A 56,200-nucleotide genomic window follows, 5' to 3' on the forward strand; every position below is an offset into this window, starting at 1 on the left:
GCACGCTGCAAGCCGCCTGCGGTGGCGACCTGAACCGTGTGAAGCGCATCGTCAAGGTGATGAGCCTGGTGAACTCCACGGGCGATTTCACCGAGCAGCACCTGGTGACCAACGGCGCCAGCGAACTGCTGGGCCAGGTGTTTGGCGAAAAGGGCGTGCATGCCCGCAGCGCCTTCGGTGTCGCCCAGATCCCCATGGGCGCATGCGTTGAAATCGAACTGATCGCCGAACTGGCCTGACCGCCCTGAGGCCCCACGCCCCAGCAAAAAACCCATGGCATCGCTGCCATGGGTTTTTTTGTCAGCGCGGCGCAGGGGCCGGCCGTGGCGGTCTGCGACAGTCGGCACCGCACAACCCGGTGCCTCAGAAAGACTCCCAATCCTCCTCCGCACCGGCCGTAGCGCCCTGCCTGGCGTCAGGCGACGGCGCGGGCGCCTTGGTCAGAGCCGTCGGGGCACCTCCCCCTTTTTTGATTGCTGCGGCCGTGGCAGACGCTTGGGGCGTTGCGCGAGTCGCAGGCATGGCGGACGTCGCCTTGGCGGCACCGCGTGCGACCCCAATGGCAACCTGCGCAGGCCCGTAGCTGGCCGCATTCACCTTGAACATGGACACCTCGCGTGCCAGGTGATCCGCCTGCTCACGCAGGCTCTGCGCCGCTGCGGCGCTCTCCTCCACCAGCGCGGCATTCTGCTGGGTCATCTGGTCGAGGTTGCTGATCGCCTTGTTGACCTGCGACACCCCCGCGCTCTGCTCGGACGATGCGGCCGTGATCTCACCGATCATGTCGGTCACGCGCTGCACCGACTGAACGATGTCGGTCATGGTGGTGCCCGCGTCAGACACCAGGCGCGAACCCGTCTCCACCTTTTCAACCGACGCACTGATGAGCTGCTTGATCTCCTTGGCCGCCTCGGCACTGCGCTGGGCCAGGCTGCGCACTTCGCTGGCCACCACGGCAAATCCACGCCCTTGCTCCCCCGCCCGCGCGGCTTCCACCGCTGCGTTGAGCGCCAGGATGTTGGTCTGGAACGCAATGCCGTCGATCACGCCAATGATGTCCGCAATCTTCTTGCTGCTGTGGTTGATGTCCTCCATGGTGGCCACCACCCGGGTCACCACCTCGCCGCCCCTGCGCGCCACACCGGTCGCTCCCGCTGCCAGGCTGCTGGCCTGCTGGGCGCTGCCTGCGCTTTGCTGGATGGTGCTGGTGAACTCCTCCATGGCCGCAGCAGTCTCTTGCAGGTTGCTGGACGTCTGCTCGGTGCGGGCCGACAGGTCCTGGTTGCCCGTCGCGATCTCGGCACTGGCAATGGCGATGCTGTCCGTGCTCTGGCGCACCTGGTGCACCATGCGCCCCAGCGCATTGCTCATCGCATAGAGCGAGCGCAGCAGGTCGCCAAATTCGTCGCCCCGCGTGACGGCCTCTTGCAGGCTCAGGTCGCCGCCCGCAATGCGCTCGGCAAGGCCATTGGCCTGGGCCAAAGGCCGCTGGATGCTGCCGATCAGGTAGTACGCGCCCACGATGATGGCCAGCAACAGCAGGCCCACGGCCACCGCCGCGAACTTGACGGTGAGCATGCGCGAGGCCGCCATCTCCTGCTGCTTGGCGGCAGCGGTCTGTTGCTGCTGCTGCACAAAGTCGCGCAGGGCTTGCAGGTAGGTGGCCACGGCCGGGTTGTATGACTGTTTGACCAGAGCAATGGCCTGGTCCTGCTGACCGTCGGCCTTGAGCTTGCGGGCCTGGCCGCGCAGGTCGATCATGGCTTTGCGGGCCTGGGCGATCTTGGCCATTTGCGCCTTGTCTGCCTCCGACAGGGCCATGGCCTCCAGCGACTTCTGCACCTCGGTGATCTGCGCCGTGGTGGCCGCAATCACGTCCTTGAACTCGGCTTCCACCGCCGCTTCACTGCTGACAATGAGTGCCTGGGTGCGGGCTGCATTGGTCTCGGTCAGGCCTGACCAGCGGATAGCGGCCTGCACACGGGCTTCCATGTCCTGGGCCATCGCATCGGCCTCGGCCTGTACCTTGGCCGACCGGTAGCCCGAGAAGCCCACCACGGCGGCCAGCAGCACCACGATCAGCGCCACCGCCAGCCAGAGTTTGTGCGCCATCCGGAACTGTTTGGGCATGGGTGTCTCCCGAAGGGTTGTGTTTGTGTACAGATGTTGCTCTTTTTTTAACCATCGCACAAACATCCCGCCGCGGCATCAGGGTCTGCCCGGCCCTGCACGGATCTGGCCTTGGCGCCCCCCAAACAGCGCCCGCATCCAGCGCCGCTGGCAGCGCAGGCCGCTACCCCGCAATGGGCAGACGACCAAGCCCCGAAACGGAAGCGGCTATTCGACGCGCGTCACTGTCTGTGGCTTGAAGCCCAGGTCCGCCGCCTTGCCCTTGCGGCCGCGCGCGGCACGGGCATTGTTCAGGCTGCGTATCTCCAGCGTCTCATCGCGCTGCTTGCCGCCCCGGCCAATGCCATCGAGGCGAATGCTGCGCGTGTAGGCGGCAGCGCCTGCGAGCTGGTCCTTGTCTTCCAGGTCGATCAGCATCAGCCCCCGGCCACCATTGGCCATGGTTTTCAGCTCGGTGATCTCGAACGTGAGGATGCGCCCGCCCGTGGACGCACAGGCCACATGCGTGGCAGGCAGCAGCGGCTTGCTGCCTGTGGTGCCTGCGGCATGCGATGGCACGCACACGGTTTCGCCCTCGCCCAGCGTGAGGAAGGCCTTACCGCCCTTCTGGCGCGAGACCATGTTCTCCACCGCCGCCAAAAAGCCGTAGCCCCCCGAGTTGGACAGCAGCAGCGTGGCGCCCGCGGGGCCCGCGAAGTAGTGCAGCACTTGCGTACCCGATTCCAGCTCGATGAGCGTGGTCACCGGCTGACCATCGCCGCGCGCGCCAGGCAGCAGCGACACGGCCACCGAGTACACACGCCCATTGCTGCCAAAGGCCAGCAGGGTATCGACCGTGCGGCACTCGAACGTGCCATACAACCCGTCGCCCGCCTTGAAGGCAAAGCTGGCGGCCTCATGCCCGTGGCCGGTGCGCGCACGCACCCAGCCTTTTTCAGACACCACCACGGTAACGGGCTCGTCCACCACCTTCACTTCGGCTACGGCCTTCTTCTCGGCCTGGATCAACGTGCGGCGCGCGTCGGCAAAGGTCTTGGCATCCTGCTCGATCTCCTTGACCATGGTGCGGCGCAGCGAGCCAGGGTTGTTCAGGATGTCTTCGAGCTTGCCCTGGCTTTCACGCAGCTCCTTCAGCTCTTGCTCAATCTTGATGGCTTCGAGCCGCGCCAGCTGGCGCAGGCGGATTTCGAGAATGTCCTCGGCCTGCCGGTCGCTGAGGTTGAAGCGCGCGATGAGTGCGGCCTTGGGCTCCTCGGCCGTGCGGATGATGGCGATCACCTCGTCGATGTTGAGCAGCACGGTCTGCCGCCCTTCGAGGATGTGGATGCGGTCCAGCACCTTGTTGAGCCTGTGCTGGCTGCGGCGGGTGATGGTGGTCTGGCGGAAGGCAATCCACTCTTCCAGCATCACGCGCAGCGACTTTTGCACAGGCTTGCCATCCAGCCCCACCATGGTGAGGTTGATGGGGGCTGAGGTCTCCAGGCTGGTGTGCGCCAGCAGCGCCGTGATCAGCTCCTGCTGCGGGGTCTTGCCGGTCTTGGGCTCGAACACCAGGCGCACAGGGGCGTCCTTGCTCGACTCGTCACGCACCACGTCCAGCACGGCCAGCATGCTGGCCTTGAGCTGCGTCTGGTCCTGGCTCAGCGCCTTCTTGCCCGCCTTGACCTTGGGGTTGGTGATTTCTTCGATTTCTTCCAGCACCTTCTGCGTGCTCACGCTGGGCGGCAGTTCGTTGACTACGAGCTGCCACTGGCCGCGCGCCATGTCTTCGATCTTCCAGCGCGCGCGCACCTTGAGGCTGCCCCGGCCGGTGCGGTAGGCATCGGCAATGTCGCCCGCACTGCTGATGATCTGGCCGCCACCGGGGTAGTCCGGGCCGGGCACGATGGCCAGCAGCTCTTCCTGGCTCAGTGATGGCGTCTTGATGAGCGCAATGCAGGCGTCGGCAATCTCGCGCAGGTTGTGGCTGGGGATCTCGGTGGCCAGGCCCACGGCGATGCCGCTGGCGCCGTTGAGCAGCGCGAATGGCAGGCGGGCAGGCAGTTGGCGGGGTTCCTCCGTGCTGCCGTCGTAGTTGGGCATGAAATCAACCGTGCCCTCGTCGATTTCGTCGAGCAGCAGGCTGGTGATGCGCGACAGGCGCGCCTCGGTGTAGCGCATGGCGGCGGCACCATCGCCGTCGCGGCTGCCGAAGTTGCCTTGGCCATCGATCAGCGGGTAGCGCTGCGCAAAATCCTGCGCCATGCGTACCAGCGCGTCGTAGGCAGACTGGTCGCCGTGGGGGTGGAAGCGGCCCAGCACATCGCCCACCACACGGGCGCTTTTGACGGGCTTGGCCGCAGTGTTGCGCGTGGGGCCGCTGTAGCCCAGGCCCATGCGGTCCATCGAATACAGAATGCGCCGCTGAACGGGCTTGAGGCCGTCGCACACATCGGGCAGCGCACGGCCCTTGACGACCGACAGCGCGTATTCGAGGTAGGCGCGCTGGGCGTAGCCCGCCAGGCCCAGGGAGTCGCCCCCATCATCGCCTGCGGTGGTGAAATCAAGAGTGGGTTGGTCGCTCATTCGTTCGGAATCGTCGGTAAGGGTTCAAACGCGGTCTGCGGCGCGCTGCGGGTCTGTGCCACCTGGGTGGGCGGCAGGTTGCCCCGGTTCTGCGCGCCGCCCGACAGCTCCATGCGCACACGGCCCGGCAAGGCGCGCTGTGTCAACACGGGCGCTGGCGGTTTGAGCTGGGCGTACAGGCCCAGCACGGTGCGCACATAGTTCTGCGTTTCCTTGAAGGCCGGGACCTGGTTGCCCGCCTTTTGCACGGCACCTTCGCCCGCGTTGTAGGCGGCCACGGCCAGGTCCATGCGGCCGGGGAACAGGTCCAGCAGGTGCCGCAGGTAACGGGTGCCGGTGGGCACATTCACGGCCGGGTCGGCCAGTTTTTGCTCTACCGTGCGTTTCTTGTCCGCACTCACGCCAAAGCGGCTGGCCGTGGCGGGCATCACCTGCATCAGGCCCACGGCGCCTTTGGGCGACACGGCGGTGGCGTCAAAGCCGGACTCGGTGGCGATCACGGCCTGCAGCAGCTCGTAGTCCACGCCGTGGCGCGCAGACGCCGACCGCAGGTGATGCTTGACGCGCTTGTAGTCGGGCGCGATGTCAAAAAACGCCAGCAGCCGCGCACCCGCCGCAGGCAGCGCATACGGCATGGGCGACGCATTGGCCGGTGCATCGCGGGTGGAGTCGAAATCGTTGCCGCGAAAAAAAAGCTGGTAGCGCGCATCGACCTGCTCGGCCGCAAAGTGCGTCACTCCGCGCTCGTCCACATGCGCCCACAGATCTGCGTGGGCCGCTTGCTGCAAAAAGCAGAGCAAACAACCCAATACATACCAGCGCAAGCGGCCGATTTGGCGAAATGAGGTCATGGCAGGCAGCGCGGGCGCATACGACTCAGCTCTTCAGATATCGATCTCGACCGCATCGCCATGCAGCTCCATAAGCTCGCGGCGCGCCGCGGCCTCGCCCTTGCCCATGAGCTTGGTGATGAGCCCTTCGGTGGCGGCAAAGTCCATGTCGCCCAATTGCACGGGCAGCAGTCGGCGGGTGTCGGGGTTGAGCGTGGTTTCCCACAGCTGCTCGGCGTTCATCTCGCCCAGGCCCTTGAAGCGGCTAATCTGGCACTTTTCGCGCGCCACGCCGTCCTTGGCGCATTTGTCGAGGATGGCGGTGAGCTCGCCATCGTCCAGCGCATACATCTTGGCCGCAGGTTTCTTGCCACGCGCGGGCACGTCTACACGGAACAGCGGAGGGCGTGCCACGTAGATGTGACCGGTCTCGATGAGCTTGGGAAAGTGGCGGAAGAACAGCGTGAGCAGCAGCACCTGGATGTGCGAGCCGTCCACGTCCGCGTCCGACAGGATGCAGATCTTGCCGTAGCGCAGACCGCTCAGGTCCGGCGAGTCGTTGGGGCCATGCGGGTCCACGCCGATGGCCACCGAGATGTCGTGAATTTCGTTGTTGGCAAACAGGCGGTCGCGCTCCACCTCCCAGGTGTTGAGCACCTTGCCGCGCAGCGGCAGGATGGCCTGGCTTTCCTTGTCGCGGCCCATCTTGGCGCTGCCACCTGCCGAGTCGCCCTCGACCAGGAAGACCTCGTTGTGGGCAATGTCGCGGCTTTCGCAGTCGGTGAGCTTGCCGGGCAGCACGGCCACGCCGGAGCCCTTGCGCTTCTCGACCTTCTGGCCCGCCTTCTGGCGGGTCTGCGCGGCCTTGATGGCCAGCTCGGCCAGCTTCTTGCCGTATTCGACATGCTGGTTCAGCCACAGCTCCAGCGCCGGGCGCACAAAACCGCTGACCAGGCGCACCGCGTCGCGCGAGTTCAGGCGCTCCTTGATCTGGCCCTGGAACTGCGGGTCGAGCACCTTTGCCGACAGCACGTAGCTGGCGCGCGCAAACACGTCCTCGGGCAACAGCTTCACGCCCTTGGGCAGCAGGCTGTGCAGCTCGATGAAGCTCTTGACCGCGTTGAACAAGCCGTCGCGCAGGCCGCTTTCGTGCGTGCCGCCCGCGCTGGTGGGGATCAGGTTGACGTAGCTTTCGCGCATGGGCTGGCCGTCTTCGGTGAAGGCCACGGCCCAGGATGCGCCTTCGCCCTCAGCGAAGCTCTCGTTGCCGCTGTCGGCAAAGCCCTCGCCTTCAAACAGCGGGATGACGGGGTCGCCCGTGAGCGTCTGCATCAGATAGTCGCGCAGGCCACCCTTGTATTGCCAGGTCTGGGTGTCGCGGGTTTTCTCATTGACCAGCTGCACCGTCACGCCGGGCATGAGCACCGCCTTGCTGCGCAGCAGATGGGTCAGCTCGCCCATGGGCAGGGCGCTGGATTCGAAATACTTGGCGTCGGGCCACACGCGCACCGAGGTGCCCTGCTTGCGCTCTCCCGCCTCCAGCGGCCGGGCCACCAGGGGCTCAATCACGTCGCCCGCAGAGAACACCAGGCGCGCCACCTTGCCTTCGCGGTAGCTGGTGGCTTCGAGCCGGGTGGCAAGTGCGTTGGTGACCGACACGCCCACGCCATGCAGGCCGCCCGAGAAGCTGTAGGCCCCGCCCTTGCCCTTGTCGAACTTGCCGCCCGCGTGCAGGCGGGTGAAGACCAGCTCGATCACTGGCGCGTTTTCTTCCGGGTGCAGGCCAAAGGGGATGCCCCGGCCGTCGTCTTCCACACTGACCGAGCCATCGGCGTGCAGCGTGACGCGGATCTTCTTACCATAGCCGGCCAGGGCCTCGTCAGCGGCGTTGTCCAGCACTTCCTGGATGATGTGCAGGGGGTTGTCGGTGCGGGTGTACATGCCCGGGCGCTGCTTGACGGGCTCCAGGCCCTTGAGCACGCGGATCGAACCTTCGGAATATTCGCTGGCGGAAGCAGAAGACGGTTTGGCAGACATAGCGGCGGATTGTAGTGCGGCCACCGCCTTGGGGCTGGATAAAAAGACAGTCCTCTCGCGACCCTGGTAGCAACTGTATTGGTCTCGGGTGTATCAGCGCGTTTCACACAATCTGGCTACATTCCTGCGCATGCATATGAATCCTCCCAAACTATCCATGTTCCAGGTGCTGGCCTGCGGTGCGGCCATCGTGACCCTGTCCATGGGCACCCGCCACGGGTTCGGGCTGTGGCTGCTACCCATCACCCAAGAGATGGGCTGGACGCGCCAGTCGTTTGCTCTGGCCATTGCCATCCAGAACCTGTCCTGGGGCGTGATCGGGATCTTTGCGGGCATGGCGGCCGACCGGTTTGGGGCCTTCCGCGTCCTGTTCGGTGGGGCGGTGTTGTATGCCTTGGGCCTGGCGGGCATGGCCTTGTCGCCCACGCCCACTTTATTTGCGCTGACGGCCGGCGTGCTGATTGGCGCGGCCCAGGCGGGCACCACCTATGCGGTGATCTATGGCGTGCTGGGGCGTCAGATTGCGCCGGAGAAACGCTCGTGGGCCATGGGCGTGGCAGCGGCAGCGGGCTCGTTCGGGCAGTTTCTGATGGTGCCGGTCGAGGGCTGGCTGATTGCCGGGCTGGGCTGGCAGCAGGCCCTGCTGGCGCTGTCGATGGCGGTGCTGCTGATCGTGCCGCTGGCCTTTGGCCTGCGTGAGCCGGGCTTCAAGGGCGCAGCCCCGGTAAAGCGCGACCAGACCATTGCGCAGGCGCTGGGCGAGGCCTTCCGCTACCCCAGCTTCAATCTGCTGATGGCGGGCTATTTTGTGTGCGGGTTCCAGGTGGTGTTCATCGGCGTGCACATGCCCAGCTACCTCAAGGACCACGGCCTGTCGCCCCAGGTGGCCAGCTATGCGCTGGCGCTGATCGGGCTGTTCAATGTGTTCGGCACCTACATCGCCGGCACGCTGGGCCAGCGCATGCCCAAGCGTCACATCCTCGCCTTCATCTACTTTGCCCGCGCGGTGGCGATCAGCATCTTCCTGCTGGTGCCGCTGTCGCCGCTGTCGGTGTATGTGTTTTCGGCGGTGATGGGCTCGCTGTGGCTGTCCACCGTTCCGCCCACCAACGCCACCATCGCCCAGATCTTTGGCGTGCAGCATTTGTCGATGCTGGGCGGCTTTGTGTTCTTCAGCCACCAGATCGGCAGCTTCCTGGGCGTCTGGCTGGGCGGCTATCTGTATGACGCCACCGGCAGCTACGATATCGTCTGGTACATCGCGATTGGTCTGGGTATTTTTGCCGGGCTGGTGAACCTGCCCGTCAAGGAAAGCCCGATCACGCGCAGCAGCCCACAACCCGCCTGAACCCAGCATGAACCACCAGCTACCACCCCAGAAACCCGTGCCGCGCGCCCTGCGCTGGCTGGGCGGGGCCGTGGCGGTGCTCCTGTGCCTGGTGGTATTCGGCTTTTACACCGTGCCCGAATTCATGGTGATGCTGGCCGACCAGATGTGGGCGTGTTTTTGACACCCTTGGCGGGATTTTCAAGCGTTTTTGGCTGTAAGCGCTAGTGGGTCATGCGCTGGCAGCTATCATTTTTATAGTCTCATGCACGGTACAGAAGCCCCTTCGGAATGGGTGCGGCGCTGGAGCCACCTGATCGCCCCCCACAGCACCGTGCTGGACGTTGCTTGCGGCGCAGGGCGCCACCTGCGCCACCTGCGCGAACTGGGGCACACCGTGGTCGGCGTAGACCGGTCGGCCGAGGCGCTGGCCGCCTGCGAAGGGTTGGGCGAGCTGGTGCAGGCCGACATCGAGAACGGCCCCTGGCCGTTTGCAGGCCGCCAGTTTGGTGTCGTGGTCGTCACCAACTACCTGTGGCGCCCCTTGCTGCCCACCATCGTGGCCAGCGTGGCGCCGGGCGGGGTGCTGGTCTATGAAACCTTTGCCCAGGGCAACGAAACCGTGGGGCGCCCCGCCCGGCCTGAGTTTCTGCTGGCACCCGGCGAACTGCTGCAGGTGTGCAAGGACTTGCGCGTGGTGGGTTACGAAGACGGCTTCATCGACGAACCCGCGCGTTTCGTGCAACGCATCACGGCCGTACGGGAACTCCCGCAGGCGGGCGGACCCTCACGACATCTTTTGCCCGTCGGGGCTAGTTAGAATGCCCTTTTACCGTTTACCACTGCGGACATGACTTCTTCTTCCGTGCCACTCACCGGCAGCATCGTCGCCCTCGTCACCCCCATGCATGAGGACGGTAGCGTGGACTACCCCACCCTGCGCAAACTGATCGACTGGCACATCGCCGAAGGCACCGATTGCATCGGCGTGGTGGGCACCACGGGCGAGTCCCCCACGGTGAACGTGGAAGAGCACTGCGAGATCATCCGCGCGGCAGTGGAACAGGCCGCCAAGCGCGTGCCCATCATGGCCGGCTGCGGCGCCAACTCCACCGCCGAGGCCATCGAACTGGCCAAGTTCGCGCGCGGCGTGGGGGCCGACAGCCAGCTGCAGGTTGTGCCCTACTACAACAAGCCCACCCAAGAGGGCCAGTACCAGCACTTCAAGGCCATTGCCGAAGCCACAGGCGACCTGCCCATCGTGCTCTACAACGTGCCCGGCCGCTCGGTGGCCGATATGCAGCACGACACCGTGCTGCGCCTGGCCCAGGTGCCCGGCATCATTGGCATCAAGGAAGCCACCGGCAACATCGAACGCGCCCAGTGGCTCATCCGTGACGTGCCCAAGGGCTTTGGCGTGTACTCGGGCGACGACCCGACCGCCGTAGCCCTGATGCTGTGCGGTGGCCACGGCAACATCAGCGTGACGGCCAACGTGGCCCCGCGCCTGATGCACGAGCTGTGTGTGGCCGCCCTGGCGGGCGACGCGCGTCGGGCCATGGAAATCCAGTTCAAGCTGATGCCCGTGCACAAGCACCTGTTCGTCGAAGCCAACCCCATCCCGGTCAAGTGGGCCATGGCCCGCATGGGCCTGTGTGGTGGCACCATGCGCCTGCCCATGACGCCCCTGGCCAGCAGCAATGAGGCTGTGGTCGAGTCGGCACTGCGCAACAGCGGCCTGATCTAATCCGGGCTTTGCGCCCGCTCTCAGAGACACTTCCCAAGGATTTCCGCGTGAAAGCTGCTACCACCCGCCTGAGCCTGCTGGCTCTTGTCATGGCCCTGTCCGCCTGCTCCACCAGCATTCTGGAGGGCGACAAGATCGACTATAAGAGCGCCGCCAAGGGCTCGTCACTGGAAGTCCCCCCGGACCTCACCCAGCTGTCACGCGACACGCGCTACGCCATGCCGGGTGGCTCGGTGTCTGCCGCTGCCATGCAGGCAGGCCAGGCCGCGCAGCCGTCGGGCAACGCCAACGCGGCGGCACTGTCACTGGGGGACGTGCGTATTGAGCGAGACGGCAGCCAGCGCTGGCTGGTGGTCAACCGCCCCGCTGACAAGCTGTGGGAGCCCGTGCGCGACTTCTGGCAGGAAAGCGGCTTCACGCTGGCCCAGTCCGAAGCCAATGTCGGCATCATGGAAACCGATTGGGCGGAGAACCGCGCCAAACTGCCCCAGGATTTCATCCGTTCCACCATCGGCAAGCTGATGGAGTCCCTGTACTCGACTGGCGAACGGGACAAGTTCCGCACCCGGCTGGAGCGCAATGCCAATGGCGGCACCGAGATCTACATCACCCACCGCGGGATGGTCGAGGTCTATGGCAACGTCACCAAGGACAGCACCGTCTGGCAGCCCCGCCCCTCCGACCCGGAACTCGAAACCGAATTCCTGCGCCGCCTGATGGTCAAGCTGGGCGTGAGCCAGGAGCAGTCCAAGGCTGTCGCCGCAGCCCCCGCACCGCGTGCCCAGGCAGCCCGCATGGCCACCGTGAACAACGTGCCGGTGGTGCAGCTGGACGAAGGTTTTGACCGCGCATGGCGCCGTGTGGGCCTGGCCCTGGACCGCACAGGCTTCACGGTGGAAGACCGCAACCGCAATGAGGGCACGTACTTCGTGCGCTACGTGGCTCCGGACACCGAGAAGAAAGAGCCCGGCTTCTTCAGCAAGCTGTTCAGCTCCACGTCCGCAACGCCTCCGCTCAAGTACCGCATCGTGGTGCGCAGCCAGGGTGAAGCAACCACCGTGTCGGTGCTCAACGAAGCCGGCGCCCCCGAGACCTCGGCCAATGCCGAGCGCATCGTGCGCGTGATTGCTGACGATCTGAAATAAGCGGCGCAGGCCGAAAGGCCGCCACCCACCTCGAGAGCCCCCTCTGCCTTCTGGCGGACGGTGGCTCTGGTTTTTTGGGCCGTCCACACTACTTCTTTCGCCCGCCATGCTTCGATTCAAGAACCTGGGCAGCGGCAGCACCGGCAATGCCACGGTCGTCGAAGGCCGCAGTGGCGGCCAGGTGCGCCGCCTCCTGATCGATTGCGGGCTCGGCATCCGGCAGTTGCAAGCCCGTCTGGCACAAGCGCAGTTGCAGGTGGAAGACCTGGACGCCCTCTTCATCACCCACGAACACTCCGACCACATCGGCTGCGCCCAGACTCTGGCGCTGCGTTTTCGCATTCCCGTGTGGATGAGCGAAGGCACCTACGCGGCCATAGGCGCGCCGGACTTGGGCGGCCTGCTGCGGGTGGCGCACGACATGGAAGCGATCGACATGGGCGCCTTCGAAGCACGCCCGTTCACCGTGCCGCACGATGCCCGCGAGCCCCTGCAGCTGCGCTGCTCTGACGGCGCCGCACACCTGGGTGTCCTGACCGACCTGGGCCACGCCAGCCCCCATGTGCTGCAGCAACTGCAGGGATGCCACGCCCTGATGATCGAGGCCAATCACGATCCCGACATGCTGGCGGCCTCTCGCTACCCGCCGTTCCTGAAACGCCGCGTGGGCGGGCTGTACGGCCACCTGGCCAACTCGGCCACAGCGGGAATCCTGCGTGCGGTGCAGCATGACGGGCTGCAGCGCGTGGTGGCGGCGCACCTGAGCGCGCAAAACAACCACCCTCACCTGGCACAGCAGTCACTCGCCGCCGCGCTGGGCTGGGCTGCCGAGAACATCCAGGTCGCCAGCCCGACCGAAGGAACGGAATGGTTCAGCGTGAACGGTTGATGGCCCGAACCCTGTGCCCATGAATGCCTCACCCCAGCGAAGGGGATAAAAAAAGCCCCGGACCTTGCGGTGCGGGGCCGTGGCACAGGCCGACCTGACGGTCAGCCAGAGCCTGCAGCGATTTACTTGGCTGCGGAAGCGCCGGTGGCGGCAGTAGCAGCAGCGTCAGCAGCAGCCTTGGCAGCATCAGCGGCGGGAGCAGCAGCGTCAGCAGCAGGTGCAGCAGGAGCTGCGGCGTCGGAAGCGGCAGGAGCTGCTGGCTCGGCGGCAGGAGCAGGAGCAGCGGCAGGAGCTTCCACAGGAGCGGGTGCTGGAGCGGGTTCTTCCTTCTTGCCACAAGCGGCGAGTGCAGCAGCAGCGATCAGGGCGGCCAGAACGAGGGAGTTCTTCATTTCGATTTTCCTATTTGGACAGACAGAATCTTGAAAAGCCACGGCGTCAGGCTTCCTGAGCCCATGCACGCATTGGCACAATGCACTTGTTTGCACCTTTTTGGGCACAGCCGCAGATTATATTGGTATTTAGTCAATACTGACTAACACTGACGGAAGCTTTACGCCAGCTTGACTTTACACAGTACGCTGCCGGGGCACGTCTGCCAGAGGGCATCCCTCCAACGGCCACGCCTCGGGGGGCCGGTGGCTCCTACAAACCCAGTGTGGTCGAAGGGAACCCCGGAGCGCTCTTGCTGCGCACCCACTCGTTCAGCGTCTCGCGCAGCAGCACCCGGCGGTCTGCCTCACTGCCGGTGACCCCCACGCAGCGCTCCGGATCAAGCCGGTGCAGTACCCAGTGCGGCGACCACAAGGCGCTCGGCAGACCCAGCGGATCCGCTTCCGGGCTGCGGCGGCAGGTGATGATGTGGTCCCATGTGCTGCGCCAGCGCACAAACCGCGCATGGCGGCGGATCACATCGTCATAGCTGCAGGCCAGCATCGTAAAGCGCCTGCCGCTGCGGGCCCAGTCCTGCAAAGCCTCGACCACCGCGCGCTCGCCCAGGGGCCAGTCATGAAAATGCGCGTCACTGACGAAGATCTCCTGCCAGCCATCCCGCGCCGCCGTCGCAATGGCGTCGCGCACCAGTTGCTGAAACGCCTCGCGCCCGCTGAATCGCCCGGTGGGCAGATCACGCAAGGGCTCGGCGGAAGGGGCGGCCGTGTCGTTCATCACCAGCTCCTGGTCAGTCTCGGCCGGTCCAGACGTGGGTCCAGCCTGCATCGCACCACGACGAAAGCAGCTCCAGCGCGTCGTCGCTGGCGCGTGCCAACTCTCGCGCCGACAGCTGGCGCTCATCCGCCAGACGCCGCATCAGGGTGGCATCGCGACCTGCTGCGCGGTAGCTTTCACCGTTGATGAAAACGTGCTGTGCGTCGTACATCATGCGGCTCCTGCGGTCCAGGCGCACACCTTCCAGCATCACGCCAGCTTCACCAGGCTCAAACCACACGCTGGGCTTGGGCTCGGTGAGGTACTCGCCCAGCGCGCGCTCCAGCACCAGGGGCTGGGCCAGCGCGCGGGACAGCGCCTCGCGCGCAAAGTCCTGCAGCCCGGCGGGAATGGCCCCCGGCTGTGCCACCGCTTCCTGGCCAGCGTCACGGTACAGCAGTGGGTGGTCGTCATCGCCGGCGTCTTCTGCCAGCCGCACGAGCAGCTCCTGCGCCATCTCGGCGCGGGCCGGAGCGCGAAACCCGATGGAGTAGGTCATGCACTCGCCTTCGGCAATGCCGTCGTGGGCGTAGCGCGGGGGCAGGTACAGCATGTCGCCCGGCTCAAGCACAAATTCCTCCTCGGGCTCGAACTGGGCCAGCACCTTCAACGGAATGCCGTCGCGCAGCGACAGGTCCTTCTGGCGTCCGATGCGCCAGCGGCGCTTGCCATGCGCCTGCAGCAAAAAGACGTCATAGCTGTCGAAATGCGGCCCCACGCCACCACCATCGCTGGCATAGCTGATCATGAGGTCGTCCAGCCGGGCTTCGGGCACAAAACGAAACTGCTGCATCAGTGCATGCACTGCGTCGTTGTGCAAGTCCACGCCCTGTACGAGCAGCGTCCAGTCCGGCTGTTGCAACGCAGGCAGAGCGCGGCGATTGAAGGGCCCGTGACGCAGCTTCCAGGCGCCTTTGAGTTGCTGCACCAGTCGGGACTCCACCCCCTCCTGCCCCGCGAGCGCAAACAGCTCGGCCCGCAGCACGGGTGGCGCAAACTGTGGAATGGCCTGGCGCACCAGCAGAGGCTTCTTCTGCCAGTGACGGCGCATGAATTGCGCGGGAGTGAGGCCGCCGAGCAGGGCCAGGGGTTGCTGGATGTCCATGGGAGAAGTGTTGCCCCTTGGCGGGGCCGTTGGTCAAACTGCGACAATTCTCCTATGGAAATTACCCAACAATGTGTGGTCGCACTGACCTGGACCCTGAAAGACACCCTGGGCGAAGAACTCGACGTGCTCGACGAGCCCGTGGAGTTTCTGGTCGGCGGTGACGATCTGCTGCCCCGTATCGAAGAAGCCCTGCAGGGCCACGGCCCCGGCGCCACGCTGGCGCTGCACCTCGAACCCGAGGACGCTTTCGGCGACTTCAACGACCAATTGCTGTTTCTGGAGCCCCGCGCCCTCTTCCCCGCCGAGATTGAAGAAGGCATGACCTTTGACGGCATGGCCCTGCCCGAAGGCTGCAACCCTGATGCCCCCCGCACGGCCCTCTACACCGTGGCCGAGATCTATCCCGACCATATCGTGCTCGACGGCAACCACCCGCTCGCAGGCATTGCATTGCGCCTGCAATTGACGGTACAGGCCGTGCGCGAAGCCACCGAAGACGAAATCGGACGCGGCACAGCCGGAACCGGCTTCTTCCGCGTCCAGCCCCAGGCGCCGGGCAACTCGCTGCTGCACTGAGAGCGCCCTTTCAAAAGCACCACGGGCGCCCTGAATCGTTTCAGGGCGCCCGTGGCAGTTAGGTCAGCCTGTTCGCTTACAGGCGCGAAATCTGACCGTTGTACAGACGCACCCGGTCGCCAATGCGCAGATCGCCGGGGCTGCTCACGTCATACACGCGGTAGCCTCCCTGGTCGAGCTGCACCGACAAGCGATACCCCTGCACGGACTCCTGGTTGTTGCGCCCCTCGATGGCGTTGCCAGCCACCGCGCCGCCCAATACCCCGACGGCGGTCGCCGCGGCGCGACCGGTGCCCTTGCCCACCTGGTTCCCCAGAACGCCGCCGACCACCGCACCCAGCACGGCACCGGTGCCAGTGGTCTGCCCTTGACTGCGGCCTTGCAGCACCTCGATGTTGGATACGCGCCCATATTCGGTGCCTGTCTGGTTTTGGGGATAGGCAGGCGCCGTCTGATAGCCGCTGGAATAACCGCCGGAATATTGCGGAGCAGGCGCTGGACGGCTATGGCCACAAGCGGCCAGCGAAGCAGCCAGAACCACGGTACCCGCGAGGGCGAGAGGACGGGTGAATTGCATTTCAATCTCCTGAAGTTGTTGGGGAGAGGCCCTGGCGAACGAAGCTCGGGGCCCATGTGCAGATTGGAACAACGCTTGAGGATGCCGTTGCGTAGACACAGGGGCCATCGCCTTGTCGGTAACAGGCCCATCGAAACGTAAGCGGGGTCTTACAACCCGGCCGCAAACGAGCAACCAGCCCAGAGTCGGACAAAGTTGCGCTTCAGGACTTGCCGGTGGAGCCGTACCCGCCCTCGCCCCGCTGCGTGGCCGCAAACTCGGTGACGACATTGAACTGCGCCTGCACCACCGGAACGATCACCAGCTGAGCCAGGCGCTCCATGGGCTCCAGGGTAAAAGCCACGTTGCTGCGGTTCCATGCGCTCACCATGAGCTGCCCCTGGTAATCGCTGTCGATCAACCCCACCAGATTGCCCAGCACGATCCCGTGCTTGTGACCCAGACCCGAGCGCGGCAGGATCAGCGCGGCGTAACCCGGGTCCTGAAGGTAGATCGCAATACCCGTGGGCACCAGTTGCCACGCGTTAGGCTGCAGCGTCAGCGGCGCATCCAGGCAGGCACGCAGGTCCAGCCCCGCGCTACCGGGCGTGGCATAGGTGGGCAATTGGTCCGCCATGCGCGGATCGAGAATCTTGACGTCAATCTTCACGGTTTTTTCTTTCCTGTTCCTGTACTACTGCGCTGCTGCGCCACTTGCCGCAGGCGCTCTTGCAACGGTTGCGCCCCCGCGCGCACATCCGCGGCCTGAGCCCCCCCAACTTGCGCAGCCGACTGCATCAGCCAGCCCAGCGCCCACCACACAGACCCCATGACCACCAACCCCGGCAACGAGCCCCTGCCCAGCAGGAGCAGCGCGATGCCATGCAGAACAATCATGACCAGCAACAACGCACGCACCGTGCGCAGTACCCCAGCCAGGGGCCGCATCATCTGCAGCAGATCGGGCGGCAGTGCCTGGGCCACCGGGATGGGCTTGGCACCGGGCGCGGATGGCTGCGCAGCCCTGGTGGCGACCGCTGCATTTGCCTGCGGTGTTCGGGCTTCTTGCGCAGGCAGCGGGGCCGTGAGGCGCTCCACATAGGCCGCGAAGTCGCCATCGGGCGGCGTGTCCCAGTCGGGCTTGGTCGCACCAGTTGTCATCACACCTCCCCACCGCAGTGGCGGTCAAGCATGCAAGGGTGGCAAACGCGCGGCAATTTCGGCGATGAGCTGCTGCGCCAGCACGCGCTTGGAGGCGCGGGACAGCTCGCGATGGCCCTGCGCATCCACCAACAACAGCGCGTTATCGTCCTGCCCAAAAGTGGCCGGGCCGATGTTGCCCACCAGCAGCGGCACACCCTTGCGTGCCCGCTTGGCCGTGGCATGGGCGAGTAGATCATGGCTTTCGGCCGCAAAACCCACACAAAAGAGGTCGCCCTGCAACGCATGGGGCGATCGGGCGACGGTGGCCAGGATGTCAGGATTCTCGACAAACTCCAGCGACGGGGACTGGCCCGAACCGTCTTTTTTGATCTTCTGATCAGACTGGTGGGCCGGGCGCCAGTCGGCCACCGCAGCCGTGGCGACAAACACCGACGCAGCCTGGACATGCCGCTCCACCGCCGCCAACATCTCCTGGGCAGACTGCACATTGACGCGCCGCACACCGCGTGGCGTGGGCACATGCACAGGCCCCGCGACCAGGGTGACATCGGCACCTGCCTCGCGCGCCGCACGGGCCACGGCAAAGCCCATCTTTCCGCTCGACAGGTTGGTGATGCCGCGCACCGGATCGATGGCTTCAAACGTGGGCCCTGCCGTAACGAGCACCGACCGGCCCGCGAGGGTCTTGGGCGTGAAAAAAGCGATCAGCTCGTCCAGCAACTCCAGCGGCTCCAGCATGCGGCCGTCACCTGTCTCGCCACAGGCCTGGTCGCCATTGCCCACGCCCAGCACCACGGCGCCGTCCTGCGCCACCTGCGCCAGATTGCGCTGCGTCGCGGGGTGGGCCCACATTTCGCGATTCATCGCCGGAGCCAGCAGCAACGGCACGCGCTGCGCGGGGCGCGCCAGGCACATCAGGCTGAGCAACTCATCCGCCCGGCCCTGCACCAGGCGCGCGATGAAGTCCGCACTGCAGGGCGCGATCAGGATCGCGTCCGCCTCGCGGCTCAGGTTGATGTGGGGCATGTTGTTGGGCTCGCGGGCGTCCCATTGGGAGCCGTACACCGTGCGGCCCGACAGGGCCTGCATGGTGACCGGGGTGATGAACTGCTCGGCCGCCCCGGTCATCACCACCTGCACGGTGGCGCCCTCCTTGATGAGCTGGCGACACAGATCGGCCGCCTTGTAGCAAGCCACGCCTCCACTCAGACCCAGAACAATGTGTTTGCCAGCAAGCTCATTCATGGGGCGAATTTAGCAGACGGGGGTGACCCTGCCCGCGGGGGTGTCGCCGGGGCGCCATCTATAATCCCAATTTCCCACCACCAAAAAAGACATGACCAAATTTGTCTTCGTCACCGGCGGTGTGGTGTCTTCCCTCGGTAAGGGAATCGCCTCAGCCTCCCTTGCCGCGATCCTCGAATCGCGGGGACTCAAAGTCACCCTCATCAAGCTTGACCCCTACATCAACGTAGACCCGGGCACCATGTCGCCGTTCCAGCACGGCGAGGTGTTCGTGACCGATGACGGCGCAGAAACCGACCTCGATCTGGGCCACTATGAGCGTTTCATCGAAACGCGCATGAAGAAAACCAACAACTTCACCACGGGCAAGATTTACCAGTCCGTGCTGGAGAAGGAACGCCGCGGCGACTACCTGGGCAAGACCGTGCAGGTCATCCCCCACGTCACGAACGAGATCCAGGAGTTCATCAAGCGCGGCGCCGGCATCGGCACGCCTGACGCCGTGGACGTGGCCATCGTCGAAATCGGCGGCACCGTGGGCGACATCGAATCGCTGCCGTTCCTCGAAGCCGTGCGCCAGATGAGCCTGCGCATGGGCCCGAACAACGCGGCCTTTGTGCACCTGACCTACCTGCCCTGGATTGCGGCAGCGGGCGAACTCAAGACCAAGCCCACCCAGCACACGGTGCAGAAGCTGCGCGAAATCGGCATCCAGGCCGACGCCCTGCTGTGCCGCGCCGACCGCCGCATTCCCGAGGAAGAGCGCGCCAAGATTTCGCTGTTCACCAACGTGCCCGAATGGGGCGTGATCAGCATGTGGGACGTGGACACCATCTACAAGGTGCCGCGCATGCTGCACGAGCAGGGCCTGGATGGCCTGATCTGCGACAAGCTGCGCCTGAACACCCCACCCACCAGCCTCAAGCGCTGGGACGATCTGGTGCACGAGACCGAGCACCCCCAAGGCGAAGTCACCATCGCCATGGTCGGCAAGTACGTGGACCTGTCGGACAGCTACAAGTCCGTCAATGAAGCCCTGCGCCATGCCGGCATGCGCAACCACGTGCGCGTGAAAATCGACCATGTCGATTCCGAAACCATCGATAGCGCCGACGCGGCTGCCAAGCTGGCCCAATACGACGCCATCCTGGTGCCCGGCGGCTTTGGTGTGCGGGGCGTGGAAGGCAAGATCGCCACCGCCCAGTTCGCTCGCGAGCGCAAGGTGCCGTACCTGGGCATCTGCCTGGGGATGCAGGTGGCCACCATCGAATACGCCCGTCACGTGGCGGGCCTGGCCAACGCCAACAGCACCGAGTTCGACCCCGCCACGCCCCACCCCGTGATCGCGCTGATCACCGAGTGGAAGGATGCGGACGGCACCATCAAGAAGCGTGATGAAAACTCGGACCTGGGCGGCACCATGCGCCTGGGCGCGCAAAGCTCGGACGTGTCCAAGGATACGCTGGCCCACAGCATCTATGGCGACGTGGTGACCGAGCGCCACCGCCACCGCTACGAAGCCAACGTGAACTATCTGGACCAGCTGCGCAAGGCGGGCTTGGTGATCTCGGCGCTGACGCAGCGTGAAGAACTCACCGAAATCGTGGAGCTGCCGCAAAACGTGCACCCCTGGTTCATCGGCGTGCAGTTCCACCCCGAGTTCAAGTCCACGCCCTGGAACGGCCACCCGCTGTTCAACGCCTTCATCAAGGCGGCCGTGGAACACCAGCAAGCCGCGAAAAAAGCCTAAGGGGACCTCACCATGCAGCTGTGCGGATTCAATGTCGGCCTTCAACATCGCTTTTTCCTGATCGCGGGCACCTGTTCCATTGAAGGCCTGGAGATGTCGCTTGACGTCGCGGGCCAGCTCAAGGAAGCCTGTGCACCGCTGGGTATTCCGCTGATCTACAAGGGCTCCTTCGACAAGGCCAACCGCTCGTCGGGCACCAGCAAGCGTGGTGTGGGGCTGGAGGCCGGCCTGAAGATCCTGGACGAAGTACGCCGCCAGCTGCAGCTGCCCATCCTGACCGACGTGCACGACACCTCGCATGTGGCCGAGGTGGCCAGCGTGGTCGACGTGCTGCAAACGCCCGCCTTCCTGTGCCGCCAGACGGATTTCATCCGCGCCGTGGCGCAAAGCGGCAAGCCGGTGAACATCAAGAAGGGCCAGTTCCTCGCGCCCTGGGACATGAAGAACGTCATTGACAAGGCCCGGTCTGCAGCGGCCGAAGTCGGCCTGTCGGAAGACCGGTTTCTGGCCTGCGAACGCGGCGTGAGCTTTGGTTACAACAACCTGGTGGCCGACATGACCAGCCTGGCCGAGATGCGCAACTCCGGCGCACCTGTGGTGTTCGACGTGACCCACTCGGTGCAAAAGCCTGGCGGCCTGGGCGCCGTGAGCGGCGGCGCGCGCGAGATGGTGCCCGTGCTGGCGCGTGCCGGTGTGGCCGTGGGCGTGGCGGGCCTGTTCATGGAAACCCACCCCCGCCCCGCCGAGGCCTGGTCGGACGGCCCCAACGCCGTGCCCCTCAAGCACATGAAGGCGCTGCTGGAGACCTTGGTGGCACTGGACGACGTCACCAAGAAAAACGGATTCCTCGAAAACAACTTTGGAGCTTGAGACATGAGCAGTGGTTACGTCATCGCATCCGTCACCGTCACCAACCCTGAGCAGTACGAAGAGTACAAAAAGTGGAGTACGCTGGCCATGCAGGCGCATGGCGCCGAGGTGTGCATTCGCGGCGGCAAGGTGGAAGTGCTGGAAGGCGACTGGAACCCCGGCCGCACCGTGCTGCTCAAGTTCCCGAGCTTCGAGGCCGCGCGCGCCTTCTACGACACGCCCGAATACCAGAAAGCCAAGGCGGCCCGCGAAGGCGCAGCCATCATGCGCATGGTGTGCGTCGAAGGCGTCTGAGCGCATCCACAAAAATCGCTCACTAATTGATAGCTGCTAGCGCTTATACATCGTGCGCTAGAGACTGATTTGATTTAAAACTTCTGCAAAAGGAAAACCATGAGTGCCATCGTTGACATCGTCGGTCGCGAGATTCTGGACAGCCGCGGCAACCCCACCGTCGAATGCGACGTGTTGCTCGAATCGGGCGTGATGGGCCGGGCCGCTGTGCCGTCGGGCGCCTCCACCGGCAGCCGCGAAGCCATTGAAATGCGCGACGGTGACAAGGGCCGCTACCTGGGCAAGGGCGTGCTCAAGGCCGTGGAATACATCAACACCGAGATCAGCGAAGCCGTGCTGGGCCTGGATGCCTCCGAGCAGGCCTTCCTGGACAAGACCCTGATTGATCTCGATGGCACCGAGAACAAGAGCCGCCTGGGCGCCAATGCCATGCTGGCCGTGTCGATGGCCGTGGCCCGCGCCGCCGCCGAAGAATCTGGCCTGCCCCTGTACCGCTACCTGGGCGGCATGGGCAGCGTGCAACTGCCCGTGCCCATGATGAACGTGATCAATGGCGGCGCACACGCCAACAACAGCTTGGACCTGCAAGAGTTCATGATCATCCCCGTGGGCGCGCCCACGTTCCGCGAAGCCGTGCGCTGGGGCGCCGAAGTGTTCCACGCACTGAAGAAGATCCTGCACGACAAGGGCATCAGCACCGCCGTGGGCGACGAAGGCGGCTTTGCCCCCAGCGTTGAAAACCACGAAGCGGCCATCCGCCTGATCCTGCAAGCCATCGAAGCCGCTGGCTACACGGCCGGCGAACAAATCGCCCTGGGCCTCGACTGCGCGGCCAGCGAGTTCTACAAGGACGGCCACTACGTGCTGGAAGGCGAAGGCGGCCTGAAGCTCACCGCCCAACAGTGGACGGACATGCTGGCGGCCTGGGTGGACAAGTACCCCATCATCAGCATCGAAGACGGCATGCACGAAGGCGACTGGGACGGCTGGAAGCACCTGACCGAACGCCTGGGCGACAAGGTCCAGCTGGTGGGCGACGACCTGTTCGTGACCAACACCAAGATCCTGAAGGAAGGCATCGACAAGCGCATCGCCAACTCGATCCTCATCAAGATCAACCAGATCGGCACGCTGACCGAAACCTTCGCCGCCATCGAGATGGCCAAGCGCGCGGGCTACACCGCCGTGATCTCGCACCGCTCGGGTGAAACCGAAGACAGCACCATTGCCGACATCGCCGTGGGTACCAACGCCGGCCAGATCAAGACCGGTTCGCTGAGCCGCTCGGACCGCATCGCCAAGTACAACCAGCTGCTGCGCATTGAAGAAGACCTGGGCGAGATCGCGCAGTACCCCGGCCGCGCTGCGTTTTACAACCTGCGCTGAACCCTGGCACCCCTCGCCTGAGCGAGCCCCGCCTTGGTCTCCCGCATCGTCCCCGTCATCCTGCTGGCCTTGCTGGCAGCGCTGCACGCCCAGCTTTGGCTGGGGCGGGGCAGCGTGCCGCGCGTCAATGCGATGCAGCGGCAGATTGATGTGCAGAAGGCGGCCAACGAGCAGGCCCGCCAGGTGAATGCGCGGCTGACCTCGGAGGTGCACGACCTCAAGGAGGGCCTGGACATGGTGGAAGAAAAGGCGCGCAGCGAGCTGGGCATGGTCAAGCCCAACGAGGTGTACGTGCAGTTCACCCCCCGTTGAGCCGCCGTGTGGGCCCAACCACCGCGTTGCGCCCCACAGCATCTGTCCCAACAATGCCGGCGTGGCAGCGGCGTGCCCCTTTCCTCTCCGTGCTGCGGCCTGCTCCCCCATCCCCCTTGATTGCCTTGCTGGGCGCCCCCCACACGGGTGTGGAGGCGTTGGCCCAGGCGCTGCGGCAGCAGATCGCCCCAGGCTCGGTGCGCATCAGCCTCCACCACCCTCACCTGACCAGCCCGCTGCCCGCAAGGTCCTCAGAGCCAGACGCGGTGGCGTTGACTTTGCTGATGGGACTTGATTCACCATGCCCGGCCGGGGAGCGGACCGCGCAAGAAGCTACCGACGCGCGACTGCGCACCGCCCTGGCCGCTGCAGGGGTACCTTACCGCGTGGTGTACGGCGCTGGCGAGCAGCGCATCCGCAATGCCCTCATTGCTATAAAAAAAATAGCACCTCAGGCATATCCCACTAGCACAATGGCCGCAAGAGGCATCGAAAATGCTTCCAAGGCCGCCCGGCTGCGGGCCTGGAACTGCGAGAAATGCAGCGACCCCACCTGCGAGCACCGGTTGTTCACTGCGCTTGTTGAGCAGCGCGACACTCCACCGCCATCCGGCATCGCGCCAGACCAAGCCTGAGCACCTTCCGCGCAACAGCGCAGGAGTCCCCGACAGCGCGGAGTGAGCCCCCCAGGGGTTACTGGATGCCCGTGGGTCCCGGGGGCTGCGCGGCCGCTGGCGAGACAAAAATCTGCGCGGCATCCACTGCGTCAAAGCGATACTGCTGGCCGCAGAACTCGCAACCCACCTCAATGTCTTCGCGCTCGGCCAGGATGCTCTCGGCCTCTTCCGGCCCCAGGTTGCGCAGCATGTTGCTCACACGCTCTCGGCTGCAGGTGCAGGCAAAACGCGGGCCGCTAGCCCCCTGCTGCGGTTCAAAGCGCAGCAGCTTTTCTTCCCAGAAGAGGCGGCGCAGGATGGTATCCACGTCCAGGGTCAGCAGTTCCTCACGGGTCAGGCTGGCGGCCAGGTGGGCAATGCGGTTGTAGTCTTCGTTGTGGCCGATCTGGTCTTCGTTCTCCCGGTGCGTGAGACCGGCTGCCAGATTGCCCTCGCCCTTGATGGGCATGCGCTGGATCAGCAGGCCCGCCGCCACCTGCTCGTTGGCACCCAGCACCAGGATGGTGTCGAGCTGCTCGGACTGCAGCATGTAGTGCTGCAGCACGTCCGACAGGCGCTCCAGTTTTTCGTGGTGGTCGCCGTGCAGCGGCACCACACCCTGGTAGGGCTGCTGGCCGGGGTGACGGTCCTTGGGGTCGAGCGTGATGGCGCAGCGGCCACCGCCGCCCACATTGACCATCTGGCTCAGCTTCGCGTCCGATGGCAACTCGCCATTCACCGTGGCGGTGGCACGCAGGCTCAGGTCCGACTGCACCTCGACCACGGCCAGTTTGACGGGGCCATCACCAAACACTTGCAGCACCAGCGCGCCGTTGAACTTGATGTTGGACTGCATCAGCACGCCAGCGGCGGCCATCTCGCCCAGCAGCTCGCTCACCGGCGCGGGGTAGGCGCCCGTGCTGGTGTTGCTGGCACGGCGGCGCAGGATCTCGGTCCAGGCATCCGTCAGGCGCACGATCATGCCTCGCACCGGCAGACCATCGAAAAGAAACTTGTGAAGTTCAGACACGCAAGGGTTCCAGGAGAAAAAAACAGCAGCGAGCGCCAGTGGGCAGCGTTCAGCCGATCTTGTGCAGGCCACTTTGAAAGCGGCGCGCATTGTCGATGTAGTGCTGCGCGCTCTGGCGCAGGCCTTCAATTTGCTCGGGCGTGAGTTCGCGCACGGCCTTGGCGGGACTGCCGATGATCATGGAGCCGTCGGGAAACTCCTTGCCTTCGGTGACCAGCGCCCCAGCGCCCACCAGGCAGTGCTTGCCGATCTTGGCGCCGTTGAGCACCACAGCACCAATGCCGATCAGCGACTCATCGCCGATGGTGCAGCCGTGCAGCATGACCTGGTGGCCCACCGTCACCCGCTCGCCCACCACCAGGGGCTTGCCAATGTCGGCGTGCAGCACGCTCGCGTCCTGGATGTTGGAGCCAGCGCCAATCGTGATGCTCTCGGTGTCGCCGCGCACCACGGTGCCAAACCACACGCTGGCGTCTTCGCCCAGCACCACATTGCCCATCACCTGCGCGCTGTCAGCCACCCAGGCCGATGCCGCCAGCTGGGGCGACACACCGTCGAGTTCGTAAATTGCCATGCACCCACTCCTTCGATACAAAAAAACGGCACGCCATGGCGCACCTCAAGGACCTGTTCAAAGAGGTCGCCAATCGTTACAAAGCGCAAGCCTTGGTGCCGATGGCAAGGCCTAGAATTGTAAGGATGGAGCTTCGCCACCGTGCACTGCAGGTCTTGAGCCTGTCAGACCCCGAACAAAAAGCGGCTGCAGCGCTGGACTTGTATGCCCATGCAGCTACGCTTTCAATAGCAGACACCGCCCCGCAGGGCCCTAGTGAGCCAGGCGCGCTTCCCGGCCGCCCCGAGCGCCCCGAACTGCTGCGACACACCCAGGTGGCGCGCCGCTCGCCCGCCACGCCCGAGGGCCGAGCCATCCTAATCCACGCCATCGCCCACATCGAGTTCAACGCCATCAATCTGGCACTCGACGCCGTGTGGCGCTTTGATGGCATGCCCCGCGCGTACTACCTGGACTGGATGCGCGTGGCGGCCGAAGAGGCCAAGCACTTCCGGCTGCTGCGCGACCACCTGCGCAGCCAGGGGCACGACTACGGGGACTTTCCGGCCCACCAGGGGCTGTGGACCATGTGCGAGAAGACACGGCACGATGTGCTGGCGCGCATGGCCCTGGTGCCACGCACACTGGAGGCCCGGGGGCTGGACGCCACGCCGCAGATCCAGGCCAAGCTGCGCCAGGTGGGCACACCCGATGCCCTGGCTGCCGTCGCCATCCTGGACGTGATCCTGCACGACGAGGTGGGCCATGTCGCCATCGGCAACCACTGGTACCGCTGGCTGTGCGACCGCACGGGCCAGGACCCTGAAACCCTCTACGGCACCCTGGTGCAGCGGTACGAAGCCCCGCGCCTGAAGCCGCCGTTCAACGAGTCCGCGCGACGCAGCGCCGGTTTCAGCGAAGCCGAGCTGCGCTGGTTGCAGCAGGCCTGACTCCCACGCCATGGCCAAGAGGCTGCTCACGATCTGGGGGGAATACGATGGCTCCTACAATTCTTGGCAATGCCCACGGCGGGCCCGCGCACACTATTTCAAGAACACGCCCATGACCCAAGCCTCCACCCCAGGCGCGCCCTCCGCGCCCCCCTCCGGCAACCAGTCGTCGGTCGCCATGATTGCGCGACAAGCCATCGTGAACGCGCAGCAGGTGGTCGTTGGCTACGAGCTGTTCAACCGCTCGCGCAGCGGCGCTGCCCACACCGCCGCCACCGACGTCATCCTGGTCTTCACCGCCCTGTCGCATGCCGGGACGGAGGAGCTGGTCGGCAAAAAACTCATCTTCGTCAACTGCACCCACGAAAGCCTGTCGGGCGGCCACCTGGAGCTGGTGGACCCGGACAAGGTGGTGCTGGAGATTCCACCACTGGGCCATGTCGCCGCCGAAGAGGTCGCCACGCGCCTGCCCATCCTGAGCGAGCTGCGCGACCGGGGCTTTCATCTGGCCTTCAACCACACGGTGCTGCAGTCAGCCTACGCGCCCTGGCTGCCACTGGCCGACTACATCAAGCTCGACCTGTCGGTGCTGGCGCCGGACCAGCTGGCGGTGCTGATCAGCTACGCGGGCCGCCACTGCAAGGCCGAGCTGATTGCCGAGAAGGTCGAGACCGCCCAGCAATACGACATGGTGTCCAGCCAGGGCGTGCAGATGTTCCAGGGCTACTGGTTTGCCCGTCCTGCGCTGGTCGAGACCAAACTGCTCACGCCGTCGCAGGCCAGCATCATCGAGCTGATCAACCAGGTGCGCAAACAGGCCAGCACCGAAGACATCGAGGAAGTGCTCAAGAAGGATGCGGGCCTGGCCTTCAACCTCATGCGCCTCATCAACTCGGCCGGGTTTGGCCTCCAGCGGGAGATCACCTCGTTCCGCCAGGCCGTGATGCTCATGGGCCTCAAGAAGCTGTTCCGCTGGGCGGCGCTCCTGCTGACCGCATCGCGCAACAACGGCACGCCGTCATCGGTGGGCCACACGGCCGTGGTGCGCGGGCGCCTCATGGAGCTGCTGGCGCTGGAGACGCTGCCCCCCGAGGAGGCCGACCAGGCCTTTGTCGTGGGCATCTTCTCGCTGCTGGATGTGATGCTCTCCATGCCCATGGAGTCCGCCATCGGCCTGCTCAACGTGCCCGAACCCGTGGCTGCCGCGCTCCTGCGGCGCGAAGGTTTCCTGGGCGACCTTCTCACGCTGGCCGAGGCCTGCGAGTCCAGCGACGACGCCGTGTTTGACCGCACCGCCGGCCTGCTGCACCTGACCAGCCAGCAGATCAACTTTGCCCACCTGCAAGCTCTGGCCTGGGCCGACCACATCAGCGACTGACAAGCGCGGCCGCCATCGCCGTGGATGGCGGGCCGACTTTGAATTTTCTGCGAGTGCCCCGGGGACTTCCTGCACGCACCGAGCGGAAAGTGCACGCGGCGGATCGGGAGGGCTGAAGGGCCCAAAACGCAGGCTGCTCAAGACCGCACAGGCATATGGCGCGTTCATTCGTGCAGCGGTCGTCCAGAGGGCCCCTTGCGGTCTAGAATGGTCGCACAGCCCTTCATTTCAGTGGACCCCATGTCGAGCACACCCGAACAAGACACCCCGGACGCCGCAGCGCCTGCCGCCGATCCCGTGGACGAGAACCTGGCCATCATTGCGCGCCAGGCCATCGTGGACGAAAACCGCGCGGTTTATGGCTACGAACTGTTTGACCGGTCCACCGCCTCCGACTCGCACACCGCCGCCAGCGATGCAGCCCTGCTGTTCAACGCGCTGTCCTATGCGGGCACCGAAGCCCTGGTCGGCAAGAAGACCGTGTTCATCAACTGCACGCACGACAGCCTCTCTGGTGGCCACCTGGAGTTGATCTACCCCGAAAAGGTGGTGCTGGAGGTGCCCCCGCTGCCCGACAACGCCACCCCCGAAGAAATCGAAGGCCGCCTGCCTACGCTGGAGGCGCTGCGCACGCGCGGCTTTCGCCTCGCGTTCGACCAGCAGGCGCTCAAACGGGCCTACACCAGCTGGCTGCCCATGGCAGCCTTCATCAAGCTGGACATGCAGGCCTTCAAGCCCGAGCTGGCCGCACCGCTGGTCAAATTTGCCAACACCCACAGCAAGGCCACGCTGGTGGCCGAAAAGGTCGAAACCGCCGAGCAGTACGAGCTGATGCGCGACCTGGGCGTCAAGCTGTTCCAGGGCTACTGGTTTGCCAAGCCCTCGCTGGTCAAGGCCACCACCATCCGACCCTCGCAAGCGACCATCATTCAGCTCATCAACCTGGTGCGCAAACAGGCCAGCACGGCCGAGATCGAAGACCTGCTCAAAAAAGACCCCACCCTGTCTTTCAACCTGCTGCGTTTCATCAATTCGTCGGGTTTTGGCCTGTCGTGCGAGATCACCTCGTTCCGCCATGCGGTGATGATCCTGGGCCTGAAAAAGCTCTTCCGCTGGGCCGCGCTGCTGATGACCACCTCGCGCGCAGGCGGTGCTCCGCCAGCCGTAGGCCAGACCGCCGTGGTGCGTGGCCGCCTCATGGAGTTGCTAGCTGCCGAGTTGCTGCCGCCCGAAGAATGCGACAACGCCTTTGTGGTGGGCGTGTTCTCATTGCTGGACACCATGCTGGGCGTGCCGATCGAAAAAGCGCTGGAGTCCGTGGCCCTGCCCGAGCCGGTGATGGACGCTCTGCTGCGCGGCACCGGCGTGTTCGCGCCTTTCCTGGAGCTGACCAAGGCCTGCGAAAGCGGCGATGAAGTGGCTTTTGCCAAAAACGCCGATGCCTTGCACCTGTCCAACCGCCAGGTGAACTGGGCCCACCTGCAGGCGCTGACCTGGGCAGAGAGCCTGAGCGACGAATAGCCCCGTTCTTCCCCTTCAAAAGCCCACAGGCCCTGCTTTGACAGGGCCTGTGGCGTTTCTGGGGCTCAGCCCCTGCACACGGTCAGTTGCCCTGGATTCCCGCCGCGCGGATGATGCGCGCGTTGCTCTCGGACTCCAGCGCGATCTGGCGCGCGAACTCGGCTGTGGTGCCGCCCGTGGGCACGTTGTCGGTGGCATCAAGCTTGGCGCGGATGTCCGGCAGGGCCAGGGCCTTGTTCACCTCGGCGTTGATGCGGGTGATGACCGTCTTGGGCGTCTGCGCCGGGGCATAGAGACCAAACAGGGATGAGAGATTGGCCGCTGGCTGCCCCAGCTCGGCCAGCGTGGGCACCTGGGGCAGCGAATCGAGCCGCGCCGGAGCCCCCACCGCCAGCGGCTTGAGCTTGCCCGCCTGGATGTGCTGCAGCACCGCAGGGCCGGCGTTGGTCGACAACACCTCGAACTGCCCGCCCAGCGCGTCGTTCATCTGCTGGCCACCGCCCTTGTACGGGATGTGCGTGATCTGCACCTGCGCCACCGACTGGATCTGCTCAAGCATGATGTGCCCCAGCGACGCCTGGCCCGAGGTGGCCCAGCGCACCGTACCGGGCTGGGCCCGTGCACGCGCGATCAGGTCCTTGAAGTCGGTCGCGCGGCTCGCAGGCGTGCCCAGCAACAGCACGGGCGAATACATCACGCTGACCACCGGGGCAATGTCCTTCTGCGGATCGAAGGGGGACTTTCCCAGGTGCGGGTTGAGCGCCAGAGGGCTCACCGCCGCAAAACCCAGGGTGTAGCCGTCCGGCGCCGCCTTGGCCACCGCGTCCACGCCCAGGCTGCCACTGGCGCCTGCCTTGTTTTCAATGACCACCGGTGTGCCCAGTTGCGCAGCCAGCTTGTCGGCCAGCGCGCGGGCGATGTTGTCGCTCACGCCCCCGGCCGGGTAGGCCACGACGATGCGAATGGGTTTGGCCGTGGGCCAGGTCTGCGCTAAGGCCAGCGCGGTGGCACCCGCCAGGCAGGCGCCAATGATCAGTTGCTTCATGCAGGACTTTCTTGTCAACGGAGAGAGGGAAAAACGAAAGGAGACCATCTGCCGCGTTAGCCCCTCGGGTGGTGCTGCGCATGCAGCGACTTGAGCCGCTCGCGCGCCACATGGGTGTAGATGGTGGTGGTGGAGATATCCGCATGGCCCAGCAGCAGCTGCACCACGCGCAGGTCGGCGCCATGGTTGAGCAGGTGCGTGGCAAACGCATGGCGCAGCGTGTGGGGCGACAGCGGCACCGTGATGCCCGCTACCTGCGCCCACTTCTTGACGATGACCCAGAACATCACCCGCGTCATGCCGCTGCCGCGCTGGGTGACGAACAGGTCGTCCGTCTGCTGCCCGCCCAGGATGGCGCCGCGGGCCTCGTTCAGATAGCGCTGCAGCCACGCCCGCGCCTCTTCGCCAAACGGCACTAGGCGCTCCTTGCTGCCCTTGCCCATCACGCGCAGCACGCCTTCGTTCAGACCGACCTGGAAGGTCTTGAGCGTGACCAGCTCGGTCACGCGCAGGCCGCTGGCGTACATCAGCTCCAGCATGGTGCGGTCGCGCAGGCCCAGGGGATTGCCCAGGTCGGGCGCGTTCAGCAGCGCCTCCACCTGCGCCTGCGACAAGGTCTTGGGCACGCGCAGCGGCTGGCGTGCGGCCTGCAGCCGCACGGTGGGGTCGGTGGTGATGCGCCGCTCGCGCAGCGCCCAGTGAAAGTAGCGGCGCAACACCGTGAGGCGCCGGTTGGCCGAAGTGGCGCGCGTCTGCGCGTGGCGTGCGGCAAAGTAGGCCTGCAGGTGGTGTTCGGCCGTGTCGTCCAGCGCCAGCGCGGGCTGCTGGTCGGCCAGCCACTGCGCGTACAGCGTCAGGTCACGCCGGTAGGCGGCCAGCGTGTTGCGCGACAGGCCGTCCTCCAGCCACAGGGCGTCCACAAAGGTGTCGATGGCATTCAGACTGGGAGCAAGCATCCAAAAACCATAGCATGCATCGCGTGCATTCAGCTCCACGGGCACAAAAAAGCCGCCCGCAGGCGGCTGGGGATGGAAGCGGTGGCTTTTATTCCAGCGTCAGCTTCTGCTTGACGACCACATCCTTGTAGACCGCGAACTCGGCCTTGATCTGCTCGGCAAACTGCTCGGGCGTGTTGCCGATCACGAGCGAACCCGTGTCTTCGATGCGCTTCTTCACAGCCGGGTCTTCCAGGGCCTTGCGCACACCGGCGTTGATCTTGTCCACCACATCCTTGGGCAGGCCCTTGGGGCCCACGATGCCGTAGTAGGCCATGCGGTTCACCGGCTCCAGGCCCAGTTCCTTGAAGGTGGGCACATTGGGCAGGGCCGCTACGCGCTGGGGCGCTGCGACGACGATGGGCACCAGGCGGTTTTCCTTGATGAAAGGCAGCGCAGAGGGCAGGTTGTCAAAAATCATGGGCACCTGGCCCGCCACGGTGTCGTTCAGGGCCGGGCCCGCACCGCGGTAGGGGATGTGCGTCACGAAGGTGCCCGAGAGGTTCTTGTACAGCTCCATCTGCAGGTGGCCAATGCCGCCCGTGCCGGACGACGAGTACGAATACTTGCCGGGCGACTTCTTCAGCTCCGCCACGAACGACTTGTAGTCCTTGGCCGGGAAGCTGGGGTTCACCGCAATGATGTTGGGCGTGGCCGCGATGTTGATGATGGGCGAAAAGTCCGTCAGCGGGTTGTACGGCGTCTTGGGGTTGATGGCAGGGTTGGCTGCGGTGGTGGACACCGTGGCCACGCCCAGCGTGTAGCCGTCGGCCGTGGCGCGGGCGAGTTCGGCCGCACCCACAATGCCGCCGCCACCAGCCTTGTTGTCCACGATCACGCTCTGGCCGAGCACGCGGCCCAGCGGCTCGGCGATCACGCGCGCAATGATGTCGGTGGTGCCACCAGGTGCAAAGGGCACCACCAGCCGGATCACCTTGTTGGGGTAGCCTTGTGCGGCGGCGGATCCAGCGGCGGCTGCCAGTACGGTCAGCGCAAGCCATTGACGACGATGCATGGAAATCTCCTTCGTGCGGGGTAACAACAAACAGCGCCGATGGTATGCCCAACACCCGGCAAACCGCCCTGCGGATTCCACATAAGGGCTAACCCTAAAAACCGAGCGGGTCGGCAGCCCGCCCTGCGCCAATCAACCGGCAGGGAGCCCCCTGGCGGCTTGCCATGCATCAAGTATTCTCGGTGTGTGAACTACGCCTTCCTCCTGCTCCCCGACTTTTCCCTCATCTTCCTGGGCTACCTGATCTGCCGGTACACCGCACTGAACCGCTCGGTCTGGCAGCCGGTCGAGAGCCTGGTGTACTACCTGCTGTTCCCGGTGCTGCTGTTTCAGTCCATCGTCAAGAGCCCGATGGACATTGGCGCGGCGTCAGGGCTGATCGGGGCGGGCATGCTGTCGGGCGTGATCGGCATCGCGCTGGCCTACAGCCTGCCGCACTGGCCCTGGCTGGGCAAGCACATCGACGTGCGTGACCACGCGGCCAGCGCGCAGGTGGCGTTCCGCTTCAACTCCTTCATTGGCCTGGCGATTGCCGAGCGGCTGGCGGGCACCCAGGGCCTGTTGATGATTGCCGTGCTGATCGGGGTGTGCGTGCCCCTGTTCAACGTGGCCGCCGTGTGGCCCATGGCCCGGCACGGACAGCACAGCTTTGCGCGCGAGCTGTTGCGCAACCCGCTGATCATCGCCACCGCCTCGGGGCTGGCGGCCAACCTGCTGGGCTTTCAGATCCCCGAATGGGCGGTGCCCACGGTCAGCCGCATCAGCGCCGCATCGCTGGCGCTGGGCCTGATGGCGGCCGGTGCCGGTCTGCAGTTTGGCCTGCTCACGCGGGGCAAGGTACTGAGCGTGTCCGTGCTGGCCATCCGCCATCTGGTGCAGCCGCTGGTGGCGTTTGGCATGGCCCGCATGTTCGGACTCGATGCTGTGCAGACCACCGTGCTGCTGGCATTTGCGGCGCTGCCCACGGCATCGACCTGCTATGTGCTGGCCGCGCGCATGGGCTACAACGGGCCCTACGTAGCGGGGCTGGTCACGCTGTCCACCTTGCTGGGCATGGTGAGCCTGCCGTTTGCGCTGGGGGTGCTGCGATGAACCAGGGTCTGAACCGCAGGCGGCTGCTCGGTGCCAGCCTGGTCGCTGCCTTCGGACTGGCCGCTTGCGGCCGCAAACCGCCGCGTGCCCAGGCGGTACCGGCAGCCGCCACGGTGCTGGCGCTGGGCGACTCGCTCACATCGGGCGTGGGGGCCTCGGCCGACACGGCCTACCCGGCCGAGCTGGCGCGCCTGACGGGCTGGAAGGTGGTCAACGGGGGCGTGTCGGGCGACACCTCGGCCCAGGCACTGGCGCGCCTGCCGGGCCTGCTGCAGCAGCACCAGCCGGCACTGGTCATCGTGGGCATCGGCGGCAATGACTTTTTGCGGCGCCAGAGTGCGGCCACCGCGCGCGCCAACATTCTGCGCATCTGCACCGAAGTCAAGGGCGGCGGCGCCCAGGTGTTGCTGGTGGCCGTGCCCGAGCTGTCGCTGCTGGCCGCTGCCGGCCGCCTGAGCGACCACCCGATGTACGAAGAGATTGCCGAAGAGCTGAAGATCCCGCTGCACGCCAAGGGCTGGTCGAGCGTGCTCGCGCAAGAGCGGCTACGGTCCGACCAGATCCACGCCAACGCCGCCGGTTACGCCGAGTTTGCCCAGGGGCTGGTGGGCACGTTGCGGCAGACGGGGCTGCTGGTGCAGTGAGGCCCCGGCGCCACGGCATTCACTACCATTTTGATAGCTGCCCAGGCATGTTGCACTAGCGCTACCAGGTAATTTCTTTCAAAAACACCCTCAACCCGCATCCAGCGCCCAGGCCACATGCTCCCGCACCAGCGCACTGGCGTCCTCTGCGCGCGACTGCAGCGCAGTGCGCAAGGCCTCGTCGCCGGTGGCGCGCAGCGCATTGCCCAGCGCCACTGCCACGTTGCGCAGCCACCGCTCATGGCCAATGCGGCGAATGGGGCCGCCCTCGGTCATGCGCAAGAAGGTGGCTTCGTCCCAAGCAAACAGGTGCACCAGCTGCTGGCCCGCCAGGCCCTTGCGCTCATCAAAATCGGGCAGGCGGCTGACCTGCGCAAACTTGTTCCAGGGGCAAATCAGCTGGCAGTCGTCGCAGCCATAGATGCGGTTGCCCTGCAGCGGGCGCAGCTCTACAGGGATGGGCCCGGCGTGTTCGATGGTGAGGTACGAGATGCAGCGCCGCGCGTCGATGCGGTGCGGCGCGATGATGGCCTGCGTGGGACAGATGTCGATGCACGCGCTGCAGCTGCCGCAGTGCGCGGTGACGGGCTCACTCTGGGGCAGCGCCATGTCCACATAGATTTCGCCCAAGAAGAACATGGACCCGGCCTCGCGGTTGAGCACCAGCGTGTGTTTGCCGCGCCAGCCTTGGCCGCTGCGCGCAGCCAGTTCGGCCTCCAGCACCGGGGCGGAGTCGGTGAACACGCGGTGTCCAAACGGGCCGATGGCCTCAGCAATGCGGTCGCTGAGCTTTTGCAGCCGCGCACGCAGCACCTTGTGATAGTCGCGGCCCCGGGCGTAAACCGAGACGATGCCCTCCTGCGGGCGCTGCAGGCGGGAGAATTCGACCGCCTGCCAGCCCCCGTGCGTGTCCATGACCGTGTCGCGCGGCAAATAATCCATGCGCGCCGTGATCACGCTCACGGTGCCGGGCACCAGTTCGGCCGGGCGTGCGCGCTTCATGCCGTGGGATGCCATGTAATGCATGTCACCATGGAAGCCCTGCGCCAGCCAGGCCGCAAGACCTGACTCTGCCGCAGACAGGTCCACACCCGCCACGCCGATTTGGGAAAATCCCAGCTCGCGGGCCCACTCCCGAATTTGAGGAACGAGTTGACTGTTGCACCACATACCGGCCAGATTGTAGAAAGCGGCAGCGATGCCCCTGCCGCCCACACCGCCGAACCTACGCGCCAATTCATCTGGCATGGCGAGGAAGACACCAGCGCCTTTGCGCAACGCCTTGCCGCGCAGCCCCTGCTGGCCAACGCCTTCGTGACCCTGCACGGCGACCTGGGAGCGGGCAAAACCACCCTGGTGCGCCACCTGCTGCGCGCGCTGGGCGTGCAGGGCCGCATCAAGAGCCCCACCTATGCGGTGGTGGAGCCCCACGACGCACCAGGCCTTTCGATCTGGCACTTCGACTTCTACCGTTTTGACGATCCGCGCGAGTGGGAAGACGCCGGTTTCAGGGACATTTTTGCCAACCCCGGTCTCAAGGTGGCAGAATGGCCGGAAAAGGCTGCAGCGCTTACTCCGCTTGCAGACCTTGCTATTCACATTGAAGCAACGGATGACACCGAAAGGAAGGTCACGCTGCATGCCCACACAGCCACCGGACGCAGCCTGCTGCAAGCTCTCTGAGACGCCGTGAACCAACCCACCTTGCCTGCCCGCCAAGCCCCCCTGCCCTCGCGCCGCGCCGTGCTGCGCGCCAGCAGCCTGGTGCTGTTGCTGGGCGCACAGCAGATTGCACGCGGCGCCACCATCGTGGCCGTGCGCGTCTGGCCCGCCCCCGAGTATTCGCGGGTGACCATCGAATCCGATGGCGCGCTGGTGGCCAAGCAGTTTTTCGTGACCACCCCACCGCGGCTGGCGGTGGACATCGAGGGCATTGACCTCAGCCCCGAACTGCGCGAACTGGTGGCCAAGGTGAAGCCCGACGATCCCAACATTGCGGGTATTCGCGTCGGGCAGAACGCGCCGGGGGTAGTGCGGCTGGTGGTAGACCTCAAACAGGCGGCCATACCGCAGGTGTTCACGCTGCCCCCCGTGGCAGCGTACCGGCACCGGCTGGTGTTCGACCTCTACCCGGCCGCGCCGGTGGATCCGCTGGAGGCACTGATTGCAGAGCGCCTGCGCGATGCCCCCGCTTCCACGCCCTCCCCGGCAGCCACCACCCGCGCGCCCACGCCGCCTGCGGAGCACGACCCGCTGGGCGACCTGATTGCCCAGCGCGCCAACGGCACCGTGCCCGCGTCACCCCCGGCTGCACCGCCTTTGGTGGCTGCGGCCCCCTCACCAGCCCCCGCCGCGGCCGCCCCCACACGCCCCGGCAACCGCGCCACAGCCACCGAGACCGACCGCATCATCATCGTGGCGCTGGACCCCGGCCACGGCGGCGAAGACCCCGGCGCCATCGGCCCCTCCGGCACCCGCGAAAAAGACGTGGTGCTGCGCGTGGCCCACCTGCTGCGCGACCGCATCAACGCCACCACCATTGGCGGCAACCCCATGCGCGCCTACCTCACGCGCGACGGCGACTACTTTGTGCCCCTGGGCACCCGCGTGCAAAAAGCCCGGCGCGTGCAGGCCGATCTGTTCGTGAGCATCCATGCCGACGCCTTCACCACCCCTGAGGCGCGTGGCGCCAGCGTGTTTGCGCTGAGCCAGGGCGGCGCCTCCAGCACTGCGGCGCGCTGGCTGGCCAACAAGGAAAACCAGGCCGACCTGGTGGGCGGCATCAACGTGCAGTCCAAGGACCAGCATGTGCAGCGCGCGCTGCTGGACATGAGCACCACCGCGCAGATCAACGACAGCCTCAAGCTCGGCACCGTGCTGCTGGGCGAGATCGGCAACGTGGGCAAGCTGCACAAGCCGCGCGTGGAGCAAGCGGGCTTTGCGGTGCTGAAGGCGCCCGACATCCCGAGCGTGCTGGTCGAAACCGCCTTCATCAGCAACCCTGACGAAGAACGCCGCCTGCGCAGCAGCGCCTACCAGGAACAGCTGGCCGACGCGCTGATGCGCGGCATCACCCGCTACTTCGCCAAGAACCCGCCGCTGGCGCGCAGCCGGTCGGTATAGGCCGGGCCGGTCGTCCTCCACGGGGTGGTTCGCCCACCTTGCGCGCGCAGCCAACTGCAGGCACAGTAGCCTTCATCGGCCGGGCGCGCACCGCGCCCCGGCAAGGAAGGAGAACCGCCATGGCACTGCCCCACGCCCTATCTGGCCAGATCGTCAGCGTGCGCCCCCTGGGGGCGCGGCTGGCCGACACCGTCACCACCGCCATCCTCAAAGCGGGCCAGCTTGAGGTCATGCGGGTTGTCCTGCCCGTTGGCAAATCCATGAAAGAACACCAGACACCTGGCGAGGCCACCGTGCAGTGCGTCGAGGGCGTGGTGGAGTTCGTCAGCGAGCAGGGCGTGCAGCAGTTGCACCCCGGCGACTTTGTGCACCTGGCGCCGCGCGCGCTGCATTCCCTGAAGGCCGTGGAGCCTGCCTCACTGCTGGTCACGATGTGCCTCAGGCCTGCTCAGACCGCTTGAGCGGCCGCAGACTGCAAGGGCGATTAGGGCCTGTTCACCCCAGCCGGAACACGCTCACGATCTCTGACAGCCGCGCTGCCTGGTGCTTGAGGCTGTCGGCCGCCGCCGCGCTCTGCTCCACCAGCGCGGCATTCTGCTGGGTGACCTGGTCGAGCTGCATCACTGCTTCGCCCACCTGGCTGATGCCAACGGTCTGCTCGCCCGTGGCGCTGGAGATTTCGCCAATCAGGTCGCTCACCCGCTGCACCTGGGCGACGATGTCTTGCATGCTCTGCCCGGCATTGCTCACCAGCTGGGTACCGTTTTCCACCTTCTCCACACTGGCGCCGATCAGGGCCTTGATCTCCTTGGCGGCCTCGGCGCTACGCTGGGCCAGGTTGCGCACTTCGCTGGCCACCACGGCAAAGCCCCGACCCTGCTCACCGGCACGTGCGGCCTCCACGGCCGCGTTCAGCGCCAGGATGTTGGTCTGGAACGCAATGCCGTCGATCACGCTGATGATGTCGGTGATCTTTCGGGATGCAGCCGAAATGTCCTGCATGGTGGTCACCACCTGGCCCACCACCTCGCCACCCTTGACCGCCGCCTGCGATGCCGAGCCGGCCAGCGTGGCCGCCTTGCGCGCGGTGTCGGCGTTGTTCTTCACGGTGCTGGTGATCTGCTCCATCGAGGCGGCCGTTTCCTCCAGGTTGCTGGCCTGCTCTTCCGTACGCTGGCTCAGGTCGGCATTGCCCATGGCGATCTCGCTGGAGCCCGTGGCAATGCTGTCGCTGCTGTGCCGCACGTCGCCCACGATGCGCACCAGCGAGGTCTGCATGCCCTGCATGGCCCGCATCATCTCGGCCACCTCGCCACGCCCCTGCACCTCGATAGGATGCGACAGGTCGCCCTCGCCAATCCGCTGCGCCACTGCGCTCACCGCCCCCAGCGAGCGGCGGATGCGCTGCACCACCACCCAGGACAGCACCACCAGCAGCGCGAGCCCCGCCACACCGGCCACCAGCACGGTCATGCGGTAGGACCGGATGAGCTCTGCCGCCTCGGCCGCCTGCTCGGCCGAGCGGCGCACCTGGTAATCCACCATCTTGTCGGCAATGGCGTTGTACTTGTCCAGCACGGGCGCAAACGTGCCCAGCGCATAAGCGCGGGCCTGGGCCATGTCGCCCGCCTTTTTCAGCTCCAGCGACTTGTCGCGGGCCTCCAGGTACGACTTGCGAATGGTGGCCAGCTCCTCCTGGATGCGCAGGCCCTCAGGGCTGTTTTCCAGTTCGGTATAGCGTTTTTGCACCTTGCTGGTGTCGGCGGTGGTGGCTGCCACTGCCTCCTTGAAATAGTTCTGCAGGTCGTCGCCCTCGGTCTGGGCGATGGAGAACACCCGCGTGGAATTGACGGCAATGTTGCTGCGCCAGCGCAGCGCCAATTGCAACCGCTCCACCTGCTCAGATGCGAGGTGATCCACCGTGGCCCCCAGATGCTGCACCCGCACCAGGCTCAAAGCCAGGACGACCACCAGCGCCAGCACCGCCACCCCCACGATCAAACCGATCTGCTGCGCCACCGTCAACTGAGCGCCGACGCCCCCCCGGCCGGCCTGCTGGATGTGCTGGGTCATCGCGTGTCCTTGTGTAATTTTGTAAATCAAGGAAATGATCTGCCTGTGGAACGCGATTGGCAACAGCACCGGGCGCAGGGAAACCCTTAGAGCCTGTCCTACAGCCGGCGCCCTCGCCTGCCTACACCGGCGGGCGGCACGACGAGCCACAGTAGAGGCACAGGTCGAGCTTCAGCCGCCACCGCGGATTGGGGTCCACGGCCTGACTCCACAACTATCAAGGAATCTCGCCATGAACATCCGTCACATCCTTCTTGCGACCACCTGCACTGCGGCCCTGGCTCTGGGTGGTTGTGCCTCCAACCCCACCAACGCACAAGTCGGCACCGGCGTGGGCGCCGTGGTCGGCGGCGTTGCCGGCAACGCCATCTTCGGCGGCCCCGTGGGCACCATTGGCGGCGCCGCAGCTGGCGCACTGATCGGCCATGAAGTGGGTGAGGACCGCGATCAGCGTCGCCCCTACCGCCGTTAATCAGTCCGCAGGGCCCTGAGCGCCTTGGCTGATGCCCGTTACACCACTTCAGGCATCAAAAAAGCGGCAGGTGCATGAATCACATGCGCCTGCCGCTCTTCTTTTGGTAGCAAATTAATCGCCGGTCAGGCCGCGCGGGCTTGACGTCCGGCGCGCCATGCGCCAAAGATGGCAATCAGGCCGGGCACAAAAATCATCGCCCAGATGATCTTGTCCAGGTTCTCCTTGACCCAGGCAAAGTTGCCAAAGAAGTATCCGGCCGTGGCAATGCCCAGCACCCAGAGCAGCGCCCCGCCCACGTTGTAGGCCGTGAACTTGGCACGCCCCATTTCGGCCACGCCTGCCACAAAGGGCGCGAAAGTGCGGATGAAGGGCATGAAACGCGCGATCACGATGGTGATGCCGCCGTAGCGCTCATAAAACTCATGCGCCTGGTTAAACGCCCGGCGGTTGAACCAGCGCGAATCCTCCCACTGGAACACCTTGGGCCCAAAGTAGCGGCCGATCGAGTAGTTGCACTGGTCGCCCAGGATGGCCGCCGCCAGCAGCACCGCACACGCCAGCGGAAAGTTCATCATGCCCGCACCGCAGAGTGCACCGACGATGAACAGCAGCGAGTCGCCCGGCAAGAACGGCATCACCACCAGCCCGGTCTCGACAAACACGATGGCGAACAGCAGCGCATACACCCACATGCCGTAGGCCTGCACAAACGCCTCCAGGTACTTGTCCACGTGCAGGATGAAGTCGATGAGAAAAGTGACAAGTTCCATGAAGAAGGGGTCCTGGCGCCGCTAAAAAAGGTGGGCGCATTATCCCCATCGCACCCTGACCCGGCCCGATACCCCTGCGCAGCCCCGCCCTAAAATCACCCGGGTGAACGACACCACTCCCTCCCTCGCTGCGGCGCAACCTGCCTCTACCCCCCCCACCAACGCGCGCCGCCCCATCCGCGATCTGCCCGACGAGCTGATCAGCCAGATCGCGGCCGGCGAGGTGGTGGAGCGCCCGGCCTCGGTGGTGCGAGAACTGGTGGACAACGCGCTGGACGCGGGTGCCACGCAAATCACCGTGCGCCTTTCGGCAGGCGGGGTGCGGCTGATCACGGTGGAAGACGATGGCGGCGGCATTCCGCAAGAAGAACTGCCCGTGGCCCTGCGCCGCCACGCCACCAGCAAGATCACCAACCTGAACGACCTGGAAACCGTGGCCACCATGGGCTTTCGGGGCGAGGCACTGGCTGCGATTGCGTCGGTGTCGGAGATGGCCCTGCTCTCGCGCCCGGCCGCTCAGGCCAGCGCCTTCTTGCTGGACGCCCGCAGCGGCGAGCTGCGCCCCGCCGCACGCAGCACCGGCACCACGGTGGAGGTGAAGGAATTGTTCTTCTCCACCCCCGCGCGCCGCAAGTTCTTGAAGACCGACGCCACCGAGCTGGCGCACTGCATTGAATCGGTGCGCCGCCACGCGCTGGCGCGGCCCGATGTGGGCTTTGCCATCTGGCACGAAGGCAAGCTGGTGGAGCAGTGGCGCGCCACCTTCGTGCCCGGCCAGGGCGATGTGCAGGACGCCCATGACGCGCTGGCACGCCGCCTGTCGGACGTGCTGGGCGAAGACTTCGTCACCCAGTCGGTTGCTGTGCAGCACCGCGTAGGGCCCGTCACCGTCACCGGCCGCGCAGGGCTGCCCGACGCTGCCCGCTCGCGGCCCGACCACCAGTACTGCTACGTCAATGGCCGCTTTGTGCGCGACAAGGTCCTCACCCACGCTGCCCGCAGCGCCTACGAAGACGTGCTGCACGGCCACAAGCAGCCCATCTACGCGCTGTATGTCGAGATCGACCCGGCGCGTGTGGACGTGAACGTGCACCCCACCAAGATCGAGGTGCGCTTCCGGGACAGCCGCGAGGTGCACCAGGCCGTGCGCCATGCGGTAGAGAACGCGCTGGCTGCGCCCCGTGCCGCCGCACTGGCAGCGGCTGCGGCGGCGCCCAACTCCACTCCAGCCGGTGATGCGGAGCATTTCAAGCCCCAGACGCCCCAAGCGCCGGTGTGGAATACCCAGGCCGCTATCAAATTTGAAGAACGTGGTCACCGTGTGGAAGATCTGGCGGCCTTGTGGGCGCCCCGCGGTGCGCCCTCCGCGAGCCCCATGGCTGAGCCAGCGTCTGGCGCTGCAGTGGGCGGGCTGTGGGCACCTTCGGCCCAGGCCGATGCGAACGCAGCGCCCGCGATGCCCGGCGCATCCGGCGCTTCTGCCACGGGGTGGGACGGCGCGCAGCCTGCAGAGGTAGCTGCACCCTCTGCAGCGTCCACGACCGCACCCCTCGCCAGCAACCCGGCCACGGCCTGGCCCGTGGGCCGCGATGGCCAGGAAGCCGCCTGGCCCCTGGGCAAGGCCGTGGCCCAGTTGCACGGTGTGTACATCCTGGCCGAAAACGCCCAGGGCATGGTGGTGGTGGACATGCACGCCGCCCACGAACGCATCGTCTACGAGCGCCTGAAGGCCCAGGTGGACAGCGGCGCGCGCATCGCGAGCCAGCCCTTGCTGATCCCTGCCACCTTCGCCGCCACGCCACAGGAAGTCGCCACAGCCGAAGAGTCTGCCGAGGTGCTGGCCACGCTGGGCCTGGAGGTGGTGCCCTTCTCCCCCAAGACGCTGGCCGTGCGCGCCGTGCCCACCACCCTGGCGCAGGGCGACCCGGTGGAGCTGGCCCGCAGCGTGCTGGCCGAGCTGGCCGCACACGACGCCACCACCGTAGTGCAACGCGCCCGCAATGAAATCCTGGGCACCATGGCCTGCCACGGCGCCGTGCGGGCCAATCGCAAGCTCACCATCGACGAGATGAACGCATTGCTGCGCCAGATGGAAACCACCGACCGTTCCGACCAGTGCAACCACGGCCGCCCCACCTGGCGGCAGCTGAGCATGAAGGAGCTGGACGCGCTGTTCCTGCGTGGACGGTAGCGGCGGGCACCGCACCGCCCGCGACATAGCCAGAGCCCTCTCCTCCAGCCATTGCCCATCGCCCTCCATGACCCCTCGTTGCAGCACCGCTCCTACACCCGCCCTAAACCTGCTGGCGGCCACCACTGCCCTGTGCCTGGCCTGGCCCGCCCACGCCGGGCGCCCCCTGTCCGTGGATGATGCGGGCGTGGACGAGGTGGGCCATGGCCACCTCGAAGTGTGGTGGGAGGGCCAGCGCGGCCAGCCCGGCACGGTGTACATGGCCCCTGCCTTCACCCCCATCGCTGGACTGGAGCTGGGCGCCGTGTTGGCTCGTGACCGCAACGAGCGCCACACCCTGCAAGGCGTGCAGGCCAAGTGGCTGTGGAGCCCCGCGCAAGAACAAGGCTGCAATGCAGGCAGCAGCGCCGGCGTCGTGCACCGGCGCCAAGGTGCCGGGCAGAGCGCAGGCAGCGTGGTGGCGCTCAATCTCATCGGCACCTGCGCCGCGACCTGGGGCGTGGTCAATGCCAACCTGGGCAGCCAGCGCGAGCGCGGCCAGTCCTGGCGCGCCACCTGGGGCGCCTCGGTGGAACGCAGCTGGGGTGCCATCACCCCGCACCTGGAAGCCTTTGGCACCCAGCACAGCGCCCCCACGTTCCAGACCGGCGCCCGGTGGGAATGGGCGCCCGGCAGGCAGCTCGACGCCACCGTGGGCCGCCAACAGGGGCGCACCTTGCTCAGCGTGGGGTTTGCGCTGGGGTTCTGACCATCCACGCACTCCGCCGCATGAAAAAAGCCCGCCAGAGCGGGCTTTTTAACGGCTGCACAGCAAGCGGGCCGCGTTGTAGCGGTCGGTTGCCGTTATGAATTCTCAGTTGTCCCGCGCTGCCTTGGCCGTGTCGGCAAAGTCGCTGAACACGCCGTCCACACCCAGGTTGTAGAACAGCTTGTATTCGGCCTTGGGGTCGCCCTTGAAGTCCGAGGCCAGGCGCTTGGCTTCGTTGCGGAAGGTGTAGGCGTGCACGAACAGGCCTTCGGCGTGGGCGTTCTTCACCACGTCGGTGGGCGCCATCATCACGCGGTCGCGTTCGTCGATCTTGCCGTCGCCATTCAAGTCGTCGGCCTTGCCGTCCTTGTTGGCGTCCACTTGCTTGGAGGGGATCAGGTACGGCTTCCAGGGGCCAATGCCGTCGGCATAGGTCTTGACTTCCTTGAGGCCAGCGGGGGTCAGCAGGCTGGCGAAGGTGCGCGAGTCACCGGCCACGGCAAAGTCATAGGGCTTGTCGTATGGGGCCACCAGCGACATGGTGCCATCGGGGTTCACATCGTCTGCGTCCACCAGCTGCACCAGGCGCACCTGGGTCTTGGTGCGCAGGTACTTGAGGTTGGAGACTTCGAACGACTGGATGATGACGGGCGAGCTCTTGGCGGTGTAGCCGTACTTGGCCAGGATGGCCAGCAGGCGGTCTTCCAGCGGCAGGCCCTGCTTGACATGGTAGGTGGGGTGCTTGGTCTCGGGGTATACGCCCACGGTGCGACCCGCCTTGGCACCTTCGGACTTGGCCAGGTCCAGCACTTCTTCAAAGGTGGGGATCTGGAACTTGCCGTTGTACGACTGGTCACGGTCGGACAGGGGCTGGATGGCGCGCAGGGTCTTGAGTTCGGCCAGGGTGAAGTCGGTGACAAACCAGCCTTCTTCCTCTACGCCGTCAACCATCTTCTTGGTCTTGCGGCTGGCGAATTCGGGGCGGGTGGAGACATCGGTGGTGCCCGTGATGTTGGGCTCATGGCGGGCGACCAGCACGCCGTCCTTGGTGGCGACCAGGTCGGGCTCGATGAAGTCGGCGCCCATGTCGATGGCCAGCTTGTAGCCCTCCAGCGTGTGGTCGGGCCGGTAGCCCGCCGTGCCACGGTGACCGATGACCAGGGGCTTGTCGCCGTTCAACGTGGGGTAAGGATAGTTATCGCTGCCGCCGCAAGCTGCCAGCGTGGCCACCAAGGCCAGCGCTCCCCATTTCACACCAGTGATGTGCATGCTCTTCTCCTCGCTATGTTGTTGGTAGAACCGCCGAACTGTGGGCTCGGCATGTGACAAGGCCATGACCCGTGTTTTGCAAACGCATGACGGCCAGACCGCGCACCAAACGCACCAACATGTGGCAAATACCCGGACCACATTCCCCACCATTGTGCATAGACATCGGCATGAACGTATAACTTTTGGACATAATTCGATGTTGCAGCGCGCCAAACCGGTGCGTTGCTGCCTTCGATGTTGTTGACCCTTTAATGCTGAAAGCCCTTTGAACCATGAAACACGCGACCGCCGAAAGCTTCCTTTCCCACGTGGCGCTCCGCAATCCCGGCCAGCCGGAATTTCTGCAAGCTGTCACCGAAGTGATGGAAAGCCTGTGGCCGTTCATCGCGCAGCACCCGCGCTATGCCGAGCACGGCCTGCTGGAGCGGCTGGTGGAGCCCGAGCGCGTCGTGATGTTTCGCGTGTCCTGGGTGGACGACCATGGCACCGTGCAGGTCAACCGCGGCTACCGCATCCAGCACAGTATGGCCATTGGTCCCTACAAGGGCGGCCTGCGCTTTCACCCGTCGGTCAACCTGTCGGTGCTCAAGTTCCTGGCGTTTGAGCAGACCTTCAAGAACGCATTGACCACGCTGCCCATGGGTGGTGGCAAAGGCGGTTCCGACTTCGACCCCAAGGGCAAGAGCCCTGGCGAAGTCATGCGCTTTTGCCAGGCGTTCGTGACCGAGCTGTACCGCCATGTGGGCCCGGACACCGATGTGCCCGCCGGCGACATCGGCGTGGGCGGCCGTGAGGTGGGTTTCATGGCGGGCATGTACAAGAAGTTGGCCAACAACGCGGCCAGCGTGTTCACCGGCAAGGGCCTGTCGTTCGGCGGCTCGCTGATCCGCCCCGAAGCCACGGGCTATGGCACCGTGTACTTCGCGCAAGAGATGCTCAAGACCCGGGGCCGCTCGTTTGACGGCCTGCGCGTGTCGGTGTCGGGCTCGGGCAACGTGGCGCAATACGCGGTGCAAAAGGCGATGGAACTGGGCGCGAAGGTGGTGACGGTGTCGGACTCCAGCGGCACGGTGGTGGACGAAGACGGCTTCACCCCCGAAAAACTCGCCATCCTGATGGACGTGAAAAACCACCTGTACGGCCGCGTCAGCGACTACGCCTCTCGCACGGGTGTGAAGTTCGGGCCTGGTGTCCGCCCCTGGCATGTGAAGGTGGATGTGGCCCTGCCCTGCGCCACGCAAAACGAGCTGGACGCCAACGACGCCAAGCTGCTCATCCAAAACGGTGTGCTATGCGTGGCCGAAGGTGCCAACATGCCCTCGACCATCGAAGCGGCCAAGGCCTTTGAAGCCGCAGGCGTACTGTATGCGCCCGGCAAGGCCAGCAACGCGGGTGGCGTGGCCACATCTGGCCTGGAGATGAGCCAGAACGCGGCCCGCCTGTCCTGGCCGCGCGAAGAGGTGGACGCCCGCCTGCTGCAGATCATGCAGGGCATCCACGCAGCCTGCCTGCACTACGGCAAGCGGGCTGACGGCAGCGTGAGCTACATCGACGGCGCCAACATCGCCGGCTTTGTGAAGGTGGCCGACGCCATGCTGGCGCAGGGCGTGGTGTAGGGGGAAGGGCCGGGCCTTGGAACGTGTTTGCGTTCCAAGAGCCTGTTCACACAGCAAATCACTGGGGCTTCGGCCCCTTTGTTTTTGGTGCTCAGGGCAGTGCAGGCTATGCTGCACCTGGAAACAAATACGCACACTTTCGGGAGTCCGCCATGGAAATCTTCAGCTTCTTGAACGTCATGGTCGAAAAGGGAGGCTCGGACCTTTTCTTCAGTGTCGGTGCGCCGGTCAATCTCAAGATCGAAGGGGTTACGCACCCGTTGAAGATGCCTGCCTTGCTGCCAGGCCAGGTCAAGCAATTGGCCTACTCGGTGATGAATGAAAAGCAGATCGGCGAGTTCGAGGCCAAGCAGGAGATGAACCTGTCGATCTCGGCCGAGAACCTGGGGCGCTTTCGGGTCAACGTTTTTGTGCAGCGCGGCGAAACCGGCATGGTGGTGCGCTACATCAAGAACAAGATCCCGCCGCTGGCCGCGCTGGGCCTGCCCCAGGTGCTGGAAAAGCTGGTGCTGCGCAAGCGCGGCCTGGTGCTGGTGACCGGCGCCACCGGCTCGGGCAAATCAACCACGCTGGCGTCGATGATCAACTACCGCAACGAGAACGTGACGGGCCACATCCTCACCATCGAAGACCCGCTCGAATTCCTGCACGCGCACAAGCGCTCGGTGGTGGACCAGCGCGAGGTGGGCATCGACACGCAGTCGTACGAAGAAGCCCTGAAAAACGCGCTGCGCGAGGCGCCGGACGTGATCATGATCGGCGAGATCCGCGACCGCAACACCATGAAGCAGGCCATTGCCTATGCCGAGACTGGCCACCTGTGCCTGTCCACGCTGCACGCCAACAATGCCAACCAGGCCATGGAGCGGGTCATCAACTTCTTCCCCGAAGACGCCCACCACCAGCTGCTGATGGACCTGAGCCTGAACCTGGCCGGCGTGATCTCGCAGCGCCTGATCCCCGGCCTGCACGAAAAGCTGGTGCCTGCGGTGGAGGTGATGCTCAACTCGCCCTACATCGCCGACCTGATCGCCAAGGGCGAGTTCTCGGGCATCAAGGAGGCCATGGGCCACAGCACCGAGATCGGCATGTGCACCTTTGACCAGGCGCTGTACCAGCTCTATACCGACGGCCGCATCGCACTGGACGAGGCGCTGCACAACGCGGATTCGCGCACCGACCTGGCACTGCGTGTGCGCCTGGCGGCGGGCGTGACCACGCAGGATGCGGGAGATCTTTCCATCGACACGTCCTCGCCCATGCAGTCGGCCTCCCGGTTGTCGTAACGGCGGGTAGCGACGGTGCCGAGCCAGCGCTCGGCAACGCCGCCTGCTGCCCGACTGCCGGCGGCTTCCTACGGTATCCCCAGCCTCACCGAACTTTTGTGCCTCGGCCAGAATCTGCTGGATGATGAAAAGAGCCCCCCTCCTTGTGTCCCTCGCAGTGGTTGTGGCCGTGAGCGTCGGTTGCGCCACACTCGACGCCAAGCAGCGCGAATGGATCTTCCAGCCCAGCGACCGCAGCTGGGGCGGCGCGCAGTCCACCGAAGGCATGCAGGACGTGTGGATTGACTTCACTTCTGACACCAGCAGCAAGGCCGAGCGCCTGCACGGCCTGTGGCTGCCCCACGGCAAGGCCAGCGCGCCGGTGCTGCTGTACCTGCACGGCGCGCGCTGGAACGTGGCGGGCTCGTCGGGCCGCATCCGGCGCATGCAGGAGCTGGGCTTCTCGGTGCTGGCCATCGATTACCGGGGTTTTGGCCGCAGCAGCGCGGGCCTGCCGTCGGAGGCCACGGCCGTCGAAGACGCCCGCGCCGCCTGGGATTGGTTGGCCGCTCAGCAACCGGGCAAGCCCCGCTACATCTTCGGCCACTCGCTGGGCGGTGCCATTGCCATCGACCTGGCGCGCCAGGTGCCCGACGAGCAGGGCACCATCGTCGAAGGCACCTTCACCAGCATTCCCGACGTGGTCAGCACCTTCAAGTGGGGCTGGCTGCCGGTGTCGCCGCTCATCACGCAGCGGTTTGAATCCATCCGCAAGGTGGCCGACATCGGCTCGCCGCTGCTGGTGGTGCATGGCAGCGACGACAGCCTGATCCGCCCCGCACTGGGCCGCCAACTGTACGAGGCAGCCCGGGAGCCCAAGCAGTTTGTGCTGGTGGAAGGCGGCTCGCATCACAACACGAACTCTGTGGGGCAGCGGCAGTACCGCGAGGCCGTGGCATCGCTGTTTCACCTGAAGTAGGCGTATCGTCAGCGGCGCACCGCCTGCGCCAGCGCCGCCCAGGCCTTGAGGGTGAGCGGGTGGGTAAAGCCTGCCCCCGCTACAGGGTGCGACGACAGCTTGACCACCACCATCTCGGCGGCAGGGTTCACATGGATGAACTGGCCGTGGATGCCCGCAGCCTCGTAGGCACCATCGGCGTTGTGCAGCACCCACCACTGGTTGCGGTAGCTGTAACCGGGCCGAAAGGCCATGCCCCCCATCTTGAACTTCTCGCGGTCACCGCCCTTGGCGGTGTCGTCGATCACGGCCTTGTCAAAAATCTTCTGGCCGTTGAAGCTGCCGCCCAGGCGCAGCATCTCGCCAAACCGCGCCAGGTCGCGCGCCGTGGCGTTAAGGCCTGCGCCCTGCAGGGGCGTACCCACGCTGTCCACCATCACATGGGCGTCTTCCTCGGTGTCCAGCTTTTGCCAGATGTTGTCGCTCATCAGCTCCGCCCAGTGTTTGCCGGTAGCGCGCGACACGATCCAGCCCAGCACCTCCGAATGTACGGTGCGGTACACAAACCCGGCGCCGTGTTCGCCTTCCTTCTTGAGCGTCTTGAGGAAGTCGTACACGTTGGTCGGCCCCTGGTAGCCCGGCGGACGGGGCAGCAGGCCGCTGGACCAGCTGTAGCCAAAGATCTCGGTGGTCGGGTCGGTGTAGACCTCGCGGAAGCGCACGGCGCCCGTCATGTCCATCACATCGCGCACCTTCATGTCGCCCCAGGCCGACTCTGCCAGCTCGGGCACGTACTTGGTCACCAGCGCCTCGGGGTCGATCTTGCCCTCGTGCACCAGCTGCGCCGCCATGAGCCCGGTGAACGATTTGGTGACCGAGAACAGCAGATGCGGCGTGTAGGGCTTCATCTGGTTGTCGTAGCGCTCATACACCACGCGGCCCTTGTGCATCACCACCAGGGCATCGGTGTAGGTGCGGGTGAACCATTGGTCCACCGTGATGGGCTGGCCCTTGTCGTCATCGAATGCCACAGTGCCCAGTGGTCGCGGGTCGGCGGGCAGGGCCGAGGGCGCGGCACCCCCCCTGCGGATATTGCGCGTGGGCTGCAGCTCGCGCAGGTGCTGCACGGCCCAGCGCAGCTGCGGGTATTTGTACGAGTTGCTCAGGTCCACCCGCTGCGCCCCCTCGGGCGGGAAGGTGCTCATGTAGCCCAGCTTGTCCAGCGTCACCGTTTCGGGCGCAGGCAATGCCGGGGCCTGCGCCTGGGCTGGGCCCGCCAAGGCCACACCCAACGCCGCCACGGCGCAGGCAGTTTGCCACAGCGTAGCAGCGGCTGTACTAGAACGCCGGGGCGGTGCAGAGCGCACTGAGGAGGTATGGGGGTACGCCACAGAGGCGCTGTGGATCTTTTGCATGTCTTGTCTCCTCGTTATGTAGTGTTGTGCAGCATCTGGGCGCGGCACCCCTCAGAACAGCGTCCAAGGCCAGTCGGTCCGCCAGCCACCGCGCCGCCATGGTGCTTCGCCCCGCGCTCGCCAGGATGTCACCGGTGCGACCTTTGTCATACACAAATCTGCGCAAGTTCTCACGGGCCCACGGCAATCAACCTGCCAGCGGCGCGCCCACCCCTTCTGGTACGCTCAGACAGATATGTCTGCCCCCTCCGCCACCGCAGCGTCTGCGGCCGCCCCTGTCTCGATCCGTCCCGGCCTGGCCATTCTGGTGCTGGCCCTGCTGCTGTCCATCCAGCCCGTCACCACCGACCTGTACCTGCCCGCCCTGCCCGCGCTCACCCGCAGCCTGGGCGCCCCCATGGCGGCCGCGCAGCTCACGCTCAGCGGGCTGTTGCTGGCGTTCGGTTGCTCGCAAATGGTGTGGGGCCCGCTGTCTGACCGCTTTGGCCGCCGCCCCATCCTGCTGGCAGGGCTCACTATCTACACCGTGGCCTCGCTGGGCAGCGCCTTTGCGCCGACCATGGGGCTGCTCATCCTATGGCGCATCGCCCAAGGGGCTGCCATGGGCGCCGTGGTGATGTGCGCGCGTGCCATCGTGCGCGACCTGTACACCCCACTGGAGGGAGCCCGCGCCATGTCCAAGGCGCTGACGGGGCTCGGCGTCGTGGCCTGTATCTGCGCGCCCATGGGGGGCCTGCTGAGTGAATGGCTGGGCTGGCGCGCTGCGCTGCTGGCCCTCACGGTGTATGCCGTGGTCACGCTGGCGCTGGTGGCCTTGCGCTTGCCCGAGACCCTGGCCCACCGCAACCCGCAGGCCCTGCAGCCCCGTGCGCTGGTGGGCACTTGGCTGCACGTGCTGCGCAACCCCACCTTCTGGGCGTTTTCGCTGCAGACCACCGCCACCTACGGCGGCCTGTTCACGTTTCTGGCGTCGTCCTCGTTCGTTTACATCGATGTGCTGGGCCTCACGCGCACCATGTACGGCTGGGTCATGGCCTCGGCCTGCGTGGCCTACTTTGGGGGCACCTTCGTGTGCCGCGCTCTGCTGGCACGCTTTGGCTTGCAGCGCACGGTGGCCATTGCCGGGGCCTTGAGCGCCGGGGGCGGCACGCTGATGGCGCTGGTGGCCTGGATGGGCTGGCACCAGCCCTGGGCGCTGACGCTGCCGTTCTACCTGTTCATGGTGGGGCATGGCATCCACCAGCCCTGCGGGCAAAGCGGTGCGGTGGGCCCCTTCCCCAAGGCGGCCGGCGTGGCATCGGCGTTGAACGGTTTCATGATGATGCTGGCGGCGTTTGCCATCGGCGGCTGGCTGGGTATGCGGCTCGATGGCACGGTGTGGCCGCTGGTCAATGGCATCTGGTTCTGGTCGGTAGCACTGGCCGTGATCTCGTGGACCCTGGTGCAGAAGTTTGGAGCGCCCCGTGAGCACGCCTGACACCCTCCCCACCATCGCTCTGGCAGGCCCCACCGCATCCGGCAAGACGGCCGGCGCGCTGGCGCTGGCTGCCGTGCTGGGCAAGCAGGGCCGGCCGGTCGAGATCATCAGCGTGGACTCGGCCCTGGTGTACCGGAGCATGGACATTGGCACCGCCAAGCCCACGCCCGACGAGCGCGCTGCGGTGCCGCACCACCTCATCGACATCCGCGACCCGCTGCAGGCCTACAGCGCCGCCGAGTTTGTGCAAGACGCCACCCGGCTCATCGCCGAGATCCGCGCGCGCGGCGCACTGCCGCTGCTGGTGGGCGGCACCATGCTGTACTTCAAGGCGCTGTTTGATGGCATAGACGACATGCCCGCTGCCGACCCGGAGGTGCGCGCCAAGATCGAAGCCCAGGCGGCCGAGCAAGGCTGGCCCGCCCTGCACGCCGAGCTGGCCCGCGTAGACCCGGTAACGGCCGCACGCCTGGCCCCCGGTGACAGCCAGCGCATCCAGCGCGCGCTGGAGGTGTGGCATGTCTCAGGCCAGCCGCTGTCGAGCTTTCACACTATCAAAAAAGTAGCAGACAACACAAACAACACCGGCGCCAGCGCACTCTTTTCCCTGGAACCCGACAACCGGGCCTGGTTGCACGAGCGCATTGCCCAGCGCTTTGACGCCATGCTGGCCGGTGGCTTCATTGACGAGGTAACGGCCCTGCGCGCACGCGGCGACCTGCACCCCGACCTGCCCTCCATGCGCTGCGTGGGCTACCGGCAGGTGTGGGAGGAGCTGGACTTCCAGGCCAGCCGCCCCGCAGGCACGCCATTGAACACCGCCTTCCTGCGCGAGCGCGGCATTGCCGCCACGCGCCAGCTGGCCAAGCGCCAGATCACCTGGCTGCGCAGCATGCCGCAGCGCCACGCCATCGCCTGCGACCAGCCCCATGCCGTGGCCCACCTGGTGCAGGCCGTGCTGAAGCGCCTGGAGCAGCGCACACCATGACGCTGCTGCGTGTGCAGAACCTGGGCAAGCACTACGGCAGCACGCCGGTGTTTGCCAACGTGCAGTTCGCCGTGGCGCCGGGCGAGTTTGTGGCCATCGTGGGCGATTCGGGTGTGGGCAAGTCCACGTTGCTCAACTGCCTGGCGGGACTCGACACCTGGGACACCGGCAGCATTACCCACGGCACCACCGACCTGGGCCAGCTGGACGACACTGCCCGCGCCCTGTGGCGCCGCGCGCAGGTGGGTTTTGTGTTCCAGGCCTTCCACGTGTTGCCGCACCTGGACGTCGCGCAGAACGTGGCCCTGCCGCTGATGCTGCTGGGCCAAAGCGATGTGGCCCGCGTGCAGCACATGCTGGCCGCCGTGGGCCTGGAAGGGTTGGGTACACGGCTGCCGCAGCAGCTCAGCGGCGGCCAGCTGCAGCGTGTGGCCATCGCCCGCGCGCTGGTGCACCGCCCCGCCCTGCTGCTGGCCGACGAGCCCACCGGCAACCTCGACCCCACCACCGCCACGCGCGTGATGGACCTGCTGCTGGCCCAGACGCGCGAGCACGGCGCATCGCTGGTGCTGGTCACCCATTCCGACGCTGCCGCCGCACGGGCCGATCGGGTGCTGCGCCTCACGGCCAGCGGCATCGCCGGTTAGGCCTCGCGCGCGCTCAGCGGAGGCCGCGCGAAGACTTGAAGCGGATCACACAACCCAGCGCAGCGGTTCTGGCTAGGCGCTGCGTCGCAGGCAGTACTTTTAGTACGACAAGACGCAGCAACAACGCCAGAAGGGTTGTGTGAGCCGCGCTTACTCGATGTTCAGCCGCTGCGCCGCCTTGTTCACCTTCTTGGGCAAAGTCAGCGTCAGCACGCCGTTGTCGTACTTGGCCTTGGCCTGCGCGGCGTCCACATCGGCAGGCAGCTGAAAGCTGCGGGCCACAGCGCCAAAGTAGCGCTCGCTGCGCAGCACCTTTTCGCCCTCGCGCTTTTCATCGTGCTGGCGCACCTCGGCGCGCAGGCTCACCACATTGCCTTCGAGCGAGACATGGATGTCCTCCTTGGCCACGCCGGGCACTTCGGCCTGCACCGTGTAGCCGCTTTCGGTTTCCTTCACATCCACCTTGATCTGACTGGGCGAAGGCAGGTTGTCGCCATGCAGCGGGCGCACATAAAAGCCGGGGGCAATGTCCTTGAAAAAGTCATCAAACAGACTGCCGCGGTTCACGAGAGAGTTCATGGTTATGGCTCCTGAAAAGGGGTTGAAACGGACAACTGAGCCTGCGCAGGAGTGCAGACCCTGATGCCAAGATAGGCGCAGCCTTTCAGCACTTCAAGAGGGTGCAAAACGCAAGGTTGATATGCATCAAACGCTGCTGCGCCGGGCCCCTGCGGCCACAATGCAGCCCATGCTCGCCCTGCTCCGCACCTTCTCCTGGCAAGACCTGCGCCACCACCCCTGGCGCAGCGCCGCAGCGGTGGCGGCCGTGATGCTCGGTGTGGCGCTGGCGTTTGCGGTGCATGTGATCAATGCGTCTGCGCTGGACGAGTTCTCGCAGGCCGTGCGCGCCGTCAACGGCCAGCCCGACCTGGAGCTGCGCGCCATGCAAGGCAGCCTGCCCGAGGCGCTGTACGAACGCCTAGCCACCGACCCACAGGTGGCCCGCGCCAGCCCGCTGCTGGAGTTGTCGGCCATGGCGCAGGCAGCCTCCACAACGGGCGCGAATGCAGCGGGCGCCAATGACCCGTCACCTCGCACTCCCACTCCCATCCGCGTGCTCGGCGCCGATGCACTGCTGCTACCCACCATGGCCCCTGCGCTGGTGCCACGCCCCTGGGACAGCGCCGACCGGTTCGCCCTCTTCGCCCCCGCCACGGTGTTCCTCAACACGGCTGCGCTGCAGGCACTGGGGCTGCCTGCCGCTGCGCCTGATGCATCGTCGCCCCTGCCCCGCGTCACGCTGCAGGTGGGTTTGCAGCCAATGCTCACTGTGCAGGTGGCAGGCACCGTGACCGCTGGCGGCGCGCCGCTGGCCGTGATGGACATTGGTGCCGCGCAAGCCCTGTTTGGCCGCGCGGGCGCACTCACCCGCATCGACCTGCAACTGCAGCCCGGCACCGACCGCGCCGCGTGGGAGGCCGCACTGCGCGCGCAGCCCGGCTGGCCCGCCAACCTGGTGCTAGCGCAGCCCGGCGACGCCACCCAGCGCATCAGCAACCTGTCGCGCGCCTACCGGGTCAACCTGACGGTGCTGGCGCTGGTGGCGCTGTTCACCGGGGCGTTTCTGGTGTTCTCGGTGCTGGCCCTCAGCGTGGCGCAGCGCGGGCCGCAGTTTGCGCTGCTGGCCGTGCTGGGCGCCACGCCGCGACAGCGGCTGTCGCTGGTGCTGGCAGAGTCGGCAGCCTTGGGCCTGCTGGGCAGCGTGCTGGGCATCGCACTGGGCACCGCGCTGGCAGCCACCGCATTGCAACTGCTGGGCGGCGACCTGGGCGGCGGCTACTTTGCGGGCGTGCGGCCAGCGCTGCAATGGAGCGCCCCCGCCGCGCTGGTGTACGGAGCACTGGGCGTGGCGGCCGCCTTGGCGGGCGGCTGGTGGCCCGCCCGCGCCGCGCAGACCCTGCCCCCAGCCCAGACCCTGAAGGGCCTGGGTGCCGCAGCCAGCCAGATGGACAAAGGCACCGTTGGTATTGTTTTGATAGCTACCGGGGCACTGCTCACTAGCGCTCCACCCGTATTTGGCATTCCACTGGCCGCGTACGTGGCCATTGCGTTGCTGCTGGTGGGAGGCATTGCCCTGCTGCCCTGGGGCATGGCCCGGTTACTGGCCTGGCTGCAGCCCCTGGCCGCACGCCATGCGCTGCCACTGCTGGCGCTGGAGCGCGCGCGGCGCATGCGCGGCAGCGCGGCCATCGCAGTAGGCGGCGTGGTCGCATCCCTCAGCCTGGCCGTGGCACTGACGGTGATGGTGTCCAGCTTTCGCGGCTCGGTCACGCAGTGGCTGGACGCGGTGCTGCCGTCGCCGCTGTATGTGCGCTCGGCCATCGGTGGGGGTGGCACGGGCGGCGGTGAAGCCGCTTTATTGCCCGCAGGCTTTGCAGAAGCGGTGGCCCAGCTGCCAGGGTTGGACCGCGTGCAGCCCCTGCGCGCCAGCCCGCTGCAGCAGTCCCCCACCCTGCCCGCCCTCACAGTGCTAAGCCGCCCCTTGGGCGATGAGCCAGCGCAGACCCTGCCCCTGGTGGGCGAGGCCCTGCCCGTGCCCCCTGGCCGCACCGGCGTGTACATCAGCGAGGCCGTGGTGGACCTGTACGGCCTGCGCCCCGGCATGGAGTGGCCCGCGCTTTCCAAGGCTTTTAGCGCCCAAGCGCTAGAGAATCATGCGCCAACAGCTATCTTTTACATAGCAGGCATCTGGCGCGACTATGCCCGGCAAACCGGCGCCGTGGTGATGGACCGCGCCGTGTGGCTGCGCCTGACCGGCGACGCCCGCACCAGCGACCTGGCCCTGTGGCCCAGCGAGGGCACCGATGTGCCAGCCCTGCAGTCGTCCATCCGCGCGCTCGCTGCAACGCAAGCCGGCCGCCAGCCCTCCACTGAGGCGGGAGCCGCAACTAGCGACAGCGGCGAGGCCCTGGTGGAATTCAGCTCCGCCGCCACCATCCGCGAGCGCTCGCTGCGCATCTTCGACCGCAGCTTCGCCGTCACCTACTGGCTGCAGGCCGTGGCCATCGGCATCGGCCTGTTCGGCGTGGCCGCCAGCTTCAGCGCCCAGGTGCTGGCGCGCCGCAAGGAGTTTGGCCTGCTCGCCCACCTGGGCCTCACGCGGCGG

At 66.0% G+C, this 56,200-nt stretch carries 53 protein-coding genes (2 of these 53 cut by a window edge); 31 read left to right on the forward strand and 22 right to left on the reverse strand.

Annotated elements, in window-relative coordinates; all coding sequences use genetic code 11:
• Positions 1-239: the 3' portion of a RidA family protein gene (locus tag ASD94_RS06065; protein WP_056639961.1), read on the forward strand. It extends 220 nt beyond the left edge of the window; 239 of the gene's 459 nt are visible here — the last part of the coding sequence; its start codon lies off the left edge, out of view; the stop codon is at positions 237-239.
• A gap of 124 nt (positions 240-363) precedes the next feature.
• Here the strand turns inward: ASD94_RS06065 and ASD94_RS06070 are convergent, their stop codons facing one another.
• The 4 genes from ASD94_RS06070 to ASD94_RS06085 all read right to left on the reverse strand — a co-directional run bounded on the left by ASD94_RS06070 (position 364) and on the right by ASD94_RS06085 (position 7,562).
• A complete protein-coding gene (locus ASD94_RS06070; RefSeq protein ID WP_056639965.1) occupies positions 364-2,130 on the reverse strand; it encodes a methyl-accepting chemotaxis protein in 1,767 nt (588 codons plus the stop codon).
• A 207-nt stretch (positions 2,131-2,337) separates the two neighbouring features.
• On the reverse strand, positions 2,338-4,695 hold the full coding sequence (parC, locus tag ASD94_RS06075; RefSeq protein ID WP_056639968.1) for a DNA topoisomerase IV subunit A: 2,358 nt from the start codon (positions 4,693-4,695) through the stop codon (positions 2,338-2,340).
• Entirely contained in the window at positions 4,692-5,546 is an 855-nt protein-coding gene (locus tag ASD94_RS06080) for a lytic transglycosylase domain-containing protein (RefSeq protein WP_056639971.1), read from the reverse strand. Before ASD94_RS06080 ends, parC begins: the two co-directional genes overlap by 4 nt.
• 33 nt (positions 5,547-5,579) lie before the next feature.
• Positions 5,580-7,562 carry a DNA topoisomerase IV subunit B gene (locus ASD94_RS06085; protein WP_056639974.1) on the reverse strand — a complete coding sequence of 661 codons (1,983 nt, stop codon included), beginning with the start codon at positions 7,560-7,562 and terminating at the stop codon, positions 5,580-5,582.
• 130 nt (positions 7,563-7,692) lie between these two features.
• On the opposite strand from ASD94_RS06085, the gene ASD94_RS06090 reads away from it, so the two are divergent.
• The 6 genes from ASD94_RS06090 to ASD94_RS06110 all read left to right on the forward strand — a co-directional run bounded on the left by ASD94_RS06090 (position 7,693) and on the right by ASD94_RS06110 (position 12,670).
• Positions 7,693-8,910 (forward strand): MFS transporter, encoded by a 1,218-nt coding sequence (locus ASD94_RS06090; protein ID WP_056639977.1) that lies wholly within the window; start codon positions 7,693-7,695, stop codon positions 8,908-8,910.
• Positions 8,911-8,917: 7 nt separating this feature from the next.
• Positions 8,918-9,073, forward strand: coding sequence for a hypothetical protein (locus ASD94_RS23475; protein ID WP_156391360.1), 156 nt, complete (start codon positions 8,918-8,920; stop codon positions 9,071-9,073).
• Positions 9,074-9,154: 81 nt separating this feature from the next.
• On the forward strand, positions 9,155-9,709 hold the full coding sequence (locus ASD94_RS06095; RefSeq protein ID WP_056639979.1) for a bifunctional 2-polyprenyl-6-hydroxyphenol methylase/3-demethylubiquinol 3-O-methyltransferase UbiG: 555 nt from the start codon (positions 9,155-9,157) through the stop codon (positions 9,707-9,709).
• A gap of 30 nt (positions 9,710-9,739) precedes the next feature.
• Positions 9,740-10,636, forward strand: a complete 897-nt coding sequence (gene dapA / locus ASD94_RS06100) for a 4-hydroxy-tetrahydrodipicolinate synthase (protein WP_056639982.1) — start codon at positions 9,740-9,742, stop codon at positions 10,634-10,636.
• 47 nt (positions 10,637-10,683) lie between these two features.
• Complete coding sequence (gene bamC / locus ASD94_RS06105) at positions 10,684-11,781, forward strand: outer membrane protein assembly factor BamC (protein WP_082576779.1); 1,098 nt, start codon at positions 10,684-10,686, stop codon at positions 11,779-11,781.
• Between the two features lie 106 nt (positions 11,782-11,887).
• Positions 11,888-12,670, forward strand: a complete 783-nt coding sequence (locus ASD94_RS06110; RefSeq protein WP_056639985.1) for an MBL fold metallo-hydrolase — start codon at positions 11,888-11,890, stop codon at positions 12,668-12,670.
• Positions 12,671-12,792: 122 nt separating this feature from the next.
• On the opposite strand, the gene ASD94_RS06115 is transcribed toward ASD94_RS06110, so the two are convergent.
• From ASD94_RS06115 to ASD94_RS06125, 3 genes are all read right to left on the reverse strand, one after another.
• Positions 12,793-13,062 (reverse strand): hypothetical protein, encoded by a 270-nt coding sequence (locus ASD94_RS06115; protein WP_082576780.1) that lies wholly within the window; start codon positions 13,060-13,062, stop codon positions 12,793-12,795.
• Positions 13,063-13,315: 253 nt separating this feature from the next.
• Positions 13,316-13,837 (reverse strand): hypothetical protein, encoded by a 522-nt coding sequence (locus ASD94_RS06120; protein WP_056639991.1) that lies wholly within the window; start codon positions 13,835-13,837, stop codon positions 13,316-13,318.
• Positions 13,838-13,850: 13 nt separating this feature from the next.
• Positions 13,851-14,981, reverse strand: coding sequence for a cupin domain-containing protein (locus ASD94_RS06125; RefSeq protein ID WP_056639994.1), 1,131 nt, complete (start codon positions 14,979-14,981; stop codon positions 13,851-13,853).
• 54 nt (positions 14,982-15,035) lie between these two features.
• Here ASD94_RS06125 and ASD94_RS06130 point away from each other — a divergent pair, with 54 nt between their 5' ends.
• Complete coding sequence (locus ASD94_RS06130; protein WP_056639997.1) at positions 15,036-15,560, forward strand: peptidylprolyl isomerase; 525 nt, start codon at positions 15,036-15,038, stop codon at positions 15,558-15,560.
• A gap of 76 nt (positions 15,561-15,636) precedes the next feature.
• Here ASD94_RS06130 and ASD94_RS06135 read toward each other — a convergent pair whose 3' ends face one another.
• The 4 genes from ASD94_RS06135 to coaBC form a co-directional block, all read right to left on the reverse strand.
• On the reverse strand, positions 15,637-16,137 hold the full coding sequence (locus tag ASD94_RS06135) for a glycine zipper 2TM domain-containing protein (RefSeq protein ID WP_056640000.1): 501 nt from the start codon (positions 16,135-16,137) through the stop codon (positions 15,637-15,639).
• A gap of 202 nt (positions 16,138-16,339) precedes the next feature.
• Positions 16,340-16,786 (reverse strand): dUTP diphosphatase, encoded by a 447-nt coding sequence (dut, locus tag ASD94_RS06140; protein WP_015013334.1) that lies wholly within the window; start codon positions 16,784-16,786, stop codon positions 16,340-16,342.
• Positions 16,783-17,277 (reverse strand): hypothetical protein, encoded by a 495-nt coding sequence (locus tag ASD94_RS23980; RefSeq protein WP_235510592.1) that lies wholly within the window; start codon positions 17,275-17,277, stop codon positions 16,783-16,785. Before ASD94_RS23980 ends, dut begins: the two co-directional genes overlap by 4 nt.
• 24 nt (positions 17,278-17,301) lie before the next feature.
• Positions 17,302-18,525, reverse strand: a complete 1,224-nt coding sequence (coaBC, locus tag ASD94_RS06150; protein ID WP_056640004.1) for a bifunctional phosphopantothenoylcysteine decarboxylase/phosphopantothenate--cysteine ligase CoaBC — start codon at positions 18,523-18,525, stop codon at positions 17,302-17,304.
• Positions 18,526-18,616: 91 nt separating this feature from the next.
• Here coaBC and ASD94_RS06155 point away from each other — a divergent pair, with 91 nt between their 5' ends.
• The 5 genes from ASD94_RS06155 (at position 18,617) to ASD94_RS06175 (ending at position 23,137) form a co-directional block, all read left to right on the forward strand.
• Positions 18,617-20,275 carry a CTP synthase gene (locus tag ASD94_RS06155; protein WP_056640007.1) on the forward strand — a complete coding sequence of 553 codons (1,659 nt, stop codon included), beginning with the start codon at positions 18,617-18,619 and terminating at the stop codon, positions 20,273-20,275.
• Positions 20,276-20,287: 12 nt separating this feature from the next.
• Positions 20,288-21,145 (forward strand): 3-deoxy-8-phosphooctulonate synthase, encoded by an 858-nt coding sequence (kdsA, locus tag ASD94_RS06160; RefSeq protein WP_056640010.1) that lies wholly within the window; start codon positions 20,288-20,290, stop codon positions 21,143-21,145.
• Positions 21,146-21,148: 3 nt separating this feature from the next.
• A complete protein-coding gene (locus ASD94_RS06165) occupies positions 21,149-21,439 on the forward strand; it encodes a DUF1330 domain-containing protein (protein WP_056640013.1) in 291 nt (96 codons plus the stop codon).
• 99 nt (positions 21,440-21,538) lie between these two features.
• On the forward strand, positions 21,539-22,825 hold the full coding sequence (gene eno / locus ASD94_RS06170) for a phosphopyruvate hydratase (protein ID WP_055400881.1): 1,287 nt from the start codon (positions 21,539-21,541) through the stop codon (positions 22,823-22,825).
• A gap of 33 nt (positions 22,826-22,858) precedes the next feature.
• Positions 22,859-23,137 (forward strand): septum formation initiator family protein, encoded by a 279-nt coding sequence (locus ASD94_RS06175; RefSeq protein WP_015013327.1) that lies wholly within the window; start codon positions 22,859-22,861, stop codon positions 23,135-23,137.
• A gap of 693 nt (positions 23,138-23,830) precedes the next feature.
• On the opposite strand, the gene ASD94_RS06185 is transcribed toward ASD94_RS06175, so the two are convergent.
• Both ASD94_RS06185 and ASD94_RS06190 read right to left on the reverse strand, forming a co-directional pair.
• Positions 23,831-24,823 carry an Hsp33 family molecular chaperone HslO gene (locus tag ASD94_RS06185; RefSeq protein ID WP_056640018.1) on the reverse strand — a complete coding sequence of 331 codons (993 nt, stop codon included), beginning with the start codon at positions 24,821-24,823 and terminating at the stop codon, positions 23,831-23,833.
• A gap of 49 nt (positions 24,824-24,872) precedes the next feature.
• Complete coding sequence (locus ASD94_RS06190; protein ID WP_056640021.1) at positions 24,873-25,397, reverse strand: gamma carbonic anhydrase family protein; 525 nt, start codon at positions 25,395-25,397, stop codon at positions 24,873-24,875.
• 125 nt (positions 25,398-25,522) lie between these two features.
• Here ASD94_RS06190 and ASD94_RS06195 point away from each other — a divergent pair, with 125 nt between their 5' ends.
• The 3 genes from ASD94_RS06195 to ASD94_RS06205 all read left to right on the forward strand — a co-directional run bounded on the left by ASD94_RS06195 (position 25,523) and on the right by ASD94_RS06205 (position 29,225).
• A complete protein-coding gene (locus ASD94_RS06195) occupies positions 25,523-26,326 on the forward strand; it encodes a ferritin-like domain-containing protein (protein ID WP_056640024.1) in 804 nt (267 codons plus the stop codon).
• Positions 26,327-26,438: 112 nt separating this feature from the next.
• Entirely contained in the window at positions 26,439-27,704 is a 1,266-nt protein-coding gene (locus ASD94_RS06200) for an EAL and HDOD domain-containing protein (RefSeq protein WP_056640124.1), read from the forward strand.
• 240 nt (positions 27,705-27,944) lie between these two features.
• Positions 27,945-29,225 (forward strand): EAL and HDOD domain-containing protein, encoded by a 1,281-nt coding sequence (locus ASD94_RS06205; RefSeq protein WP_056640126.1) that lies wholly within the window; start codon positions 27,945-27,947, stop codon positions 29,223-29,225.
• Between the two features lie 82 nt (positions 29,226-29,307).
• Here the strand turns inward: ASD94_RS06205 and ASD94_RS06210 are convergent, their stop codons facing one another.
• From ASD94_RS06210 to ASD94_RS06220, 3 genes are all read right to left on the reverse strand, one after another.
• Positions 29,308-30,270, reverse strand: coding sequence for a tripartite tricarboxylate transporter substrate binding protein (locus ASD94_RS06210; protein ID WP_082576781.1), 963 nt, complete (start codon positions 30,268-30,270; stop codon positions 29,308-29,310).
• A 56-nt stretch (positions 30,271-30,326) separates the two neighbouring features.
• Positions 30,327-31,226: a site-specific tyrosine recombinase XerD gene (gene xerD, locus ASD94_RS06215; protein WP_056640030.1), complete on the reverse strand. Its 900-nt coding sequence runs from the start codon at positions 31,224-31,226 to the stop codon at positions 30,327-30,329.
• An 88-nt stretch (positions 31,227-31,314) separates the two neighbouring features.
• Positions 31,315-32,280 (reverse strand): tripartite tricarboxylate transporter substrate binding protein BugE, encoded by a 966-nt coding sequence (locus tag ASD94_RS06220; protein ID WP_056640033.1) that lies wholly within the window; start codon positions 32,278-32,280, stop codon positions 31,315-31,317.
• Positions 32,281-32,466: 186 nt separating this feature from the next.
• Here ASD94_RS06220 and ASD94_RS06225 point away from each other — a divergent pair, with 186 nt between their 5' ends.
• Complete coding sequence (locus tag ASD94_RS06225) at positions 32,467-33,372, forward strand: AEC family transporter (protein WP_056640036.1); 906 nt, start codon at positions 32,467-32,469, stop codon at positions 33,370-33,372.
• Positions 33,369-34,016 (forward strand): GDSL-type esterase/lipase family protein, encoded by a 648-nt coding sequence (locus ASD94_RS06230; protein ID WP_056640039.1) that lies wholly within the window; start codon positions 33,369-33,371, stop codon positions 34,014-34,016. The genes ASD94_RS06225 and ASD94_RS06230 overlap by 4 nt, the downstream gene beginning before the upstream one ends.
• 90 nt (positions 34,017-34,106) lie before the next feature.
• Here the strand turns inward: ASD94_RS06230 and queG are convergent, their stop codons facing one another.
• Entirely contained in the window at positions 34,107-35,186 is a 1,080-nt protein-coding gene (gene queG / locus ASD94_RS06235; RefSeq protein WP_369818038.1) for a tRNA epoxyqueuosine(34) reductase QueG, read from the reverse strand.
• Between queG and tsaE the strand changes: the two genes are divergently transcribed.
• The 3 genes from tsaE (at position 35,169) to ASD94_RS06250 (ending at position 37,600) form a co-directional block, all read left to right on the forward strand.
• The gene (gene tsaE, locus ASD94_RS06240) at positions 35,169-35,699 is read left to right on the forward strand and encodes a tRNA (adenosine(37)-N6)-threonylcarbamoyltransferase complex ATPase subunit type 1 TsaE (RefSeq protein WP_056640131.1); all 531 of its coding nucleotides are present in this window, start codon (positions 35,169-35,171) and stop codon (positions 35,697-35,699) included. The genes queG and tsaE overlap by 18 nt on opposite strands.
• 6 nt (positions 35,700-35,705) lie before the next feature.
• Positions 35,706-37,139: an N-acetylmuramoyl-L-alanine amidase gene (locus ASD94_RS06245; protein ID WP_056640043.1), complete on the forward strand. Its 1,434-nt coding sequence runs from the start codon at positions 35,706-35,708 to the stop codon at positions 37,137-37,139.
• A 119-nt stretch (positions 37,140-37,258) separates the two neighbouring features.
• A complete protein-coding gene (locus ASD94_RS06250) occupies positions 37,259-37,600 on the forward strand; it encodes a cupin domain-containing protein (protein ID WP_056640046.1) in 342 nt (113 codons plus the stop codon).
• Positions 37,601-37,634: 34 nt separating this feature from the next.
• On the opposite strand, the gene ASD94_RS06255 is transcribed toward ASD94_RS06250, so the two are convergent.
• A complete protein-coding gene (locus ASD94_RS06255; RefSeq protein WP_056640048.1) occupies positions 37,635-39,212 on the reverse strand; it encodes a methyl-accepting chemotaxis protein in 1,578 nt (525 codons plus the stop codon).
• 232 nt (positions 39,213-39,444) lie between these two features.
• Here ASD94_RS06255 and ASD94_RS06260 point away from each other — a divergent pair, with 232 nt between their 5' ends.
• Complete coding sequence (locus tag ASD94_RS06260; RefSeq protein ID WP_056061634.1) at positions 39,445-39,684, forward strand: glycine zipper 2TM domain-containing protein; 240 nt, start codon at positions 39,445-39,447, stop codon at positions 39,682-39,684.
• Positions 39,685-39,809: 125 nt separating this feature from the next.
• On the opposite strand, the gene ASD94_RS06265 is transcribed toward ASD94_RS06260, so the two are convergent.
• The gene (locus tag ASD94_RS06265; RefSeq protein ID WP_056640051.1) at positions 39,810-40,457 is read right to left on the reverse strand and encodes a DedA family protein; all 648 of its coding nucleotides are present in this window, start codon (positions 40,455-40,457) and stop codon (positions 39,810-39,812) included.
• 103 nt (positions 40,458-40,560) lie between these two features.
• Between ASD94_RS06265 and mutL the strand changes: the two genes are divergently transcribed.
• Together mutL and ASD94_RS06275 are read left to right on the forward strand one after the other, a co-directional pair.
• Entirely contained in the window at positions 40,561-42,648 is a 2,088-nt protein-coding gene (gene mutL / locus ASD94_RS06270) for a DNA mismatch repair endonuclease MutL (RefSeq protein WP_056640054.1), read from the forward strand.
• Between the two features lie 67 nt (positions 42,649-42,715).
• On the forward strand, positions 42,716-43,396 hold the full coding sequence (locus ASD94_RS06275; RefSeq protein ID WP_056640057.1) for a hypothetical protein: 681 nt from the start codon (positions 42,716-42,718) through the stop codon (positions 43,394-43,396).
• A gap of 105 nt (positions 43,397-43,501) precedes the next feature.
• On the opposite strand, the gene ASD94_RS06280 is transcribed toward ASD94_RS06275, so the two are convergent.
• On the reverse strand, positions 43,502-44,665 hold the full coding sequence (locus ASD94_RS06280) for a glycerophosphodiester phosphodiesterase (RefSeq protein WP_056640060.1): 1,164 nt from the start codon (positions 44,663-44,665) through the stop codon (positions 43,502-43,504).
• Between the two features lie 275 nt (positions 44,666-44,940).
• On the opposite strand from ASD94_RS06280, the gene gdhA reads away from it, so the two are divergent.
• The 3 genes from gdhA (at position 44,941) to ASD94_RS06295 (ending at position 48,528) form a co-directional block, all read left to right on the forward strand.
• A complete protein-coding gene (gene gdhA, locus ASD94_RS06285) occupies positions 44,941-46,284 on the forward strand; it encodes an NADP-specific glutamate dehydrogenase (protein ID WP_056640063.1) in 1,344 nt (447 codons plus the stop codon).
• A 152-nt stretch (positions 46,285-46,436) separates the two neighbouring features.
• A complete protein-coding gene (locus ASD94_RS06290) occupies positions 46,437-47,570 on the forward strand; it encodes a PilT/PilU family type 4a pilus ATPase (RefSeq protein ID WP_056640066.1) in 1,134 nt (377 codons plus the stop codon).
• Positions 47,571-47,694: 124 nt separating this feature from the next.
• A complete protein-coding gene (locus ASD94_RS06295; protein ID WP_056640134.1) occupies positions 47,695-48,528 on the forward strand; it encodes an alpha/beta hydrolase in 834 nt (277 codons plus the stop codon).
• A gap of 8 nt (positions 48,529-48,536) precedes the next feature.
• On the opposite strand, the gene ASD94_RS06300 is transcribed toward ASD94_RS06295, so the two are convergent.
• Positions 48,537-49,922: a serine hydrolase gene (locus ASD94_RS06300; RefSeq protein ID WP_108626901.1), complete on the reverse strand. Its 1,386-nt coding sequence runs from the start codon at positions 49,920-49,922 to the stop codon at positions 48,537-48,539.
• A gap of 235 nt (positions 49,923-50,157) precedes the next feature.
• On the opposite strand from ASD94_RS06300, the gene ASD94_RS06305 reads away from it, so the two are divergent.
• The 3 genes from ASD94_RS06305 to ASD94_RS06315 are packed head-to-tail and all read left to right on the forward strand — an operon-like array spanning position 50,158 to position 53,034.
• Positions 50,158-51,399 (forward strand): multidrug effflux MFS transporter, encoded by a 1,242-nt coding sequence (locus ASD94_RS06305; protein ID WP_056640069.1) that lies wholly within the window; start codon positions 50,158-50,160, stop codon positions 51,397-51,399.
• Entirely contained in the window at positions 51,386-52,387 is a 1,002-nt protein-coding gene (miaA, locus tag ASD94_RS06310) for a tRNA (adenosine(37)-N6)-dimethylallyltransferase MiaA (protein ID WP_056640071.1), read from the forward strand. Before ASD94_RS06305 ends, miaA begins: the two co-directional genes overlap by 14 nt.
• Entirely contained in the window at positions 52,384-53,034 is a 651-nt protein-coding gene (locus ASD94_RS06315) for an ABC transporter ATP-binding protein (RefSeq protein WP_056640074.1), read from the forward strand. The genes miaA and ASD94_RS06315 overlap by 4 nt, the downstream gene beginning before the upstream one ends.
• 150 nt (positions 53,035-53,184) lie before the next feature.
• On the opposite strand, the gene ASD94_RS06320 is transcribed toward ASD94_RS06315, so the two are convergent.
• Positions 53,185-53,613, reverse strand: a complete 429-nt coding sequence (locus tag ASD94_RS06320; protein WP_056640077.1) for an Hsp20/alpha crystallin family protein — start codon at positions 53,611-53,613, stop codon at positions 53,185-53,187.
• 160 nt (positions 53,614-53,773) lie between these two features.
• Between ASD94_RS06320 and ASD94_RS06325 the strand changes: the two genes are divergently transcribed.
• Positions 53,774-56,200 carry the 5' portion of an ABC transporter permease gene (locus tag ASD94_RS06325; protein ID WP_156391361.1) on the forward strand. 270 nt of this gene lie beyond the right edge of the window, so the window shows 2,427 of its 2,697 coding nt (coding positions 1-2,427); its start codon is at positions 53,774-53,776; the stop codon falls past the right edge of the window.

The sequence above is a fragment of the Acidovorax sp. Root70 genome, assembly GCF_001428225.1.
Taxonomy (GTDB): domain Bacteria; phylum Pseudomonadota; class Gammaproteobacteria; order Burkholderiales; family Burkholderiaceae_C; genus Acidovorax.

Excerpts from the sequence above, each read along its gene's own strand:
- ASD94_RS06070 (WP_056639965.1), bottom strand. The coding sequence starts at position 2,130 with ATGCCCAAACAGTTCCGGATGGCGCACAAACTCTGGCTGGCGGTGGCG.
- parC (WP_056639968.1), bottom strand. The coding sequence starts at position 4,695 with ATGAGCGACCAACCCACTCTTGATTTCACCACCGCAGGCGATGATGGG.
- ASD94_RS06080 (WP_056639971.1), bottom strand. The coding sequence starts at position 5,546 with ATGACCTCATTTCGCCAAATCGGCCGCTTGCGCTGGTATGTATTGGGT.
- ASD94_RS06085 (WP_056639974.1), bottom strand. The coding sequence starts at position 7,562 with ATGTCTGCCAAACCGTCTTCTGCTTCCGCCAGCGAATATTCCGAAGGT.
- ASD94_RS06090 (WP_056639977.1), top strand. The coding sequence starts at position 7,693 with ATGCATATGAATCCTCCCAAACTATCCATGTTCCAGGTGCTGGCCTGC.
- ASD94_RS23475 (WP_156391360.1), top strand. The coding sequence starts at position 8,918 with ATGAACCACCAGCTACCACCCCAGAAACCCGTGCCGCGCGCCCTGCGC.
- ASD94_RS06095 (WP_056639979.1), top strand. The coding sequence starts at position 9,155 with ATGCACGGTACAGAAGCCCCTTCGGAATGGGTGCGGCGCTGGAGCCAC.
- dapA (WP_056639982.1), top strand. The coding sequence starts at position 9,740 with ATGACTTCTTCTTCCGTGCCACTCACCGGCAGCATCGTCGCCCTCGTC.
- ASD94_RS06110 (WP_056639985.1), top strand. The coding sequence starts at position 11,888 with ATGCTTCGATTCAAGAACCTGGGCAGCGGCAGCACCGGCAATGCCACG.
- ASD94_RS06115 (WP_082576780.1), bottom strand. The coding sequence starts at position 13,062 with ATGAAGAACTCCCTCGTTCTGGCCGCCCTGATCGCTGCTGCTGCACTC.
- ASD94_RS06120 (WP_056639991.1), bottom strand. The coding sequence starts at position 13,837 with ATGAACGACACGGCCGCCCCTTCCGCCGAGCCCTTGCGTGATCTGCCC.
- ASD94_RS06125 (WP_056639994.1), bottom strand. The coding sequence starts at position 14,981 with ATGGACATCCAGCAACCCCTGGCCCTGCTCGGCGGCCTCACTCCCGCG.
- ASD94_RS06130 (WP_056639997.1), top strand. The coding sequence starts at position 15,036 with ATGGAAATTACCCAACAATGTGTGGTCGCACTGACCTGGACCCTGAAA.
- ASD94_RS06135 (WP_056640000.1), bottom strand. The coding sequence starts at position 16,137 with ATGCAATTCACCCGTCCTCTCGCCCTCGCGGGTACCGTGGTTCTGGCT.
- ASD94_RS23980 (WP_235510592.1), bottom strand. The coding sequence starts at position 17,277 with ATGACAACTGGTGCGACCAAGCCCGACTGGGACACGCCGCCCGATGGC.
- coaBC (WP_056640004.1), bottom strand. The coding sequence starts at position 18,525 with ATGAATGAGCTTGCTGGCAAACACATTGTTCTGGGTCTGAGTGGAGGC.
- ASD94_RS06155 (WP_056640007.1), top strand. The coding sequence starts at position 18,617 with ATGACCAAATTTGTCTTCGTCACCGGCGGTGTGGTGTCTTCCCTCGGT.
- kdsA (WP_056640010.1), top strand. The coding sequence starts at position 20,288 with ATGCAGCTGTGCGGATTCAATGTCGGCCTTCAACATCGCTTTTTCCTG.
- ASD94_RS06165 (WP_056640013.1), top strand. The coding sequence starts at position 21,149 with ATGAGCAGTGGTTACGTCATCGCATCCGTCACCGTCACCAACCCTGAG.
- eno (WP_055400881.1), top strand. The coding sequence starts at position 21,539 with ATGAGTGCCATCGTTGACATCGTCGGTCGCGAGATTCTGGACAGCCGC.
- ASD94_RS06190 (WP_056640021.1), bottom strand. The coding sequence starts at position 25,397 with ATGGCAATTTACGAACTCGACGGTGTGTCGCCCCAGCTGGCGGCATCG.
- ASD94_RS06195 (WP_056640024.1), top strand. The coding sequence starts at position 25,523 with ATGGAGCTTCGCCACCGTGCACTGCAGGTCTTGAGCCTGTCAGACCCC.
- ASD94_RS06200 (WP_056640124.1), top strand. The coding sequence starts at position 26,439 with ATGACCCAAGCCTCCACCCCAGGCGCGCCCTCCGCGCCCCCCTCCGGC.
- ASD94_RS06205 (WP_056640126.1), top strand. The coding sequence starts at position 27,945 with ATGTCGAGCACACCCGAACAAGACACCCCGGACGCCGCAGCGCCTGCC.
- ASD94_RS06210 (WP_082576781.1), bottom strand. The coding sequence starts at position 30,270 with ATGAAGCAACTGATCATTGGCGCCTGCCTGGCGGGTGCCACCGCGCTG.
- xerD (WP_056640030.1), bottom strand. The coding sequence starts at position 31,226 with ATGCTTGCTCCCAGTCTGAATGCCATCGACACCTTTGTGGACGCCCTG.
- ASD94_RS06220 (WP_056640033.1), bottom strand. The coding sequence starts at position 32,280 with ATGCATCGTCGTCAATGGCTTGCGCTGACCGTACTGGCAGCCGCCGCT.
- ASD94_RS06230 (WP_056640039.1), top strand. The coding sequence starts at position 33,369 with ATGAACCAGGGTCTGAACCGCAGGCGGCTGCTCGGTGCCAGCCTGGTC.
- queG (WP_369818038.1), bottom strand. The coding sequence starts at position 35,186 with ATGTGGTGCAACAGTCAACTCGTTCCTCAAATTCGGGAGTGGGCCCGC.
- ASD94_RS06250 (WP_056640046.1), top strand. The coding sequence starts at position 37,259 with ATGGCACTGCCCCACGCCCTATCTGGCCAGATCGTCAGCGTGCGCCCC.
- ASD94_RS06255 (WP_056640048.1), bottom strand. The coding sequence starts at position 39,212 with ATGACCCAGCACATCCAGCAGGCCGGCCGGGGGGGCGTCGGCGCTCAG.
- ASD94_RS06260 (WP_056061634.1), top strand. The coding sequence starts at position 39,445 with ATGAACATCCGTCACATCCTTCTTGCGACCACCTGCACTGCGGCCCTG.
- ASD94_RS06265 (WP_056640051.1), bottom strand. The coding sequence starts at position 40,457 with ATGGAACTTGTCACTTTTCTCATCGACTTCATCCTGCACGTGGACAAG.
- ASD94_RS06275 (WP_056640057.1), top strand. The coding sequence starts at position 42,716 with ATGACCCCTCGTTGCAGCACCGCTCCTACACCCGCCCTAAACCTGCTG.
- ASD94_RS06280 (WP_056640060.1), bottom strand. The coding sequence starts at position 44,665 with ATGCACATCACTGGTGTGAAATGGGGAGCGCTGGCCTTGGTGGCCACG.
- gdhA (WP_056640063.1), top strand. The coding sequence starts at position 44,941 with ATGAAACACGCGACCGCCGAAAGCTTCCTTTCCCACGTGGCGCTCCGC.
- ASD94_RS06290 (WP_056640066.1), top strand. The coding sequence starts at position 46,437 with ATGGAAATCTTCAGCTTCTTGAACGTCATGGTCGAAAAGGGAGGCTCG.
- ASD94_RS06295 (WP_056640134.1), top strand. The coding sequence starts at position 47,695 with ATGAAAAGAGCCCCCCTCCTTGTGTCCCTCGCAGTGGTTGTGGCCGTG.
- ASD94_RS06300 (WP_108626901.1), bottom strand. The coding sequence starts at position 49,922 with ATGCAAAAGATCCACAGCGCCTCTGTGGCGTACCCCCATACCTCCTCA.
- ASD94_RS06305 (WP_056640069.1), top strand. The coding sequence starts at position 50,158 with ATGTCTGCCCCCTCCGCCACCGCAGCGTCTGCGGCCGCCCCTGTCTCG.
- ASD94_RS06315 (WP_056640074.1), top strand. The coding sequence starts at position 52,384 with ATGACGCTGCTGCGTGTGCAGAACCTGGGCAAGCACTACGGCAGCACG.
- ASD94_RS06320 (WP_056640077.1), bottom strand. The coding sequence starts at position 53,613 with ATGAACTCTCTCGTGAACCGCGGCAGTCTGTTTGATGACTTTTTCAAG.